Here is a 50,559-nt window from a genome sequence, read left to right on the forward strand (position 1 = left end):
TCAGCCACAGGGCATTGGCCGGTACGTGGTTGGCGTTTTCGCGGCGCAGGAACTCGGGCATGGTGTGGTCCTTGGCCGCGGCGAACATGATCTCCGCACACAGCAGCACCCACGACAGCAGCGCACCGAGCAAGGAAATGACCAAGCCGACGCTGATCAGCACTGCGCCCCAGTGGCCCACCACGTGCTCCAGCACGGCAGCCATCGATGGGTTCTGCAACTTGGCCAGTTCCGGTTGGGTCATGATGCCCAGGGACAGCACGTTGACCAGCATCAGGAACAGCAGCACGGTGATAAAGCCGATCACGGTGGCCTTACCGACATCGCTGCGTTTTTCGGCACGGGCCGAGAAAATGCTCGCGCCTTCGATGCCGATGAACACCCACACGGTGACCAGCATCATGTTGCGCACCTGGTTCATCACGCTGCCCAGGTCGGGGTTTTTCAGGCCCCAGATGTCAGCGGTGAAAATGTCCAGCTTGAACGCGAACACGGCAATCAACACGAACAGCACCAGCGGCACCACCTTGGCAACGGTGGTCACCAGGTTGATGAACGCGGCTTCCTTGATCCCGCGCAGTACCAGGAAGTGCACGGCCCAGAGCAGCACCGAAGCACCGATCACGGCGGCCGGGGTGTTGCCTTCGCCAAAGATCGGGAAGAAGTAGCCGAGGGTGCTGAACAGCAACACGAAGTAACCGACGTTGCCCAACCAGGCACTGATCCAGTAGCCCCAGGCCGATGAGAAGCCCATGTAATCGCCGAAACCGGCCTTGGCGTAGGCGTATACGCCGCCGTCGAGGTCGGGTTTGCGATTGGCCAGGGTCTGGAACACAAAAGCCAGGGTCAACATACCGACAGCCGTAATTACCCAACCGATCAGGACGGCACCGACATCGGCACTGGCGGCCATGTTTTGTGGCAGCGAGAAAATCCCGCCACCAATCATTGAGCCGACGACCAGGGCAACCAGTGCACCGATTCGAAGTTTTCCGGCAGATTCAGACATTGCACAACTCCAATGCAGGAAAAGAGAGACCACAGAGTAATTCCGTGTGCTAATCAAACAGCTGACTTAGATCACATCATCGGTACATTCCATTGTGAATGAATGACTTAGCCTATATGGCCGTGGTTAATGCTTTTCTTCGCAAAGGTGCTTTCCAGAGCGTTTTCTTTGATGGGGTTAATTATTTAGTCCGCAATAGGGACGTTTGAAGCTAGTCTGTTTTCCTGAATGTGCAAACTTTGCCAAAATGCGACGATAAATAGTCTGAAAGCGACAAGGCAGGGGTCTTATTTAAAATATAAATAAACCTAACTTTACAAACTGTCATGCCAAGTCGTTATGAGCGTGGCGGTTTTATCGCGGTGGTTAATAAACACAACACTCGCTGCATTAATGAGTTGAGTGAACGATTGTCAGCTCAACGTGTTAGCTGTTCAGGAGTCTGTTATGTCTCAACCGGCGCAAAAACTTCGACTTAGTGCCCTGATTGCCTTGGTGGTGGGGTCGATGATTGGTGGCGGGATTTTTTCCTTGCCGCAGAACATGGCCGCGCGGGCCGAGGTGGGGGCGGTGTTGATCGGCTGGGCAATCACTGCCGTCGGCATGCTGACCCTGGCCTTCGTGTTCCAGACCCTGGCCAATCGCAAGCCGGAGCTGGACGCCGGGGTGTATGCCTACGCCAAGGCCGGTTTCGGCGACTACATGGGGTTCTCGGCGGCCTGGGGTTACTGGATCAGTGCGTGGATGGGCAACGTCGGTTACTTCGTGTTGCTGTTCAGCACCCTTGGTTACTTTTTTCCGGTGTTCGGCCAGGGCAACACCCCCGTGGCCATTGGTTGTGCATCGATGTTGCTGTGGGCCGTGCATTTTCTGGTGATGCGTGGGATCAAGGAGGCGGCGTTCATCAACCAGATCACCACCGTCGCGAAACTCGTGCCGCTGCTGATGTTCGTGGTCATCGCTGCCGTGGCGTTCAAGGCGGATATTTTCACCCGCGACATCTGGGGCCTGGGCAACCCGCAGTTCGGCAGCGTGGTGGACCAGGTGCGCAACATGATGCTGGTCACCGTGTTTGTGTTTATCGGCATCGAGGGTGCCAGCGTCTATTCGGCGCGGGCCGAGAAGCGTTCGGACGTGGGGCGCGCCACGGTGATCGGGTTTCTCGGGGTCCTGGCGTTGCTGGTGCTGGTCAACCTGCTGTCCCTGGGGATCATGAGCCAGCCGGAATTGGCGCGGTTGCAAAATCCTTCGCTGGCGGGCGTGCTGGAGCATATCGTCGGCCGCTGGGGCGCGTTGCTGATCAGCGTCGGCCTGGCGGTCTCCCTGCTCGGCGCGCTGCTGTCCTGGGCGCTGCTCTGTGCAGAAATCCTCCACGCTACCGCCCATGACAAGACCATGCCGGCCTTTCTGAAAAAGGAAAACGCCAACCAGGTGCCGATCAACGCGCTGTGGCTGACCAACTTGATGATCCAGCTGTTTCTGGTCATCACGCTGTTTTCCCAGAGCACCTACACCACGCTGATTTACCTGGCCTCGTCGATGATCCTGGTGCCTTACCTGTGGTCGGCGGCGTATGCGGTGTTGTTGAGTGGGCGCGGTGAAACCTATGGGGGCGCCCATCGCCATCGCATTAAGGACTTGCTGGTGGGCTTGATCGCATTGAGTTATGCGGTATGGCTGCTCTACGCCGGCGGCTTGAAATACCTGCTGCTTTCGGCGCTGCTGTATGCGCCGGGTGTGATCCTGTTCGCCCTGGCCAAGCGCGAACAGGGCCAGCCGTTATTCACCCATGTGGAAAAGGGCATTTTCGGCTGCGTGATTGCGGGGGCCGGCCTGGCGGCATACGGACTGTACAGCGGCGTACTGTCTTTGTAGGAGCGAGCTTGCTCGCGAAGCTCGTTAACGATAACGCGTGCATTCTGGATGAATGCGGTGGCCTTGCGTTTTTCGCGAGCAAGCTCGCTCCTACGGGGGGAGGTCACCATTGTGGTCGGTGTGAGCCCAATTCCACCGCCGGCAAATCCCATTGCAAGGGCGTGCCGCTGATGGTCAACGGCGGTAGCAGTCGATGGGCCGGACCCCAAGGGGTGTACTCTTGCACCCGGCCTTGATCCCCTGGTTCTTCAGCGCGCAACGCTGGTTGCTCGGGCACTGGCCCGGCGTCTACCAATAATTTTGCCGTACGCGCCAAGGACAACCGCGCCGATCCGCCACGGCCGGACGTCAATCGCTCGCCTAGCGCGCGGATCGCGCTGGCCGCCATCAAATACCCGGTCGCGTGATCGAGTGCCTGCACCGGCAGCGGCACCGGTTTATCCACCTGTTTCCAGGCCATGCCCGCCTCGGCGATCCCGCTGCTCATCTGCACCAGGCTGTCGAACCCGCGACGATTGCGCCACGGGCCGCTCCAGCCATAGGCATTGAGGCTGACATCGATCAGGCCGGGGGCGAGGGTCTGCAGCTCGCTGGCGGTGTAGCCCAGGTGTTCAAGGGCATCGGCGCGGTAGCCGTGGAACAGGATGTCGGCGCCCCTGAGCAGGGTTTCGAACACTTGTCGACCTTCTGTCGTTTTCAAATCCAGGCGTGCGCAACGTTTGCCCAAGGTCATTTCCGGCACCACGCCCGGTTCGTTCCAGGTCGGCGAGTCGATGCGCAGTACCTGCGCGCCCAGCCCGGCGAGAAAACGACTGGCCACGGGGCCGGCCAGTACGCGGGTCAGGTCCAGCACCTTGATGCCCGCCAGCGGGCGCGCCACCGAACCGAGCCAGGGGCTGTCGGCGCGGGTTTCGAAGGTCTGGCGCTGTACCAAGTCCTCGGCGTTCACGGCCAGGCCTTGGGGATGTTGCTGCCAGGCCTGCCACGAACGCATCTGCGCGGCACAACCGCCTGCATCGACGATCGCCTGTTCCAGCTCGCCGGCGTTCCACGGGGCGACCTTGCTCGCCATTGCGGCGCGGTCGGCAACCTGGCCCAGTACCCGTTCGGCGGCGGCACGGTGATGGGGCGCGTTGGTGTGCAAGCGAATCCAGCCGTCGGCACAAGCATAGTCACCGGCCACTGGGTCCCACAGGGGGGGTATTTGCCAGCCCTGCGGGCGAATCGAGGATGAGAACCAAAAGGAGGCGAGGCGCCGGTCCACGCTCACACTGGGTAAGCGTCCGGTCTGCTGCAGGATCAGTTGTGCGATAGCCTGGCCGGCGGCGCCGATGCTGGCGCTGGCCAGTTCGGTTACGGCGAAGGTCGAGGGCAAGGCGCCGGCCTCAGTCACGCTCAGCGGTGTAGGCGGTAGATCGAGTGCGGCTTGGATGGAAGTCAGCAGGTCAGTCATCAAAGGCCCTCCTCATGGGACGGGCCACTATAAAAGATCCTTACACCGGCGTGACAACCCCAGGTTCCATGGGCAGATCGATCGTGGCGATAAAACCGCCATCGGCATGGTTGGCCAGGATCAGGCTGCCGCCATGGCGCTCGGCTGCACGGCGTGCGATGGCCAGGCCCAGGCCATGGCCCTGGGCCGTCTGGCCGGGGGCACGGTAGAAGGGCTCGCCCAACTGGCTGAGGTGTTCGGCTTCGACACCGGGGCCATGGTCGCGCACGCTGATCAGTATGCGTTCGCCCTGGCGACGGGCCAGCAGTTCAATGGACTGGCCCGGCGGGTTGAACCGTTGCGCGTTGCGCAGCAGGTTATCCACCGCCCGTTCGATCATGGTCGGCCAGCCCTTGAGGTGCAGGTCGGGGTCGGCGGTCAGTTGCACCACCTGGTCCGGCGCGCCGAGCTGGGCGTCCTTTTGCAGGGTCTTGAGCAGTGGCGTGAGGTCGATGTCTTCAGCGCTGGCGTTGTCGGCATCGACCCTGGCCAGCACCAGGATTTCGCTGATCAGCGCTTCCAGGCGGTCGCATTCTCGGGTCAGGCGTGGCCAGAGCCGTTCACGCTCTTCGGGGCTGGCGCGTTCGGCCAGGGCCAGGGCGATGCGCAGGCGGGCCAGGGGCGAGCGCAGTTCGTGGGACACATCCCGCAGCAACTGACGCTGGCTGCCGATCAGGCTCTGCAGGCGCGCGCCCATGCGGTTGAAATCGGTGGCGAGTACGCCGAACTCGTCGCGACGGTTGGCCAGGCGCGCCAGGCTGTTTTGCTGGTAGGTGGCCTGGCCGAGGTCATGCACGGCGCCGCGCAGGCGGCTCAAGGGGCGCGTGATGGACAGCGTGACGAACAGGCTGAACAAGGTCAGTACCACCAGGGCGATAGCCAATGCGCTCAAGGGCCATGTCAGGCTGCTGCGATGCCATTGGTCGAGTTCCGGGTGCGGAATGCGGTAGATCAACAGGTAAGTGTCGCCGGTCTTCGCGCTGGTGTATTCGGCGGTCAGGCGCCGCCAGGGCAGATGGCCTTCCTTGTTATCGTTTTGCCGGGCTTCGAAAGCGGCGGCGCGACGTGGGAAAGTCCCGCGCACCACCGGCTCGCCGCTTTCGTTCAGCACTTGCACATCAATGTGGTATTGGCGCTTGCGTTGCTGGAGCAGGTCCTGGGCGGCGTCCTCGCCTTGGGATTCGTAGAGCTGGGTCCACTCTTCGGCGAGGTTACTGAGGCCGGGGTGGCGGCTGAGAATCCAGGCGTCCTGGTTGAGCATATGCCCAAGCAGGATCGACAACCCGGCAACCAGAGCGATGGCCAGCCAGAAACTGGCCAGGATGCGCCAGAACAATGAACGCACAGGAAACCCTCAAACAGGAAAAGCCCAGTGGCAGGAAGCCACTGGGCTGGGAGCGTTAACGCGCAAGCATTATTGCGCTTTTTGTGGCTGCTGCGCTTTCCAGGCCTGGAATTCCTTCCACTCGGCGCGGCGTTGTTCTTGCTGCTTGACGATCTCGTCGAATTTCTTCTGCTGGTCAGGCTTGAGCACGGCACGGATATCGGCCTGGGTTTTCTGCTTGCCGGCGGCGATTTCATCCTGCATGGCTTTCTGCTCGGCAGCCGGGAGTTTATCCAGGTACTTTTTGACCAGCGCCTTGCGGGCTTGCCATTGGTCGCCCATCAGCTTGCCGATCTGCTGGCGCTGTTCTTTGCTCAGGTCGAGCTGGCTGAACGGGCCGCCTTTGCCGCGCGGACCGTGCTCGTCGCCGTGGCCCGGGCCTCCCATCATGTGGCCTTCAGGGCCGCCCATCGGGCCTGGGCCTTCGGGCATGGCGGCCATGGCAACGGTCGGCAGGGCAGCGGCGAACATCAGAGCGATTAGGGTCTTGCGCATGGTGATTCTCCTGTCTCTATTCCGGTAAGTCCGGATGTGAGTAGATTACGGAGATCAAGGTCAGCGGCGGTCAGGTGTGGGTAAAGCTTGGGTAAAGACGATTCTGATGAAGGCTGACAAAACCTAGCTCGCACAAAAACGAACAACGCGCAGACTCAGGCACCCCGCGCTATCGTTGGCGCTCCACGCTAGCTCAGGGGCGGGTCAGAGGCTGTAGTAGTAGCCGCGGCTGCGCAACGCCACGATCCGTGGCCGGCCATCCGGATGCGGGCCGATCTTCTTGCGCAGGTTACTGACGTGCATGTCCAGGCTGCGATCGTAAAGGGTCAGCTTGCGGCCCAGGGCGATCTGCGCCAGTTCCTGTTTGTCCAGCGGCTCACCGGGCTGGCGCAACAGGGCTTCGAGCAGGCGGCTTTCGGAGACGGTGAGGGTGAATTCCTGTTGATCGATGCTGACCACGCCGCGCACCGGGCTGAAGCACAGGTCGCCCAGTTCCAACTGGGTGGATACGGCGGCGGGGTGGCTGCGGCGCAACACGGCGCGCAGGCGCGCGGTGAGCTCGCGCGGGTCGCAGGGCTTGGCCAGGTAATCGTCGGCACCCAATTCAAGGCCGAGGATGCGGTCCAACGGTTCGCCGCGGGCCGACAGCATCAGCACTGGCAGTTCCGGGTGGTCGTTGCGCAATTGCTTGAGCAGCTCAAGGCCACTGCCATCGGGCAGCATCACATCGAGCACCACGGCCGCCGGGGCGCTGTCGGCCAAGGCTTTGCGGGCGCTCAAGCCATCATGGCAGGCGTGCACCTGGAAGCCTTCCTGGCTCAACCAACTGGTCAGCAGCTCACAGAGCTCCTGGTCATCATCTATCAGTAACAGCTCGCTCATGACTCACTCAATTTAGCCATTGTCGACGGCGACGGTGCCCACCGCTGGCGAAGATCCCGCACAGCAAGGCGATCAGTGCGACGGCCCCGCCGGTGACGAACCACTGTTGTTGCTCGGTCAGCCATCGGGTCAAGGCGCCGCCCTGTGTTTCTTTGAGTTGCTGGGCCAGACGTTGGTTCTCTTGGCGAAGGCGACTCAATTGGGCGCTTTCGCGGGTAGCATCCGCACTCTGCAGTTGCTTGCTCAGTTCTTCACGCTGCCGCTCGCTTTCTTTCAAGCGTTGCTGCAACTCGGTGATCTGGGCGCCGGCGCTCAAGGACAGGGGCGTGGAGCTGCCGGTGCTTGAGGTTTCTTCAGCGTGGGCCGTAGCCCCGATCATTAACACTGCCAACAGACACAACTGACTTAAGCGCATCGGAACTCCTGATTCCACACGAATATTCAGAATGTTGTCGGCAGGTTACCGGGAATAATGAGCCATTAGGAGTGCGCCGAACGTAATAGGTTCGGCGCGACCGCGATCAAGGCAGGACTTGCTTGAACGGTTTGATCACGACATCCGCATACACGCCGGCCGCCACATAGGGATCAGCCTTGGCCCAGGCCTGTGCGTCGGCCAGGGAAGCGAATTCGGCGACGATCAGGCTGCCGGTGAATCCGGCGTCGCCCGGGTCGTTGCTGTCGATCGCTGGATGCGGGCCGGCCAGGACCATGCGGCCCTCGGCTTGCAGCGTCTTCAGGCGCTCGACATGGGCTGGGCGCGCGGAGAGGCGTTTTTCCAGGGAGTTGGCAACATCGGTGGCAATGATGGCGTAGAGCATGTCAGTCCTCGGTTTTCGGCGTGGTAGGGTCGGTGTCATGCAGGTGACGCGACAGGTAGATGCCCTGGCCGACCAGGAACAGTACGGTCATGCCCAGGCTACCGAAGACCTTGAAGTCGACCCAGTAGTCCTGGAAGGTAAAGGCCACGAACAGGTTGGCGGCGCCGCAGAACAGGAAAAACACGATCCAGGCCACGTTCAAACGCGTCCAGACCGGCTCCGGCAGGGTCAGCGCGTGGCCCATGATCCGCTTGATCAGCAGGCGATCACCGATGAAGTGACTGCCGATGAACGCCAGGGCGAACAGCCAGTTCACCACCGGTGCTTTCCATTTAAGGAAGGTTTCGCTGTGAAACGCCAGCGTCAGGCTGCCGAACACCAGGCAGGCGACCAGGGTCAGCCATTGGCTTTTTTCCAGTTTGCGCTGGGAGATGAAGATGGTCCCGTAGACCACCACGGAGCTGATGATCAGCACGGCAGTGGCGCTGTAGATGCCGCCGAAGGTCAGTTCGTGGCCGGCGAGGTCGATGACCCTGGGGTCGAGTTTGTAAACGATGAAAAACAGCAACAGCGGGATGAAGTCGATGAATTGTTTCACAGTAAGAGCCAGAAGCTGGATGTGGCGGCATAATAACAAACATCCTTGGTAGCGAAAGCGCCAGCTGACTTGAGGTTACACACTTCCGTGAATGTTGATTTGCACTGCCACAGCACGGCCTCCGACGGCGCCCTGGCGCCCGCGGTTCTGGTTGCGCGTGCGTTTGAAAAAGGCGTGCGAGTCCTTTCGTTGACCGACCACGACACCCTCGAAGGCCTCGACGAGGCCCGTGAAGCCGCCGAGGCGTTGGGTATGCAACTGGTCAACGGGGTGGAATTGTCCTGCACCTGGGGCGGCGCCACCATTCACGTGCTGGGTTATGGGTTCGATCAACACGCCGCGCCGCTGGTGGAGGCCGTCGCCCAATTGCGCGACGGTCGCTGGCTGCGCTCCGAAGAAATAGGTCGCAAGCTCAGTCTTAAAGGCATGTCCAACGCCCTCGACGGCGCCCGCGCGATTCAGCAGGAACTGGGCGACAGCGGCAACGCGCCGGCCCGGCCGCATTTCGCCGACTGGATGGTGCGTGAAGGGTTTGTCAAAGACCGCGCCGAAGCCTTTCGCAAATGGCTGGGTGCCGGCAAGCTGGGTGACGTCAAGCAGCACTGGCCGACCCTGGAAGACACCGTCGAGACTCTGCGGTCCTCCGGGGCCTGGGTCAGCCTGGCACATCCCTGGCATTACGATTTCACCCGCAGCAAGCGTCGCAAGCTGATTGGCGACTATATTGAGGCAGGTGGCCACGCGATCGAAGTGGTCAACGGGCATCAACCCGCCGAACAGGTCGGCAGCCTGGCGATTCTTGCCCGCGAATTTGGTCTGCTGGTCAGTGCCGGCAGTGACTTTCATGGCCCTGGCGGCTGGTCCGAGATCGGCGAATATCGCCCGGTGCCGGAAGACTTGCCGCTCTTGTGGGGGCGATTCAAGCATGACCCCATTATTGCCACCGTCTGAACAGGTAGAGCACGTGAGTCAATTCTTCCAGATTCATCCGGAAAACCCCCAGCCACGCCTGATCAAACAGGCCGTGGAGATCATTCGCGCCGGTGGCGTGGTGATCTATCCGACTGATTCGTCCTACGCCATCGGTTGTCAGATCGGTGACAAGAGCGCGGTGGAGCGTGTCAGACGCCTGCGTCAGTTGGACGACAAGCACAACTTCGCGCTGATCTGCAGCGATTTGTCCCAACTGGGGCTGTTCGCCAAGGTCGACACCGGCACGTTCCGCCTGCTCAAGGCCCACACGCCGGGGCCGTACACGTTTATTCTCAACGCCACCCGCGAAGTGCCGCGCCTGTTGCTGCACCCGAAGAAGCGCACCATCGGCCTGCGCGTACCGGAACATCCGATCGCCCTGGCGCTGCTGGCCGAGTTGGGTGAGCCGCTGATGAGCGTGTCGCTGATCATGCCCGGCGCCACCGAACCACTGGAAGACCCCAGCGAAATGCGCCAACTGCTGGAAAAACATGTCGACCTGATAATTGATGGCGGTTTCGGTGGCGGCAAGGCCTCCACCGTGATCAACCTGGCCGACGGCAAGCCCGAGGTGATCCGTGTCGGCTGCGGCGACCCCGCGCCGTTTATGGCCGAGGCCTGAATGTCCGCCGTGGAAACCGTCGACAGCCAGGCCGGCGCCCAGCAGGAACTGCCGTTTGCCATGGTGTATGGCCAGGCGGTCATGGAAATGCCGCTGGACCTGTACATCCCGCCGGACGCGCTGGAAGTGTTCCTTGAGGCCTTCGAAGGTCCGCTGGACTTGCTGCTGTACTTGATCCGCAAGCAGAACATCAACATCCTCGACATCCCGGTGGCGGAAATCACCCGTCAATACATGGGCTATGTCGAGTTGATGCAGTCCGTGCGCCTGGAACTGGCCGCCGAGTACCTGGTGATGGCCGCCATGCTTGCCGAGATCAAGTCGCGCATGCTGCTGCCGCGCTCGGAGACGGTCGAGGCCGAAGAAGACGACCCGCGTGCCGAACTGATCCGCCGCCTGCAGGAATACGAGCGTTTCAAGGCCGCCGCCGAAGGCATCGACGGTTTGAGCCGCGTGGGCCGTGACGTGGTAGTGCCCAAGCTCGACGCCCCCGAGGCTCGGGCGCGCAAGTTGTTGCCAGACGTGAGCCTGGAAGAGCTGCTGATGTCCATGGCCGAGGTGCTGCGCCGTGGCGACATGTTTGAACACCACCAGGTCAGCCGCGAGGCGTTGTCCACCCGCGAACGCATGAGCGATGTACTCGAACGCCTCAAGGGCGGCGGGTTCGTGCCGTTTGTCGAGCTGTTCACCGCTGAAGAAGGGCGCCTGGGGGTGGTGGTGACCTTTATGGCGATCCTCGAGCTGGTCAAGGAGTCCTTGGTCGAGCTGGTGCAGAATGAGCCTTTTGCGGCTATCCACGTGCGGGCGCGAGCCGAATAAAGAGCTGAATCGATGAATCTGACTGAACCCCGCGAACTGGCGCCCTTGCTGGAGGCCTTTCTCCTGGCCTCGGGTAAACCGCAATCCCTGGAGCGCCTGTTCGAACTCTTTGAAGAAGCCGAACGTCCCGAACCGCCGGTGTTCAAGAAGGCGCTGGAAATCCTGCGCAAATCCTGCGACGGCCGCGCCTTTGAGCTGCGCGAAGTGGCGTCGGGTTATCGCCTGCAGATACGTGAGAAGTTTTCCCCATGGGTCGGCCGTTTGTGGGAAGAACGCCCACAGCGTTATTCCCGGGCGATGCTGGAGACCATGGCGCTGATCGCCTATCGCCAACCGATCACCCGCGGCGAAATCGAGGATGTGCGTGGCGTGGCGGTCAACAGCCATATCGTCAAGACGTTGCTGGAACGCGAGTGGATCCGCATCGTCGGCTACCGCGATGTGCCCGGCAAACCGGCGATGTTCGCCACCACCAAGGTGTTTCTCGACCATTTCAACCTGAAGAACCTCGACGACCTGCCACCGTTAGCCGAACTGCGGGAGATGGAAGCCGATCCGGTGCTCGACTTCGACGACGCGCCGGTCCCGGCGAGCCTGCAGGAACTGGCCGATGCCAGTGCCGAACCGGAGGAGCCGAAGGACGAAACCAGTTTCCACACCCTGTTGTTGGAACTGGACGATATGGAGCAGGGGATCAAGACCGATTTCGACGACTTGCTGCGTGATGGTGTGGCCGAACCTGAAGTCCAGGTGGATGTTGACGCCGAGCCGGAGCCCGAAGCGGAACCCGAGGAAGACATCCTCGGCGTCGCCCAAGCCCGCGAAAAACTCCTGGCCGCCGTCGCCGCCCTCGAACAGCCGCCGCTGAGCGACGAAGAAGACGAAGCCCGTGCCCTGGCCGAAGCCATCGAGGCTGAGCGCCGCCAGTTCGAAGACTGACACCCACCTTGTAGGAGCGAGCTTGCTCGCGAAAAACGTGAACGATAACGCAGCGCTTTCAGATGATCCGTGTCGCCTGTGAGTTTTTCGCGAGCAAGCTCGCTCCTACGAAATGGGTGTCACCGGTCGGCGGAAAAACCGATGACCGGGTGGTTATCGACTAGTCTCTGGTGCGCAACGCGCGTCATGCGCGTATGATTCGCGACCCTTTGCCGACCTATTCGGCCAAAGCCCCGCTTTCAACACTCTTCAGGCCATGCCTGAATCGACCCACCGGGAGGTGCTTAAGATGAACGACAAAGACCAGAACGACAGCCAGGAAATCGGCCCAGCAGGCGAAAAACTGCAAAAGGTGCTGGCGCGTATCGGCGTGGGCTCGCGCCGCGACGTCGAAGCCTGGATCACCCAGAAGCGCATCAAGGTCAACGGCGTCGAGGCCACCCTTGGCCAGCGCGTCGACCTGCACGATGCAATCACCATTGATGGCAAGGTCATCAAGCGTGAAGAGGCTGCCGAATCGGTACGCCGCGTGATCATGTACAACAAGCCCGATGGCGAGATCTGCACCCGTGACGACCCGGAAGGCCGTCCGACCGTGTTCGACAAGATGCCCAAGCCCAAAGAAGGCCGCTGGATCAACATCGGCCGTCTCGACATCAACACCACCGGCTTGCTGATGTTCACCACCGACGGTGAACTGGCCAACCGCTTGATGCACCCGTCCTACGAGATGGACCGCGAATACGCCGTGCGTGTGCGTGGCGAAGTCGACGACGAGATGATCGAGCGTCTCAAGGCCGGCGTGGTGCTGGAAGACGGCCCGGCCAAGTTCACCGACATCAAGCAGGCGCCCGGTGGCGAAGGTTTCAACCACTGGTACCACTGCGTGGTGATGGAAGGCCGCAACCGTGAAGTGCGTCGCCTTTGGGAATCCCAGGGCCTGGTGGTCAGTCGCCTCAAGCGTGTGCGTTTCGGTCCGGTGTTCTTGAACTCCGACCTGCCGATGGGCCGCTGGCGCGAAATGAGTCAGTACGAAGTCGACATCCTCAGCGCCGAAGTCGGCCTGACCCCGGTGGCGATGCCGCAGATGAACGCCAAGAGCAAAGACAAGCTCGATCGTATGCAGCGCAAATCCTCACGTCCGGTGGCCCGTACCGAACGCGTGGCACGTACCCTGCGTCCGGCACTGAATGCGCCGGCTACCGGCGGACGTATCTCCCGTGAGCCGCAGATTGAAGGCGAGCGGCGCCCGACCGCGCCATCGCGTCAGGAAGGCGAGCGTGCGCCACGCACCCCGCGCCCTGCTCGTGGTGAGGCGCCAAGCGGTGGCCGTAGCAACCGTGGTGAGGCGGAACGCCCAGCCGACAATGCCAGCACCAAGCGCCCAGCCAAGCCTGCGGCGAAAAAACGCCCGGGCCTGAAACTGGTCGCTGACGAGCCGTCGGGCAAGCGCCGTGGCGCCCCTGCAGGTTCGGGTCAGCGTCCAGGCTTTGGTCGCAAGAAGCCGCAGTGATGTTGTAAGCGCGGCACAAAAAAACGCCAACTTTCGAGTTGGCGTTTTTTTTCGGTTGGATTTGCTTCTCGCGGGCGTAGTTGGATCTTCATTCATCGAGTGAGAACGAAAAGCTATTTTTATCCCGGCTTCCTGCGGCTGTAACGCCTGCTTTCCACAATGTAATGATTAATTTACGACTGGGTCTCGGTATTGCTGGCTGAGCTCAGCCTGTAAGGAATACCTGACAGATCGTCGCACGCACCTTTTGGGTGCGGCTTCAAGCGGTCGAGCGGTGTACAATGCGCCGCGTTTTACTGTGACCCCCTTTGCGTAACTGCGCAAAAGGCCAAGACCCAGGGGTTTATTTGCCCCGATCATTCCGCCTGGCCACGAGCCGGACGGGTTCGATTTCGTCACAGATAAAAACAAACAGGTGACGCATGACCGTTAGAAAGACGCTGTACTCCTGGTGCCTGCGCTGGGGTTTGAGCGGCGCTGCTTGAGTCGGTAATTCAAGGCAGCAACCTGCAGTCAACATCCTCAAACCTTGCGTGAGACCCTTTTCATGAGTGGACCCCATTCCTCTTCAGGCGAGCTGAAACGCGGCCTGAAAAATCGGCATATCCAGTTGATCGCCCTCGGTGGCGCCATCGGTACCGGCCTGTTCCTGGGCTCGGCCGGTGTGCTCAAATCCGCCGGCCCGTCGATGATCCTGGGCTATGCCATCTGTGGCTTCATCGCCTTCCTGATCATGCGCCAGCTTGGCGAAATGATTGTCGAGGAACCGGTCGCCGGCTCCTTCAGCCACTTTGCCCACAAGTATTGGGGCGGTTTCGCTGGTTTCCTGTCGGGCTGGAACTGCTGGATTCTGTACATCCTGGTGGGGATGTCGGAGCTGACCGCTGTCGGCAAATACGTGCACTACTGGTGGCCAGAGATCCCGACCTGGGTCTCGGCGGCGGCGTTCTTCGTGCTGATCAACCTGATCAACCTGGCCAACGTCAAAGTCTTCGGTGAAGCCGAGTTCTGGTTCGCGATCATCAAGGTGGTGGCCATCGTCGGCATGATCGCCCTGGGCAGCTACCTGCTGGTCAGCGGCAGCGGCGGCCCGCAAGCGTCGGTGAGCAACCTGTGGGAACACGGCGGTTTCTTCCCCCACGGAGTGGGCGGGTTGGTGATGGCCATGGCGATCATCATGTTTTCCTTCGGCGGCCTGGAAATGCTCGGCTTCACCGCCGCCGAAGCCGACCAGCCACGCACGGTGATCCCCAAGGCGATCAACCAGGTGATCTACCGCATCCTGATCTTCTACATCGGCGCCTTGGTGGTGCTGTTGTCGCTGACACCGTGGGACAGCCTGCTGGAGACCCTCAATGCATCCGGCGACGCCTACAGTGGCAGCCCGTTTGTGCAAGTGTTCTCGATGCTGGGTAGCAATACGGCCGCGCACATCCTCAACTTCGTGGTCCTGACCGCAGCGTTGTCGGTGTACAACAGCGGCACCTACTGCAACAGCCGCATGCTGCTGGGCATGGCCGAGCAGGGCGATGCGCCCAGGGTGTTGGCCAAGATCGACAAACGCGGCGTACCGGTGCGGTCCATCCTTGCCTCGGCGGCGATCACCCTGGTGGCCGTGTTGTTGAACTATCTGATCCCGCAACATGCGCTGGAACTGCTGATGTCCCTGGTGGTGGCCACGCTGGTGATCAACTGGGCGATGATCAGCTTTTCCCACTTCAAATTCCGCCAACACATGGACCGCACCGGCCAGGTGCCGCTGTTCAAGGCGCTCTGGTACCCATACGGCAACTATGTGTGCCTGGCATTCGTGGTGTTTATCCTGGTGATCATGCTGATGATTCCGGGGATCCAGGTGTCGGTGTATGCGATTCCGGTGTGGGTGGCGTTCATGGCGGTGTGTTACTGGATCAAGAACAAACGTAAGGCACAGGCTACCCGGAGCGTTCTGGAGTAAGACGTTACCCCGAACCCGAAAAAAACCGGCGCCTTGCCGGTTTTTTCGCCGGGGCGGGCAGGTTAGATTCGCGCCTCGTTGATCTAGACCGAGGTCGGTCGGAAGCTGCTCAGCTCTAGATACAGCAGATTTTCTGTCATTCGCTACAAGACAACTGAAAAATGTAGTGCGGGCTATTGAAAGTCTTGCCGATCATGCTTTCAAGAAGGCCGACTTGTTCAGGTGATAGGTCGTACTCATAGATCGCATCTTCAGGCTCACTCCAAGACATTAGCTGCGATAACTCTTCGTACTGGTCGGCAGGAATTTCAATACTGAAAGCCAGCTCCTCGGTTTTTTTATCGAATGCAAGAATTTCGTGCTGCATGTCTGAGGCTCCTATCAAGATTATTTTGGCGTGGTTCGGCCTGGCTCGGCGTCCTTCGTTCGCTCTCCCGTATCAGGGTTGAACTCTCCAAGATGTTTGCCTTGCTTGTCGTAAAGTTCAACCCGGCCATTCTCATAGTCCCACTCATAAATGCGCCCCTTGCGATCTTTCCAGCGCTTACGCTTTTTCCCCCTGTAGTGGCATTGTTTGATGTTAGACGTGGGAAAACTCAGCGTGCGTCGAAGACTTTTATGCACTGATTCAAATCGCGGAAATCCTGAACGCTCCACGCATGCGGCGGGATTCGTACGCCATTGTCCTGCAATGTTTTCGGAATCAGGTTTCCATTCGGCCGAAGGATGACCGACGCAACGATAACGCCTGGGTAGTCCGTCAGGCGCTGTTTGAAGGCCGGGGTTGTAAGGTCAGGTGTCGGCGAGCTGCTTTTGTTGGCCAGTGGTCCTGTCGCCTTGAGATCCGCTCCGTGGCACATGGCGCATCGCTGCACATAGAGATTCTTGCCATTGGCAGGATCGGCCAGGGACAGCGACGTTTGAATGAGTGATAAAGTGCCCAGCAAAGCGATCAAGGGGATCTTCACTGTGCGGGTGGCCTTGTTGTCGAGGGTGTTTTCCACATTGGCTTATCCGTTGCCTAAGGTGTTTGATCGATGCTGGTGATTTCCAATAACGTCCACCTCCCCGATACCGAAATCGAGTTGACCGCCATCCGTGCTCAAGGCGCCGGTGGACAGAACGTCAACAAGGTATCAAGTGCCGTACACCTGCGCTTTGATATTCCGGCGTCGTCGCTGCCGGAGTTCTATAAGGAACGCCTGCTGGCGCTGCGTGACAGTCGCATCACCAGCGAAGGGGTGCTGGTGCTCAAGGCTCAGCAGTACCGAACCCAGGAACAGAATCGCGCCGACGCGCTGGAACGCTTGGTGGAGCTGATCCTCAGTGCCACCAAGGTGGAGAAGAAGCGGCGCCCGACCAAGCCGACCCTGGGCTCGAAAAAGCGCCGCCTCGAATCCAAGACCAAGCGCGGCAGCATCAAGGCCGGGCGCGGTAAGGTCGATTTCTAGGTGTTGCGTGCTTCGCGGGCCTTGGGGGCTTGTCGGTAGAGGTACACACTCAGCAGCAAACCGCCGCACGCGGCGAGGGCGGCGAACAGGAAGATCGACGCGAAGCCGAAACCTGCGGCGACAGCCCCGGCCAGCGGGCCGGTGATGCCCAGCGACAGGTCGATGAACAGCGAATACGCCCCCACCGCCGCCCCCCGGCTGGACGCCGGCACCAGGTTGACTGCCTCCACCCCCAGGGCCGGAAACACCAGGGAAAAGCCGAACCCGCTCAAGGCCGCGCCCGCCAGCGCCCAGTTGGCATCCGCTGCCAGCCACAGCAATAGCAGGCCGAGGACTTCCACCGACAGGCAGGCGATCGCCACCCGAAAGCCGCCAATCCGGTTGATCAAATTGCCAAACAACAGGCGCGCGCCGATGAAGCTGGCGCCGAACAGGCTGAGGGCCCAGACCGCGTTATCCCAATGCTGGGTGGTGTAATACAGCGTAATAAAGGTCGCGATGGTGCCAAAACCGATGGAGCCCAACGCCAGCGCCAAACCGTGGGGCAAGACCCGGCCCAGCACATTCATGAAGGGCAGGCGCACGCCGGCCACGATGGGCGCGGGTTCCTTGCGCCAGGCCAGGGCCACCCCCACAACGGCCAGCAGAATGATGCTGACGCCCATGCTCCACAGCCCCAAGTGGCTCACCAGCAGCACCCCCAGCGGTGCCCCGACGGCCAGCGCGCCATAGCTTGCAATGCCGTTCCAGGAAATGACTTTGGCGGTGTTGGCCGCGCCCACTCGGCCAATGCCCCAGCCAATCGCACCCGACCCCACCAGGCTTTCAGCGCTGCCCAGCACCAGGCGGCCGATCAGCAGGCTGCCCAGGCTCACGGCCGGCAGGCTGGAAAACCAGGCCGCGAATAGCATGAAGACACCGCTGAGGCCGCAGCCCACCAGGCCGATCAGCACGGCGCGCTTGCTGCCCAGGTTATCGATGATGCGCCCTGCGTATGGGCGGCTCAGCAGGGTGGCCAGGTATTGCACGCTGATCACCAGCCCGGCGATCACCGCGCCAAAGCCCAGCTCACTGTGGACATAGCCCGGCAACACGGCCAGGGGAATGCCGATATTCAGGTAGCCGATAAAGGTGAACAACACGATGGAAACAACTTGCAGCGTGACCGCTAGGGGGCGCTGGGTATCTGGCATGGGAGAGGTCCACTGTCGCAGCAGGTAAAGATAGGCTGCTAATGATACCGGGGCTTTGATCGGTTCAGGGGGGTAAAACGCAAAAACCTCGGCTCAGAAAGCCCTCAAGCTTGGGCAGGGTTCAGCAATTGTGTGGTGACCAGGGCGGCGAGTGCATTTTCCTGGGTGCCGAAGCGCTTGAGCAGCTTGGCTTGTTTGTCCGCACTGAGGCGGTTCCAGACTTCGACCATCTGCAGCGCAGCCTCGAGCACGGCAGTGTCCGGAGTGTCGGGGAGGGTATCGGTCATGGCAGGTATCCCGGGTAATTCAGGCGGTGTGGAAAGCGCTCAAAGACGCGCTTTCCACACGGTCTGGTACGGCGTCAGCCCTGGCGTTTGCCGTCGACTGGTTTTGCTTCTTTGGCCTTGGGTTGCTTGTCGCTGGCCTGTTGCGGTGTTGGCTGCTCGGTTGGGTGCAGGCTTGGGAAGGGGAGATTAGGTATCTCGTGCATCGTCGTCGCTCCTCGCAAAGTCTGTTTTTTTCAATCGCAGGTGATTCCGCGCTCTCAAAAAGCTTTCGCAGGATACAGCACTGCAAATGACAAAAAGATTTTTATGTCGATGGATGTGTGACCTTTTATCGCTCAGACGCAAGTGACGAGAGGTCACACCTCTAGAAGGGTACCTTGCCCAGAATCATGTCGCGGTACATCACAAAATCCCCCAACAGGCTGTACAGCGGATGCTGGAAGGTCGCCGGGCGGTTCTTTTCGAAAACGAAGTGGCCGATCCAAGCGAAACCGTAACCGGCGATGGGTAGGGTCAGCAGCAGTCCCAGGGAGCCTTTGCCTATCGCGTAGGCCAAAAGGCCGATCACCAGCGTGGTGCCGATAAAGTGCAGGCGCCGGCAGGTACTGTTGGCGTGCTCGCTCAGGTAGTAGGGGTAAAACTCGGAAAAGCTGTTGAATTGCTTGACGTTTTCCACGATGGCGAGCCCTTTGTTGTTATGCCGCCGGACAGATGTTCGGCGGGGAGCTTATTTGAGTCTAGAGTGATCAGTGGTAACAGCCAGTGACAATAGATGCCACTTTAGTATCCTTGGTCGCAGTCTCGTAAATTGCGGCCTGTAGAGGTGATGTTGTCATAACCTTGGCATTAGCTCCGAAAAGAGCCTCTGCCTTGCTGCCTGCCCCAGTGTCCGCCGACGGCATCCAGCGACCATAAATCCTTGCGATCATGGTCCAATCTTTGTGCCCCATCTGACTCGCCACCCACATCGGATGCTCTCCGGCAGAAAGCATCATTGATGCGTAGGTATGGCGAGTTTGGTACGGCCTACGGTAGCGCACGCCTGACTTCTTCATAGCGGGAAGCCAAAGCAGCTTTCTAATGCGCCCAGACTCTTCCCATGGCTCGCCACTATGCGGGTTCAAAAATATCCTTCCCCCAGCCAAAAATGTCAGAGCCTTCTGCTGCGTAAGAGCATCCAGGGCAGGCTTCAACAATTTCACCGTCCGACGGCCGCTCGCTGTTTTCGGTGTCTCTGGCGAATTCGCTGCTCGCGTTTTGGCGCGAACAATGCGAACCGATCCGCCAATCCAATCTACATCCCCCCACTCCAAGGCAATAAGCTCGCTCGGGCGAAGGCCCGTCCAGAACGAGAAGATCATCTGTGCGCGCTGATCCCGTGGTGTCGCAGCCAGAAGGGCTTCCTGCTCTTCGACGGTGAACGGATCGACATCATCGTCCTCCTTTAGCTCTTCCCGGTTCTTGTAGTTCCACCCGACCATCGGGTTGATCTCCAAGATCTCGTCTTCTACCGCATCATCAAGAGACGACCGCAAGCAGCTCTGCAGGTTGGTTATCGTCTTGTTGCCAACCTTGTACTGCGAGAGCCGGTCCCTGATGTGCTTTCGGGAAAGCTCTCCCAATGAAAGGTGGCCGAACATCGGGATCAACCGCCCGGCGATCATCTCCCGGTAATGCTCGGCGGTGCTGGATTTGAGCTGAGCCTTTTTCTTGTCTAGCCACTCAATCAGGTACACGCCCAGATTCTGCCGATCCTCCGGCGTTTTGAAAGCCATGGCCTTCTTTGAATTTGGGAATGTCTTGGCGTAATCAAATGTGCCGCCGAGGATGGCGTGCTCAATTGCGGCCTTATGCAGCTCAGCCTTTTTCAGGTTAGCGGCGGTGGGCTTGAGCTGGACCCTCTCCCGGCACCGGACGCCCTGGTATTGGAATGTGATCTCGATACTACTTGCAGACGCGGCGCGGACGCCTCCCCCATCTCTACCCATGAGTAATACCCCTCAACATCTATAAGTACCCGGCCGTCTGGAGCTTTCTTCCAGACGGCGTGCTTCGGCCAAATGCCGTCGCGAATTTTGGTGCGGATGGCATCTGGTGTATAGCCAGACTCTCGCGAGAATTGCTCGACGGTCTTGTATCTGACTGGCCCGCTCATAGCTCTCCTCCACGGCCCATTCCGGGCCGCGCTGAATTAATGGTCATTTGGTGTCCTTGCCGCGCTGGGCGGCAGAAGGTGGGTAAGTTATGCGGAGTAGGCGGTGAGAATCACTACCGAGACGCTGGTTCCAGAAAACTCATTGCTGTAGATCTGCGTCCACTCATGGGTGAGCCCTGGGAGCAATTCCTTTCCTTTTGCGCTGGCTGGCAGCACCGCAACCAATCGCCCGCCGAGCTTTAGCATCGATGAGGCATGCTCAAGGTGAGCCTGCCAGCGGCCCTCGCTGAACGGAGGATTCATGACGATACGGTCGTATTTGCCTGTGACATTCCACTGTAAGAAGTCGGCACACTCGACATGGTGACCTTTGGCCCTGAGCACTTCGCAATGTAGTGCGCTGATTTCAACGCACACGGTGTTGCTCTTCGGCATCATGTCAGCTAAGCCGCCAAGCCCAGCGCTTGGCTCCAAACATTGGTGGCCTGGCTGGATGTCGGCAAGTTCGATAGCTGCCAGTGCGACGCTTTCAGGGGTTGGGTAGAACTGGTGCGACTTCTGATCTGGAATGCATCCAGAGCAAACAATCTGGTCAAGCACTTCGCCAGGGTGATAGTCGAACTGCCAATAGTGCTTTACCTTCACCGCGCCGATTGCTGCCAGCACTTTCTCGGCTTCGGCCTGGGCGGCCTTGTCCTTCTCACCGTAGCCGAAGCTTTTCGCCATCGGCACGTCGATGTGGCGCTCGGGCCACTCAGGCAAAACGCGTTCTCGCACGTCTCGCATTTCCGCCAGCATCGCAATCACTGCATGCGGCAGCGGTTTATCGAAGAGCTCGAAATCCTTGACCTTCTTGCGGCTCTTTGGCTTCTCGCGGAATTGCGAAGGGATTGCTGCCGGGTATAGGCTGGCAAGGATCGCATTCAAGCGCCAGGACATCTCGGGATGCACTTCGAGGTGCGCTGTACCGACTCCGCCGTAGACGCGAATGCGCAGTGAATTGCCGTCGATCGCCATCCACTCGCCATTGTGCCGGCCAGCAGCTTTTATCACCGGATCGGTTGCGCCGTGCTTCGGCTCCTCACGACCCATGAATTTTGCGATGACGCAGCGCAGGTCATTGATTTGGCCAGAAGTGCCCCAGCTGTTAATACCCGCGATGATCATGCGCTTACTGAAACCTTCTGGCCGGTTGGTCACGTGCGTCCGGCTCAGGGCGCGAAAGATGCCGTCAACACGCTCGGCCAAGAACTTGTGCCGACTCGAGAGCAGGCCTGACAGCGTGCCGCGCACGGTGCTCTCTTCGAAGTCGGGCAGCGCTGGCAGCTCAGCTTCCTGGCTGTGCTTGTTTTTCTTACGACCCAGCGGGTTCTTGATTTGCTCATGCCATTCTTCCCGACGCTTTTGGGGCATATAGTCGAACACGTCGGTAAGGCGCAGAGCCCTATTCCAGAAATCGCCATTCAGCTGGCCCACGGCTCCTTCCAGATTGAACAGGGTTTCTACGGTCGACGGGATGCTGTAGCGCTGCTCTTTCACGTTTCCGCTAATGAAGTAGTGCAGCACACTGGCGTGCTGGGGGTCGCTGACCGCTTCGGCCATTGCTTCGATGTTCCGGCGAGCGGCGCCGTATTGGCCGAGCAGGCCATCTACAAGGTCGCTCGACATCGGTGCGAAGAATTCGGACACATCTTCTACGATCTCCCCAAATGCCTGCTTTGCAATTGAACTCATGCGTTATCTCCAGATGCGCGCCCGCCGCTCACCGGCAGGCATGTAGGGGGATTGGGGTTAGGCTGTTGCTTTGGCGATATCGGCGGCTGCCCGGACGATTGCTCGGCGCGTGCCGAAATCGTCCATCGCTTCAATGATCATCACGCCATGTCGCGAGTGCTCCGCGCCAACTGAGTCGTGGTCCTCCATGAAGACGATGCAGATCCCGAGCCTGATTGCCAGCCGCAGGGCGTCGCCATCGTCATCCAGCGGTCGCCACAGTCGATAGCTTTCTCTATCGCCGATTCGAAGGCAGTTCCGCGCCGATTCAAAACAGAGAACAGGGCCGATTCCTGCCGCCTTTGCTGCCAATTCAAGAATCTGTTGGTCGTTCATGGCCTGGGCCCCTTGTAGATGAAGACGTAGGCGAACCAGAGGGTGGCGATCATGGCGTCACCCGCTTGAACTCGACCACCCAGACCCATGGGTTGGCGTTCCAATCGCCGCCGGTGGAAGTCCAAAGATCAGCGAAGTCCTTTCGTGCGTCCTCGATAGCCTGCTGAGGCGCATCTAACCACCATTGACCTCCCCACATTGCTTCACCGCGGGTGCTCACGCCTTCAGCGGTTACCTGTTCTGGCGTGATGTCCTGCAACCGCTCGACGCGCACGTCGGTGATCTCCAGCAGGATGCGGCTGGCCCATCTCGGCATGTGGATGCTTGGACGCCATGCGCCGTCATACTCCATAGCTTCAGTATCTGGCTTCCATTCCGCTTTCGCTGGGATCTGGTTCAGGCCGTAGTCGCCCGGCGGACAGCTTGCCCGGTAGATCCGTGCCGCACCTCGCTCATCGCCTTTGACCAAGTTGTCTTGCCAGTCGATACAGCAGCCGTCCTCGTTACCGAGCAAGGCGAAGGTCTCGCGCACCCACAGCCGGTCGCCCGCCCGACCATACGGGCACTCCGGATTAGGCTTTGTCACATCGGGGTTGCGAATGAACGGCTGGCCCAGGCCATAGCTGCCGATATCGGCTTTCGAGTGGGGCTGACACTTCACCTCGCGCCGCGTGACCGTCTTCCGGCCTTCCAGGATGGCGCGCACCATCGGCGCCGAGAATAGGATCGGGCGTTCCTTTATTTCAGACATGTGTCGTCCTTGCCGCTATAGCGGCTGACTTTGAAGGGGGGGTTACAGATTTTGCGGGGTTACACGGGTGATCGTGAATCCACGGTGCGTGTTGCGCTGGCCCTTAAGGCAGGAGGTGACAGTCGAAGGGTTCATCCCAGCGGCGATCAGGTCTTGCCGGCCTCGCAGCATCAGGCCGAATCCCGACTTCTCCGCCTGAATCCAGCCTTTTGATCTTCTGGCATTCAAGTCTTTGCCGTACACGATCAGGCCGGTATCAATGGCGTGCCTGACGTTATCGCTGATGGAGCACCACTCAAGGTTGGTCAGGCGATTGTCGGATTTTATTCCGTTTCGGTGATTAACATGGGGCAGCAAGGAATGTCCAAGGAATGCCAGGGCAACTGCCCGATGGACTCGCATGTCTTTACCCGCCAGGATCACAGATAGGTAGCCATCCTTGTCGCGCTTTTTGGTCATCAGCCTTGGATCTCGCCACTTCCCGAGATAATCATAGCGGCCTGCTGACCTAACATTTCCGGCGTCACTCACCTCATAGCGTTCGTGGCCGGGCAGCACCTTCCATATTTCTTCGGGCATGGTATCTCCATGGCCGCGAATGCGGCTTTTGTCAAAAGAGTACGGGTGTACTCCTATCGGGATTTGAGTAACTCGCGCAACTGAGCGTCGGCGGCTTGCATGTCGGCCATCGAGCGAAACCCGATGTTGATGGCGTACTTTCCGCCGCCGGATTCGGTCGTGTAGAAACCAGTGTTGAGCACGTCCACCGCTACCGGCTCGGGCTGCTCGGCGCCGAACTCGAGATAAGCAAACCACAGGCCCTGCACATACTCGTCGGCGTAACCGGTGCAATCATCGCCACGGGCCAGGGATCGACCATCGAGGAAGCCGAAGACCGGGTGCTTGGTTGCCATCACCCATTTCTGAAAACGCTCGCGCTTACCTTCAACTTGCGATTTTGCGCAAGGTGCCGATTCAGCATCCAGCAGGGCGCGCAGCTCTTCCCGAACCAAGTCGCTGTCAGCCTTGGACGGAGGAACCTGCATAGGTGCATGCTGGTCGAGGTGATGAGTTAGAGCCTCAATAGCGTGCTCAATAAGCTCACGCGATACGCCGTAAATCGTTTGATTGATGGTCATGGCAATTCGTCTCCGACGATCATTTTGCAGGGGCCCAGGCGTACAGCCTTGAGTTCAGCCCGCAAATCATCTATCTCCTGATCGGCAGCGGTCAGGCGCTGTTGCAGGGCGTCACGCTCTTTGATCGCGAGCGCGTGTTTGCCGCGCCAGTGCAGCACTGCGTCCAGTTCTTCAACCGTTTGAATTGGCTTGCTCATGCTCAGAACCTCAATTGTCTGTGCCTGTGTAGGTGCGCCAAGGCACCTTCACTCCGTTGACCAGAAAGCCCCAGTCACCGCGCCACTTGCTGGTGATGAACAGGGTGTAGACGCCGCCGGGGGAAATCTGGCAGATGCGGTGGTACTCGCCGTGCCGCAGTCGGGCAGTGTCACCAGCCTGGCGATGGATGTATTCCGTGGCCTGGGCCGAGCTGCTGTAGCCGAGCGCCGCAAGCTCCTGATCGAAGCCCTCTATCAAGCGCTGTTCCGTGTACCAGCCGCGCAGGATAATCGTGCGCGCATTCCACGGATGGTCATGCAGATCCCGGTCTTCGTCGTGCCGCATGATGTGGTGCACGCGGAACGACCATGGGCACCACCACAGCGCGGGCTTGTGGGTTTCGCGGGAGTAGGGGTTGAACAGCCACCAGCGGCCCATGTACATCTCGGCGCCGTCGGCGGACATGATGTGCAGGTACGGTGTGCGCTTGGCGCGGGTGATGAGCCAGGCGGCGACCGCCGGGCGCGCAAGCAGCTTGGCGACGATGCGCCAGAACAAGTTGATCACGGGGAGTCCTTGCCGGGCCATGCCCGGGCGGTGGAGTGGGGTAATTAGAGCGAAACTTCGCCGGTATCGATCTTGCGAAGCTCCATCACTTCTATTCGGTTGGTGCCGTCAGTGATCACCCAGCACGGCAGTTCAAGGTTGCGGAAGGTGCCGTGGTAGTTTCGGTAGGCGCCGAGCGCTGCCTTGCGGAAACAATCAGCTGCTACCTTTCCGATAGGCGTTGGCTGCCCCCCCCTAGCAGACAGAGCTCGAACACAACAGCATTTTGAATTCGCTTTGCCGCCGCGCGGATGGTGTTCGGTGCCAGATGAAAATCCTTGGCGACCTCAACAACGTGCTTGTAGAGGAGGGCGTCGTGGATTTTTTGGTCGCGCTCGCCGTTACGCAGGCCAGCGTAGATGACTGCTTGCATGGGTTATCTCCAAGCGTGCGCCTGCCTCGCCGGCTGGCGTGATTCGTTGATGGGGTATTACGGGTGACCGGCATGGAGCCGGATTAAGGAGAAGTTATGAAACCGCAGTGGATCGACCATGGACCAACATCCTCACCATCGAAAGCGGAATAGGAAAAGGCAAGGAGGTGATGGCTCAGCCAACCTGGGGCGCAGACAACGACCCCATACCTATCTCGGTTTATGTGACCGTGAATGACGATGGCGACAGAGTTATCGGCACGATCAATGGGCCTTTCGAAAGCGTCAAGCATGCTGAAAGGCTGGCACTTGAGAAAGCGTCAGCTTGGTATGAGCGTGGTAACGGCTGATAGGCGTTAGGCTGCTTGTCGCTGCCCCAGGACTGTCTGCCGTGCCGTTTCAAACGCGCTGCCGAGGATCTCGGTGGCGCCCTCGATGTTCTCGTTTCCATCCTCAAGCCTGAGGCCGAGGTTCAGGTAAACGACCCCATCCAGCTCGAAGAACACGCCGCCGAACATCCACAGCGCGCCGGGGTTCAGGCCGATCGCCTCCCAGGCCTCGTCCATGTCGATACTGGCGGGGCAATGCTCCTTCCACAGCGTGACCAAGCGCTCGTGCTCGACGACCTGCGCGGCGCGATCTTCTTTCGAGGTGCCTTTCGCTGGCTTGGCGCTGGAGCGAAGCGCGCGGTAGCCATATTGGTCGGGGCGACACCAATGCACGTCAAGATCACGGCTTGCACTGAGTTTCACTCCGCCGACATAGCTGCGGCTGCCTGAGCGCATCGGAGATGTTTCTCCGCCGAACACCTGGCCCAGCTTGGCGCGCTGTGTATTCCAGGCTGAGCGCTTGGCATCCCAGGCGATGACGGCGGCAACCACAGCCGGGGCGGTGGTCTTGTACATGTAGTTGCTCATGGATTATCTCCAGTCAGGCGCCGCCCTCCGCGTTACCGGATGCAGCGAGTAGGGTGGGTTATTCGTCGCCGTCGTCTTCGGCGTTCATTTGGAGCGATTCGGCGAAGCCCGCTTGCCGTAATTTGCGCGCCACGTTTTCTGTTATCTCGTAGCCGTGGGGCTTAATTTCGAATAGAGGGGCGGACTTCTCCGCGCCCAGTGAGTGGGCATATGCGATCAGTCGCCAGATGGTTATTCGGTCTTTCGTCTCACCCAGTTCAGCGGTGAGCGCTGCCAGCCGGTCACGCATTCCCTGGCGGAAGTAGTGACGGATGATGTCGGACGGCCCTTTTACCTTGGGTGCTGCTGGCGGCAGATCTTCTGCCTTGGCGTTGCGCACCAGCAGTTGCACTGCCTCGCCGACTTCCTTGATCTCACGCCAGAGCATCAGCTCGTCGAGCATCTGCCGGGTGCCATACGGGACCGTGTGCCGCAATTCCTGCTCGCCCAGTTCCTTCCGCTTCTCGGCCAGCCTGGCTGTTCGTTCTTCCTGGGTCACAGCCATGGCCTACCTCTTCTATTCCGCTGGCCGGCAGTGCGAGCCAGGTTTGACGCTTGCGTTGCTGGACTCGACTCACGCGGCGCATCGCTGGCCGCCTGCACGAGACTTCGGATAGTCGATCGAGTACTTTTCAAGGATTCGAGTCAGCGTGGTGCCGGTGATGTGCAGCTTCACGCACAGACGGCGACGGCTGATTCCAAGCTCTTTGAATGCATTGATCCGCTCAACCAAGGATGCTTCGCGCTCGGCGGCAGCCTTGATGAATCCGGGGCTGTTGTGCCCGCCGTGTGAGGACCGCTTGAACTTGAAGTCGAACTCTTTCGACATACTGAGCAGGGTTCGCCTGCCGATTCCGGTGATGTCGATCACTTCGCTCTGGGTGTGGTCTGGAGCAAGCTCCATCACCCATTCAACGCGCTTGCGTCGCTGCTCTTGCTGAATCTCCAGTGGAGTGGGCGGCGGCGGCGCGACCGGCTCAACTCGACGCCGAACAAACGGCTTCGGTGCCGGCGGCTCTTGGGGTACATATACGACGGGTTTCGGTGGTGGGGGAGGTTCGATCTCTTCGATCTCGCCGCCGGCCGCCACAAACTCGGCGACCTGGGCCGCCAGCTCATTGGCTTTTGGCCGTAGTGCCTCGACCAGGCTGAGGTGGTTGCTGATCATGATCAGGCTCCTAGGCGATGGGCTTGCGCCCGGGCTTTGTCCGCGACTTCATCAACCATCCTGCCAAGCTCCAGATTGAACTGGACCAGCTCTTGATGAAGCATCGCGATGTACTCCTCATCGCGCTCAATGGTCTCGATATACAGCCGGCAGTCTTCATCCTGGCGTGGATCGAATGACAGGAAATCCCACCACTCCCGGCCCGTGACGAACATGCAGCCCTGAACCTGCGGCTTATGTTCCTCGGGCATGCCTTCAAGCCAGGTGCGGACGTGGACGGCCTCATTGAATGGGCATTTCGACTCAATACCCCCGTCCTCGCCAATCAATCCGTCCGGCGAACAGCCCAGCCAGTCGTATTTTGGATGAACTACGAAGCCCGATTTGATGACGCTATTACCAGTCAGGATTTCGTAGAAGTCGTGGCTCGACTGCTCAACCTCGGTTCCCCAGGCCATCGACTTGCTGCTGACCGAATGTTTCGATCGGTTGGCCAGGCGCTCAAAAGCCAGCTCGCGCATGTAGGTGGTACGGGCCGCAAGCGGCTTGCGTTTGCCGTGTTTGTCACGGTCGCCCCATGCAATAACATCCTTGAATCGGCTGGCGGTGAGTCGCCCGCTGCGGTCCTGGTGCCACTGCTCGGTGCGCTGAAGGTCTACAGAGGCGTTCATTGAGTATCGTCCTGACTATCGACGTCGGCAGCAGCGTCGGCGCTATCGCTGACAGTTGTGAACTCGGCGTCGATGGTTTGTGCAATGGCCTTAAGTTCGCCGTGACGGGTCACGCCAATGGCGCCGCGCTGCTGTGGTTTCAGGGCTTTCCAAGCTTTTTCATAGCCTTCGATGCCCTGATCTTGAGCGATTTTTTTCAGCTGTTCGAAAAGGTCGGAGGCCGCATCTGTTGCGTCGCCCTGGGGTACTGAAGCGGCACCTACGTCAGCAGGCTTTTCGCTGGCAGATCTCGGGGTAACATCTGTTTCCGGAAGCGTATAGCCGTCGTCCAGCTCTTCGCGTGTGTACACGCCCAGGATCACGTCAGGGCAGTACAGGCGAGCCCATTTCTTGAGGGCCAGGTAGGCGATCTGCTGCTTCGGATCGTCTGCCCACAGCGTCGAGTTCCGGGTCCGTGCCTGAGTCATCAAGGTGGTCAGTTCGCGTGGGGTATCCTCGCCCACGAACGTAGCCCAAACGCGGACGCCCAACCCTTTCTCGTCATTAATGTTCCAGTTTGGGACGCGATACTTTTTTGGCTGCCCGTGGTCATCCGTTTGTTTTTTGCTCTCGATCTCGCGGAAATTGCCAATGATTTTGTCCCAGTCGCCAAACCACTCGTAGTGAATTCGATCAATGGTCGGGGCCCGGGTGGTGATGACCGCGTTGACCAGTTGGGCTTCATAGCTCAGTTGGCCGCCGTTAACGATGAAGGTCTTCTGCGCCACTTGGAATGGGTTCATTCCCCACTGCATGGACTGCATGATCACTGCCATGCAGTCAGCGGTGTTGCCGTGAAAGTGCTTCGGTAGCGTGGTTTTGCCCCCTGCCATGATGCCCGCGAGCTCAGTCATCGACTGCATGCTGTCGCGGTTGAGGATCAGCCCAGTCGGGCTGGTGTCCATTGATACGGTAGAAATCTGGGTTTGGGCGCTCATTGCTAACTCCATAGCCGACGACTTTGGTCGGCCTCCGGGGTGGTTTCAGGGTTCTTTAGAACGACATGGCGCGAAGCCAGGCAGAGGCTTCGTCATTGGTGACGCAGAAGGCCATGGCTACGACCTCGACCACTTCGCTGGCGCTTGGAATGTTCGAGTCAGCGAATGCGTCCGCCGCTGGGGTCGGATCAACTTCCGCTACAACCGTTTGTGCTGGGTCAGCAATCACTGGAGCCGCAACGACATTCACTGCTGGGGCGGGCGTAGCCGCCTGGGCACGCAGACGGGCCAGCTCTTCCTGATCGCGCTGATACTGCGAGTCACGTTCACGGTGCTGGCGTTGTTGTTCTTCCATGTCGCGGCGCTGCTGGTCCAACTCGTCCTGCTGCTTCTTCAAGCGCAGACGGTCTTCCTCGGCGCGCTGCTTGCGCAGCTCTTCAGCCTCTGCGTCGGCGAGTCGTTGCTTCTCGCGCAGCTCGTCCAGTTCTTTCTGCTGGGCCAGCAGCTTGGCAGCAGCTTCCTCTCGATCAATGGCAGCCTTGTGTAGCGCTTCCAATTGCTCAATGGCGTTGTCGCGAGCGATGGTGCCTTCGGCTTCAAATTCGCCATATTCTTCGGGCAGGATCACCGACTCCTTAACGCCTTTCAGAATTCCGGCGACGTCGGCAGCGCTGCGGCTTGCGTATGCGGCGGCGACAGAGCTGAAGCGGGTAATCTTGGCCCGGATGGCTTCGACACGCTCAGCCTCGACACGCTCGCGCTCTGCCTTGGCATCAGCTACGCGTTTTTCTTCGGCTTTGATTGCTTCGTCAACAGGAGTCTCGATTGCCAAGACTCGATCTTTCAGCGCCTCGCCGAACTCCTTTACCTGGTTGACGCGAGCCTGAGCTTCTTTGACCTTTTGCTGATATGGCACCAATGCGGTTTTGGTGGTCTTATCCAGGGCGTAGCGCACATCGCGGATATCGACGCGAACTTCCTTCGCGCTCGCCAAGCCTTCGCTCGTCGAGCAGTCAACGACCAGCTTCGCGTAAGTTGTTTCCAGGCGCACGATTTGCTCCTCGTGCGGCCGATACTCCGCGATGTCGGTGACTGCGACAGCTGGGGCAATGGACTTCTTGGATTCTTCGGTTTCGCCCATTTCGAGCGATTCTTGTGCGGGTGCTTTTTTAGTATTTGTGGACATGACGATCCCTCGCCGCGCCTGGCGCAGCATTGAAAGTGTTTGTGGTGTGGTTACGCCGTCAAGCGGCGGTATATGTGGAGGCGTTGTAGTTGGCGTAGATTTTGTCGATGCGCGCTTGGTAATACCTGTGTTCGGCTTCGTCGATGGCTCGGAGCATGAACGCCAAGGTTATGCACGACCGCGCCGCTGCACTGGCGTTTGGTTTTCCGAGGTCGCGAATCAAGTTATCGACCTCGGTTTCTATCCAGCCCACGGCGATCTGATGGTCTCGCTGTGCGATGTTCATTCAACACCTCCCGCTGGTGGGCAGATCAACTCCATCTGCGCCATGGCTGCACCGACGCGAATCTTTAGGTTTGCGCGCTCCTTCAGTTGCCGAGCTTTACGTTCCGCCAGGTCGTCCGCCGTGTATTCATGGAACAGGTCGACGTGCTGTTTCTTCCCGAAGCTCGGTAAATCCCAGCGCCTGTCGGATTCCCTAGCCTGGGCGCTATCCGCGTAGCTGGTTGGCATGGCGAGTCTCCAAGCGCCGGGCGAGGGCGCAGGCTTCGTTGTGGTTGCGGCGGAACCCGATGACCTTGCCGGTCCGGCTGTCCACCACATGAAAGAAGTCGCGGCCTGCAGGCTTCACCATCATCCGGAAGGTGATCACTGGCTCAGGTCGCCCAATCAGCCGGTAGAATTCGGCGGTGGCGATCCGGGAACGCTGATGCAAGCCTTCGACGATGTCGCGGCGCGATTGGATGCTGTGGTGCATGGTCACCTCCAAGGTGGTGGGTTGTTCACCTGTATTCGTCAACACTCATGCCTCCCGCTGGTTGCCGATGGGCGCGGGGGAGGAATGCTGACGTAATAGAGGTGGGGAAGGGTGCAGGCGCCCGGCACTTCCCGGGATGTGTCGAGTCTGGCCAGCTATGCCCTCGGACTCGCCTGCGGTGTTCTTCTTCATTTGGGGTGGGCCTACCTTTCGGCCGATGCGCGGTGACATCGTCGGCCCTGCTGTCCGCTGCCTGTTGGGGTGATGGGCGAAGCCTTCAGGCTTGCTACGCCACGCGGGTGAATCGTTGATCTACTTCATGGCCGTATCTCCTGTTGTTCGCTCACTGGGAAGGCAGTGGCTACCTATGGGATGAGTTTCTTGAGCGCTGACTTGCCCAGGCCGCGAATCGACAGCCGAAGGTGTCCGAGGTCCTTCTTGACCCTCTTGCGCTCAAGGATGAAGTGCCAGGCCCTGGTGCAATGCACGCACTCCTGATCGGCGAGGAAGTCTGCAATCTCATCGATCTGCAGCCCGACCATTCCATAGCCGCAGCTGGACGGCTCGCGGTGCTGGAACGCTCCCCAGATGTGAGTTTTGCGGCGGTGCTGCTCGTCGTGCAGAATTTCGTGATGCTCGCCATTCGGCCACGGCAAAATCCCAAGGATGTCGTCATGGGCGCTTGCAGGCCTTGGGCCGATCTGGTCGTAACCGTTCTGGCACTTCCCAATGCACACCCCGATGATGCGAGTCAGGCGCTTGATCTGCTGTAGGCACGTTTCGTGTGCGGCCAGCGTGATTACCACTTTCCGCTCGAAGTTCATGTGCGGTTTCTCCGGTTGTTTTCCCAATGCCCACCGCTCTGGATGGGCATCAGTGAAAAGGTCCGTCATGCATACATCCGAACAGTCACGAAGCCGTTGCTCTCCACACGGTGCGTCCAGCGATTGAACCAAACGCCATCGCCGAACTTCTTCATCGCCGCTCGGCGAACCTCGATGACGATGCTGTCGGCGGTGTCGCCCTTGTCAGGTGCTACGAGCCAGTCGAGGCGTTTGCCGTTGCTCAGGCTGCTGTCTATATAGAAACGCGCCATTTGCTTATCCCTCAATACCAAAGTGGCGGCGAACTACCTGCTCGCCGATTTCTTCAAGCAGCGCCTCAACACCAAAGTGATTGACGACTTGCTCAACTTCGAAGTTTTCCAGAACCGTTGCGCCGTCTGCATCGAATGCCGAGACAGCCATAAACGTGCGACTAGTCGGGTTGACGTCGATCTTGCCGGCGTCGAAATTCAAAACTGAGATATTCATTCCTTTCCCCTTTCAATGATTTCCCAGATGACCCTGTCGCCAAGGTCATCGAGGAAATCTGTGGTCTCCACCACGCGCATCGCCCGATTCATATCTCTGGCCGGCGTCACACATTTCGTGGACGGTGTTCTTCGCCGACCGGCTTGCGTGGTTTCGCGTACTCACATGTGGGAGTACGGCAGCGATCCAGAGGCTGCATGGACGACGGTTTAGCTTTCTCACCACCGGGGTTGCCGGTACGTCGTTGGGTCACGTCAGGTTTTAAAAGAGCGTTCGGCGTCTGCCTGGCATCGCTGCCTGTGTTGCGGCGGGCTGTGAGGCCCTGGCGAGTCCCTGTTGGGTGACTCGATGGATTAATATTGCCTGGGGAATTATTAATGGTCAATGCCTGAGGAAATAATATTTTCTGGAGACGTAAAAAACCCGCACTTGGCGGGCTTCTTTAGGCGATAAGGGCTTAGTCCTCGGTAATCATCTTGTACGTGATGATCTCTCTGTCTTCCAGTGCCACGTACCGCACGTACTTCATTACCTTGATGGAGATTGGCATTCCCAGGCTGAGCTTTTGGATCTCTGGGAACTGCTGGCGGTTGTAGCTCACCTTTTGCTTGGAGTTGCCACTCCTGACGTAGATCGTTCCATTTTCCTTAAGATCTGCCACCACACCGAAAAGAGTAGTCGGCTCGGGCTTGATGTCTTGGTGTGCGGAAAGCCTATCATGGGTTATGCGTACCGCATCCAGGGTGCCGCCCCAGTGGTAAACCTTGGAGTTAGGGGCCGGCCAGGAAAGCTCTGCGCCGATCTTGCTGGCCTCCAAAACCCCAAGCATATCGCTCAAGGCTTTTGTCGCTGGAACCCCTATTACGGCGACCAGCTCCCTGATCCGATCATGAGTAGGAGCCTTAAGTACGTCGAATATCTGCTCAAGCGCACCCTCCATGATGGACTCTCCAGTCATATCTGGAGCCACATTCCCAGCGAAAATCAAGCGGGTAGATCCAAATGCCAGATCAGAAAGCCTGAGATCCATCTCTCTCGCCAAGCTCTCAGGAATGCCTTTCTTTGGATTGGAGCCGTGGCGAAGGTGGTAGGCCGCATAGGAAAGTGCGCGATTGAAGGAGTCAGAAAGCTTGCTGAGCAGCTTCAATGGAATACTGCCATCCATTCGCATGCCAATCAGTCGGAGCTGCACAACTTCAAGTTGAAGGCTCGCCTTGGCTTGACGGAGCTCCTGATGCAATTCGTCCTGGTGCGATTTCCAGGAATTGAGGGCCACCTGTAACGAGTATTTCCCCGGAGACCGTGCAAGCGCTTCCGAATCACGCTCAATAAATTCGTCAACCTGAGCAAGCTGGCGCTCAAGCCAATCGATACGATTTGCCTGCTCAGTCATAGGTTAACTCCAATCGAGGCAAGACCTTTAGGTGTCACCTCGTCTCGTTGAGTTCCGAAGAACCTTTTCCAATACTCGACCCCTCGCTCATCATCCGTTCGAACCTGGAAAACGTGAAGGTTAAAGCGTGTCTTGATGGTCAGCGTATCGAAAAGTCCGTTCAGGACTGGCCTAGCAGACTCAGAAATATTGTCGAGAGATTCTGACTCATAGACCAACACCAGATCTATGTCCTCGGGCTCTTCTTTGTTGCACATGAAAGACCCATCAATCCATGCAGAACCCTTAAATCCAGTGGCCTCCAGCATTTCCAAGTATATACCAAGGGTTCCGAACAGACCTTTCCTTCTGGCGGAATCAGGGAATTTATCGACGGTTAGTGGCTTGAGAGAATCCAGCGTGTAGTCGTGGATTCCACCAGGAAGCAGAGGCGGGTAGTCAATCTTTTCTTGGGTCATCGGATGGCATCAATAAGTCCATTGCTTGCTTGAGCTTCAGAGCTTGTTCCTCTGTCATCCCGAGCATCCTGCTTGCCATATCGTCTACAGCCATCCGGTGCTCAGGGCTAGCCTGGGCATACAGATCATTCTTTTGATAGTCGTTGTCGGTGTAGACCTTTGCCACATCAGCAATTTCTTCAGCTAAGCGCTTGCTGTACAGCTCGGCTGGTATGCCGAATATTTTGTAAATGCCGACCGCTATGTCCTTGTTCAGGGCCAGTCGGCCATTCAGATAGTTGCTGAACGATCCCTGGTTCATGCCGAGCGCGGCGCCGGCCATTTCTTGCGTGATCCGTTTTTCTTTGGGGCGCGAAAAGTTCTCCTGGAGTACCAGGGCCTTCAGGGCCGCACATTCTGCGAGCTCCCAGTCTTCCAGCTTTCTCTTCTCTTTGCTCATGGCGGGCGAGTGTATTTCCGTGGGTATTAGCTAACAAATTCCGCAGGCATTGATTTATTTCAATTCCCAAGGCAATAATTGCCTCCAGGAACCATGGAGGAATGGCTATGAGCCGAATCCCGCTATCCAAATTCGCCGAAACCAATGGGCAGACAAAGACTGCCGTACTGCTCGGCATGACTCAGGGAGCCTTGAATAAGGCTCTCCGGGTTGGCCGCGACGTGTACGTGATAGAGCACTGCGACGGCTCCTTCACCGCCGAAGAGCTGCGCCCGTTTCCAGTTCAGTCCGCCAAAAGAACAGCCGCCTAACCCACCTTGCCTGCTCAAAGGAGCAAAACGATGCACTTCGACCCAAGCCACATGCACGACAAGCCCACAAAGGTCCGTCTCGACGAGGTGGCCGATGACCTGCTGACAGCGATGGCTCGTTTTCAGCGCACACAGAAAGCCGTTCTCGCCCGGGAAATCCTCGAGCGCGGCCTGAACCAGATGATGGAAGAGCTTAACGCCAAAACAGACGTGGCATGAAGTTGCCAAGGAGTCCCTGTGCCTGAAAGAAAACCATTGGAGGTCTGGCTTGACGGGAAAGGCCAATCGCAACTGGAGCTGTTAGCCAAAGCGAACGGCATCACACCTGAGCAGCTGACCACCAAGATCATGAACGAGGCGCTAGATCGAATGACGCGCCCACCAAAAAGCCGGAGCAACGTCGCTTCTATAGGACGCAAGGGCTGATTAGCCCCTCAGGGACTATTGAGGATCTGCCAGTGAAACAACCCAGCAGTAAATCGGACGCACAAAAAAGCCACCGGGCAATGGTGGCTTTTCGTGCAGCACTTACAAATCAGTTCTGGAGCGAATAATGCCTATTCCCCAATCAGTCGTCAACATTAACGAATCCGCGCCACGTTTTCTGCAATCGCAAAACGTGGCGCGAGAAGTTTCTATGTCCAGCTCCGAAATTGCGGACCTTACCCGGAAGCTGCACAAAAACGTCATCCGTGACATCCGAGAGATGCTCGATGAGCTGAAAAAGGATGGCTCAGATGTGAGCCATGTACGTGAAGACCTGGATTCGCGTGGATACACCTCAAATCTGCACCTTGATCGTGAGCTGACCGAATTGCTGCTGACCGGTTATAGCGTTCCTTTGCGCCTAAAGGTGATTCGTCGCCTGAATGAGCTTGAGGCTCAAAACAGGAAATCGGTCGCACTCCCTTCATACGCTGAGGCCCTGCGTCTCTATGCAGACCAGATAGAGCAAACAGAGGTGTTGCGCGTCGAAAATCACCAGCAAGCCGAGAAGATCGCCAGCCTTGAATCCATCTTCCAGGTGGGCATGACCCCTACGCAGTTCTGCAAGCGCCTGAATGGTGTGAACTGCCAGCAGGTCAACAACGCGCTACTGGCCCGCAAGTGGATCTTCAACTCGGAGCGAGACGAGAAGCGCTCGGTCAAGTTCCGGGTCGGCTCAATCGCCCGCGACAAGTACCTCACCGAGAAAGTTACCAATATCTCGAACGAGGGCATGGATACCTTCGCCAAGTACACACCGATCCTGCTGAAAGAGGGGGCCAAGCGCCTGCACGACCTCTACATGGCACAGAAGCTCCCTATGAAGAAAACGTGGGACGGCCAGTTCTGCCACTGCAAGGCGACCGAGGAGGACCTGGCATGAAAGCCCCTACCTACCAGCAACTGATCGAGCGAGCCGCCCTGACAGCCCTTGAGCTGTTCCAGGCTCAGACCACTAAAAAGGCCCTCAAGGCTGAATTGCGCTCGCTGTACGACACCTACTTCGAGGCCTATGGCCGACCTGATGGAAAGTTTGATCCGTACAGCGAAGCCTTCCTGCCCGTGATGAATTTCACCGAGGCGCAGTTCCAGCGTGTTCGCGCTGCCAAGAAGGCCGAGTACAACGCCCAGCGTCGTCACCACACCGCGTTGCGGGCTCTCAACGCATACCGGCCTGCCAAGACCAAGGAGGCCGCGTAATGGCCGGAGACTGGATAAAAATGCGAATCGACCTCCAAACCCACCCGAAAGTTTTCCGCATTGTGTCCGCATTGAAAGCGGACAGGTTGCGGGTGATTGGCGGACTGCATGTCGCTTGGAGCATCTTCGACACTCATTCTGCTGATGGCGTGCTGCCGGGCTATGACTGCAATGCGATGGACGCTGTGATCGGCTGGCCAGGGTTCACGCAGGCCATGATCGACGTGCAGTGGGCTTCTATCGATGAGGCTGGAAGCCTTGTAATGCCTAGCTTTGACGAGCACAACGGGGCAAGCGCCAAGCGCCGTGCGAACGACAATGAGAGGAAGCGCACCGCACGAAAGTCGGGAAGTGTCCGCAAAATGTCCGCAAGTGATGCGGACGAAATGCGGACCAGAGAAGAGAAGAGAAGAGAAGATCAAAACCCTCTCTCTGCGCGGGAAGCTGTCGACCCTCGCATGCCCAGCGAAATGACCCTCGACTGGCACCCGGACGACAAGCTGCTGAAAACCTACTCGGTTCACTCAGGCGTAGCGCTGGACCTGTTCACCGAAGATGCGCGCAGGGCATTCACTGCCCACTACGAGCCGCGCGGCCAAGTGAATACCCAGGCCGAATGGGTGCAGATGCTGGTGAAGTGGGTGCTGAGCGATCGGAATCGAGCAGCATCGTCGAACGTCAGGCAGTTCACGCCGCGCCAGAGCAATGAGCCCGACTTCGACAGCAATGCCTGGGCCGAAGGGCTTGTGGTGAGCCCATGAAGCCCGTCAGCCAACTGATGGCGACCATGGGCAACCTGCCGCCAGCCAATCACGCTCAACCGCTCCAGGTGACGCCACAGACGGCCGAAGTGGTGAATGATCTGTTCCGTCGCCTGCGCGGGATCTTCCCAGCGTGGCGCCAGGCGTGGCCGTCCACCGAAGCGCTCGACGCCGCCAAGGCCGAATGGATCAAGGAGTTCGCCGACGAGGGTATCCGCACCCTGGAGCAGATCGAGTTCGGTATCCAGAAGTGCCGCAAGCTCAAGAAGCCATTCGCTCCGAGCGTGGGTGAGTTCATCGCCATGTGCGTGCCGGGCCCGGAAGATTTCGGCATGCCTTCGGTTGCTGGGGCGTGGATGGAGGCGCTGATGGAGGCCTGCAGCCACGAAGGCGTGCGCATCGCTGCCATCGCCACCGGGCTGTTCGACCTGCGTTCCGCCAAGCAGGAAGACAAGGGCCTTCGCCAGCGCTTCGATCACAACTACGCCGTCGTGATCCGCCGCGCCCAGGAAGGCCAGCCGCTGGACGGGAAGATCCTCACCGGCATCGGCCACGACAGCCAGAAGACGGCCTTCGAACTCGCAAACGAGCTGGCCGACCAGCAGACCCAGGCGCGAATCCTTCAGCAAGGCATCCCGGCAGACGGCAAGTCAGCCCGTGAACTGCTGCTGGCAAAAATGAATATCAAGCGCGAAGCACCGCGCGGCAAGGAGGGCTTCTGATGAGCACCCCAGTGAAAAAGCTTACCCCTGCGCCTGAAGACTTGGTTCGTCTTCGCGATGAGATCGCCATGCACGCCTTGAACGGCCTGCTGATCAATGCGCAATGGGGTTACACGAATAGCGCAGGAGTTCGGAAGGTTTATCAAACTCCGCAGGAGTACACCGATCAGGCGTATCGCCTTGCCGATGAAATGCTGGCTTCTCGGGAGCGCAAGTAATGAAACGAGCAAACCCAGCCCAGCTACGCCAAGCCATTGAGCTGGCAAACAAGATGGTCAAGCTCGGAATCCTTTTTGTGTGTGTCCCGGTTGTTGATGAGGCGGACCACCTGAACTTGGCCACGCAAGCCACCGAGCGCCTGGAGCGCATGGCATTGATCGCAGAAGCAGCGGAGCAACGGACATGACCGACAAGATGCGTGAAGCGGTTGCGAGAGCAATCTGGAATATCCGCCGCGAAGAAGAAGACCGGTGCGACATGGAGCTTGAGGACATTGGCGCCGACCATTCCGTGTGGGCCGAGGCTGATGCCGCTATCGGGGCGATAGTGATCAAACTTCCCGAAAAATGCGAATACGCAGACGCCCAAAGCGACTACGCCAAAGGCCATCGCCAAGGCAAGCGTGACGTTGTTGATGTCCTAGAAGCTGCCGGCCTGAAGGTGAAGTCATGAACATTCATTCGATGCCACACGACGCAACGGTCAAGCACAAGGCCCTGCCGAAGTCTTGCCTTCTGAAGGTCACCTTCCTGCCATGGCGCTATCAGGCATGCAGGAGCTTTATGCGTAGCCGAGGGGCGAATCACTTATCGATTTGGGCGTGGAGATTCCACGTAGTCATTCGGCGCCCCTGGATGGCAGGTCCAGCACGCCAACTACATCCTGAGCTGTTTGAGGTGAAGCCATGACCTACGTCAGAGAGCAATCATCTACCGAGCTCGCTGTGCACATGCGCAGCTTGCAGAAGATGCCAGGCTGGCATGACCCACTTGCAGACCGCTTGTGGCAGGAGGTTGAAGCGCTCAAGGCCGAAGTCGCCGGCCTACGCACCGGCTACGAAGCCTACGAGCGGGTGAATGCTGAGCTGAAGGGTGAGGTGGAGGGGCTGCGCAAGGCTCTCACATCCTCCCGAGAATTCCTTATGCGTGATGCCAAGGTGCGGCGCATGACCGATGGAGCCCGGCACATATCGCCAATGTTTCCTCTCCGGAAACTGGTCATGGAGCAGATCGACGCCGCCCTGGGCCAGGGAGAGCAGTCATGAATATCCCAACCTTCAATCCGAAGGGTATCCGGCCCTGGATGATCAAGTACCAGTTTGCGGCGCGCGTCTACTGCTTGGTGATGCTGCCCATCTCCCCATTTATTTTTGGCGCCGTGATCCTTTGGGAAAACCGCCGCGACTTCGCCGAAATGAAGAAGCTCGCAGAAGCAGCTTTCTTGCCATGGAGGGCGAAGTCATGACCAACGTAATCCACAAACCCCGCCACTTTTGGTCGGCTGGCCCTGCGCGGGTTCGTGAGGTCTTGCGGCTCGCCTACCTGTTCGCTACCGAGCTTTCCGCCGCCGGCGCCGTCGAGGTGATCGTCCGCCCGGTGAAGTCCCGCCGCACCCTGGAGCAGAACGCCAAGCTGTGGGCGATGTTGGGCGACATCTCCCGCCAGGTTGAGTGGCCGGCCAATGGCGTCATGCAGAAGCTCGATAGCGAGGACTGGAAGGCGCTGATGACTGCCGCTGCCCGCCAGGAGATCCGCATGGCCCAGGGCATCAACGGCGGCGTGGTCATGCTGGGCGAAAGCACCAAGCGCATGACCGTAGCCGAGCTGGGCGACGTGATCGAATGCATGTACGCATTCGGCGCTGACAAGGGCGTGATCTGGAGCGAGCCGAAAGGGCAGATGCCAGAGCAATGGGAGGCCGCAGCATGATTTGGCTAATTGCGCTGATCCTCGCCCTGGGCGGCCAAACCTATGCAGCGGTGATGCTATGCCTCATCGCCGCCGTGATGGAGGCGTAACCATGAGCCTTCCATCGAAGCAACCCAAGCCAAAGACCTGCAAGAACCCAGCATGCAGGGCCTCGTTCGTCCCTCAGCGCCTGGGGCAGGCGGTGTGCAGTCCGAAGTGCGGCCTGGCCATCAAGCATGTGAACGAGGCGAAGGCGCGCAAGTCGCTGGCCCAGGTTGGCCGCGCCGACATCAAGGTTCGAAAGGAGGCCCTGAAAAGTCGCGGCGACCATATGCGCGAGGCTCAGCAGGCGTTCAACGAGTACATCCGCGCCCGTGACCAGGCCGCCGGTCACCTCTGCATCTCCAGTGGGAAGCCGTTGGACTGGAGCGGCAACGCGGTAGATGCAGGGCATTACCGCAGCGTCGGCTCAGCGCCGCACCTGCGCTTCGATGAGCGCAACTGCCACGCACAGAGCAAGCAGGACAACCGGTTCCTTTCCGGCAATGCCGTGGACTACCGGATCGGCCTGATCGCGCGCATCGGCCAGGAGGCGGTCGACGCCCTGGAATCTGACCAGAGCGTGCGCAAGTACACCATCGAAGAGATCAAGGCCATCAAGGCTGAGTACCAGGCAAAGACCAGAGAATTGAAGAGGGCGGCAGCATGATCTATACGAGCGTATCAGGAGCGGTCGTTGCAGCGTTGGCCGCTGGCGAGAAGTGCGCCTCTAAGGGGCAGGCATGGCAGAAGCTCTACAACCCCAGCGAAGAGGATGGCGGATGCCTTGCATCACTCTCTTCTGGCGGCGGCGATTTGGACAGAGCCCAGGTTGACTACTGGCTTGCCGCTAGGCTGCACCACATGCTCAAGCCTCGTCACTGGGACGTGCTGGGCGCTAAGTACAGCACTGGCCGTGCCAGGCGGTTGCAGGCGATCACCGGCATCATCCCTCTGGTGCCTAGCCCTGCACCAGCGCTGTTCGTACATAAGGCCGTCACCACTTGGTCGATCCCGAAGATGAAAGGAGCAAAGCGGAAAGGGCCAACATCGGTAACGGTGGAAATCCCTCTTGAGGTCGATGACTCTCGCCGCGATAAATTGATCAGCGCAGCGATTGCAGCTGGGAAGTCGGAGCGCGCAAGGCTTGAGGCGCTGGATCAGGATCTGATCGTTCTTCCCGACAGCTTTTACGACATGAATACTTGGGATATCGATGCGGCGCCCGAGTCAACCCGATATCGCTGGAGAGACGGAATCAAGAAAGAGCTCAACTTGATGGTCAAGGAAGCGCTCGCAGAGGTTCGGTTGATTCTTGAAGAGGAAGGCCTTTTAGTTCAGGACGCGGCATAGCTATTGACAACAGTGAGAAAGTGAGAGAAATTATACCCATCCTGTCATTCCTGCGTGTGTAGGACTGACTAAAAAGAGCCCGGCTACCGCGCCGGGTTTTTTATTGCTCAAAATTCACTGCAGCCAGGGCAGCCCTCGGGAGGCCTGGACGCTGATAAGCCGGTAGTGCAGCGCTACGGAAAAACACCGGCAGCCCGCGCGCCCTGACCTAACACGCTTTCAGGGTGGCGCGAGACAGGAACAGCGAGATCGATGCACTTGGGTGTCGACGCCGTGATGGTCTTTGGCTGGCAGCGTGGGAAGACACGCAATTGCGGGTAGCGCAGGTCGCTAGACAGCCTTCCAAGCTTTCGATCAGGGTTCGATTCCCTGTATCCGCTCCAAATCTGGCCCGAAGCATTGACGGTTGATGCGCCCGGCTCATAACCGGGGGAAGAGGGTTCAAGCCCCTACGGGCCGACCAGGCACGGGGCCTCAAGCCTCTGCGGCGTAGATCTGAGAACTTTCAGGGAGCCAAAACAACTTGAGCAACTGAGGGGGAGTGCCTCGGTGCCTTTTCAGGGCCTCGATATTGATCGGGGCCTTCTTGTTTTCGGCCCCGCCACACCCTTCGCTCTGAGCTGGGAGTGCCGCCGGGGCTGATCTATTCGCCGCTGCTCCCCAGCGTTTGGCCGCCACCTGACGGCCTTTTTTATTCCTCTACTCCCAGAAGGGAGGACTTCGGATTGAAAATCATGCCCGAAAAAGACCCTTCCTTCTGGGCGATGGTTTTGAATGCCCTCCGCGACAACGGGCTGGCCATGGTCCTGACGTTCCTCCTGATCTGGTTGCGGATTCAGTACGACGGCAAAGAGACCAAGCCTGTCCGCCAGATTATCGAGTCTGTCCTTGGGGCTTTGATCGTGATGGTGGTCGGCCTGACGGTGCAGAAGTTCGGCTTAAGCAGCGGGTGGGCATTCTTCGCTGCCGGCTTCGTCGGCATTCTCGGAGTTGATCAGGTTCGACAACTCGGCAAGCGCTGGTCTGAGCGCAAGGCGGATGAGCTATGAAGCTGATCGAGAACGTCGCTGCTTGTCACAAGCTCTGGTCTGTACGCCTGGCTCTGGCCGGTGCAGTGCTGAATGCTGGTGCAATTGGCTGGACGGTGTTCCAGGGCGCAGTCAACCCGCTGATTTACGCAGCCATCAACATGGCTCTCGGGGTCGGCGTTGCTGTTGTCCGTGTGCTGTCACAGCCGCAGCCTGACGGTGACAAGAATGAAAACCCCTAACTTCCTGAAATCAATCGTCGCATGGATTGCGAAACTCTTCGTAGAGGCTCCAGTCATGTCCGAATTGCCAGTTGAAGTACGGGCCGCCATTGCGTCGTCGGCTCCGGTCGTTGTGGTTCCTGAGGCTGCAGCACCTGTTGCCCAGGTAAGCGAGCCTGCACCCGTCGCCGCCCCAGCGCCCGACCTGATCGCCAAGCTCGAAACCATCCTGTCCGCCCTCGGCCATGAGATCCCAGTGTTCTGGGATGAGGCTGTAGCGTTGGCGAAGAAGGCTCTGTAATCGAATGATCATTGAATGACGTTCGAACGACGTTGAATGAGTCGTTGTGAAAACCAACCCCATGAATGAGGCTGACTATGGCCCTATGCGGCGCATCCAAGCGCGGCAACGGGGAACCATGCAAGCGTCACGCAATACCGGGTTCCTCTCGCTGCAAGCTACACGGCGGCAAGAGTTCGGGCCCCAAAGAACAGCGGGGCAACAAGAACGCCGCTCATCCTGGCTCCATCTACAGCAAGTTCCTGACTGATGAGGAAGCCGAGCTTCTGCCAAGCATTGAGCTTGGTTCGGTCGATGATGAATTGCGCCTGACTCGGATCAGGCTGATGCGCGCGCTGGCTCAAGAGGCTGAGCGTGGTGATACGGCTGAACTGGAAGCCCGCGTTGAGCGTGAAGGTGCTGGCGAGTACCAGGCCAAGACCGAAGAGAAGTTCAAGGTGCGCGACTACGCCGGGCTGATTGATCGCCTGACTGCTCGCATTGAGTCGCTGGAGGCTCGTCGCTCGTACTTGATGACCCAGAACCAAGAGCGCGCATTGCGTGGCCTTGAACTGGCTGACAAGGAGCGTGAGCACGGCAAGTCTGGCGGCGGCCCTGTCACTGGCATTGCGGTAAGGGTGGTCACCAATGGCGCGTGAAATCGAGATGGTGATGACCGCGCCGCAGTCTGAGTTCTTCCTGAAGACCTGCAAGTATCCGGCGTTCGTCGGCGGCTTCGGTACAGGGAAGACTGAGACCCTGGCCAACTGCGCTATTCGTGACGGCTTCGAAGCATCGACCGGCATGATTGCCCTCTATGAGCCGACCTACGACCTGGTGCGCCTGATCCTGGCGCCTCGGATCGAGGAAAAGCTCACCGATTACGGCATCCGGTACAAGTACAACAAGCAAGAGAACATCATTTACTGCAGTTCGGGCGGCTGTGCCGATTTTGTGCTGCGGACACTGGACAACCCGGCCCGGATCGTTGGCTATGAGTCGTACTGCGCTCATGTGGACGAACTGGACACGCTCAAGCGTGATCATGCTGCCGACGCATGGCGCAAGATCATTGCGCGGAACAGGCAGCGCCCCAAGGGCGTCCAGAACCCATTCAATCGGGTGAGCGTATACACGACACCGGAAGGTTTTCGTTTCGTTTACGAGACATGGAAGCGTGACGCCAAGCCCGGATACGAGATTGTTCAGGCGCCAACGCGCACCAATCCGTTCCTGCCGCCTGACTACATCGACAGCCTGCGCGCCAGTTACCCGCCGCAGTTGATCGAGGCTTACCTCGAGGGCGAGTTCGTCAACCTGACATCTGGCGCTGTGTACCCAGAGTTCTCCCGGGTGCTGAACCACTGCGACACGAATGTGCAGCCTGGCGAGCCGGTCCACGTCGGCATCGACTTCAACGTCAACAACATGGCCGGGATCATCTACGTCATGCGAGACGGTGCGCTGCACGCGGCTGACGAGATGGTCAAGGTGCGTGACACGCCTGAGCTGGCCCGCATGATCCGCGAGCGCTACCTGCTCCAGGGTCACCACGTAACAGTCTACCCGGACGCCAGCGGCCAAAACACCAGCAGCAAGGGTGCGTCAGTATCTGACCTGTCGATCCTTCAGCAGGCCGGCTTCACGATCCGCGCCAACAGCGTCAACCCACGGGTCAAGGACCGGGTCAACGCTGTCAACGCCCAGATACTCAGCGGGACCGGCGTTCGCCGCCTCAAGGTCAACACCAATAAGTGCCCAGCGCTCACTGAGTGCCTGGAGCAGCAGCCCTACAACGATCACGGCGAGCCAGACAAGACAACCGACCATGACCACGCATGTGACGCAGCCGGCTACCCGATTGCGTTCCTGTTCCCGGTCTGCAAGCCAGTCGCAACCCACGGCGCTCACGTGCCCCACATGAGCCGATAGCATGGACTTCAAGACACTCAAGGCCACATACCCGGCTGATCCTGACTATCCGCGGCGCACCGCTGACATCCTGGCGCTTAACCGCGTGATGGATGGCACGATGTATGACGAGCTTGAATACGCGTTCTCGATGGAGAAAAACAACGCCGGGGAATACATCTCGCTGTCTCAGCGGCGTCCCTCGGCGCGCACCAGGCTCTGCCCAACCGTAGTTGGCGATTCGGTGTCGCTTCTGTTCTCCGAGGGCCATTTCCCGGCTGTCGACTGCACGGATGAAGAAACGCGCGACACGCTGACACGGATCATCAAGGAGTCGATGCTCAACCAGGTCATGATCGAGGCCGCCATGAGCGGGTCGGTCGGCTCGGTAGCTGTCCTGATGCGCGTCCTCAGTGATCGCGTGTTCTTTTCGGTGATGTCGTCTGCCTACCTCACGCCTTTCTGGAAGGCTGACGCGCCTGACACGCTGGAAATGGTAACCGAGCGCTTCAAGGTGAAGGGCGACGTGCTGAAAGGCATGGGCTACGCCGTCGAAGAGAAGGAAACATACTGGTTTCAGCGCGACTGGACCTCGACCGAAGAGGTCTGGTACGCGCCGCTGGCTGTCAGCAAAGCCAAGGAAGGCGAAAAAGCCTCCAGGGATGAAACCAAAACCGTCAGTCACAAGCTGGGATTCGTGCCGCTTGTCTGGGTGCGAAACCTGCCCGGCGGTGATGATATCGACGGCAAGCCTACCTTTCCGGTTGAGGCGATCGACGTACAAATTGAGTCCGATTACCTGCTTTCCCAGGGTGGCCGGGCGCTCAAGTATCAGTCTGACCCGACCCTGCACATCAAAGAGCCTGCGCTCGGCGGTAATGGCGCGGTCATCAAAGGCGCCGCTAATGCCATCGTCACCGACAAGGATGGCGATGCAAAGCTGCTGGAGATCAGCGGTGACGCTGCGGGCGCGGTGATGGAGTGGGTCAAAGGATTGCGAGAGATCGCGCTTGAAGGCGCGGGTGGTAACCGCTCCAACGCTGACAAGCTGAGCGCCGCCCAATCCGGTCGCGCCATGGAGCTGATGAATCAGTCCCTGATCTGGCTGGCCGACAAGCTGCGCATCAGCTACGGCGAAGGCGCACTGCTCGAGCTGTTGAACATGATCGTCAAGGCCTCGCTGGTCTTCACGCTGGTCGACAAGAAGGGCAGGCCGCTTGGGAATCTCTCCGAAAAAGAGGACATCTCGCTGCGCTGGCCGCAGTGGTATGCCCCTACCTACGCAGACAAGCAAACCCAGGCCACGACACTTGATGTGTTGAGGCTTGCAGGCCTGCTGTCGCAAGAGACGGCCGTGAAGTCGATGGCTCCCTCTTACGACATCGCAGACCCGGCGGATGAAATCCGGCTCATTGAGACCGGTGGTCCGCCGCCAAACCAGCCGGTGCCGAAAGAGCCGACACCAGCGCCTGATTCAAACGATTAACCCTACAGCCTCGATGAATCGGGGCTTTTTTATACCCGGAGACGACAGATGTCCGACCAGCCAACACCAGCCGCAGACAAAGACCCGCAGACTTTCTCGCGCGAATACGTCAGCGAGCTGCGCGCAGAAAACAAAGGTCTTCGCCTGAAAAACCAGGAGCTGACCGGAAAAGTGGATTCGTTCGAAGCCACCAAAGCCGACGCCATCAAGGTGGCTGTTGAGGCTGCCGTGGTGGCGGCCAAAGCCGAAGCCACGACTGAAGTCCAGGCCGAAGCTGACAAGCGCGTCTTGCTGGCGGAGCTGAAAAGCGAAGCGGTCAAGGCTGGCATGGTTGACGTAGACGGCCTGAAGCTGGCCGATCTGTCCTCTGTAACCCTCAAGGACGGCAAGCTGGAAGGTGCTGAAGCGCTTTTCACTGGCCTGAAAGAGTCGAAGCCGTACCTGTTCGGCAAGCCGCCGACCAGCAGCAGCAACCCGCAAACACCGCCTTCTCCTGTTCCGCCTGTGGCCAAGAAGGTCACAGAGATGGACGACAAGGAATATGCCGCAGCCAAGGCCGCAGCACTGAAGGCTTAACCGCTTGATTCACCCACCGGGGCCAGACGCCCAAGGGGTAAGACACCATCGAACCCTTAGGAGTTTTGCCCCATGGCAATTAACAATTTCCCGGCTGCCCTCCAGCCAATCATTCAGCAAGGCTTTCTGGAACGCGAATTCCAGGCCGGTATCCATTCCCGCCTCGGCTTCCGCGCCATCGCTGATCGCGAAGAAATCCCGAACAAGGTCGGTGAGACGGTCACCAAGACCCGTCGCGGCCTGAAAGCGCCGGTTACCACCCCGCTGAACCCGACCACCAACACCAACCTGGACAACGGCCTGACCCCGTCCGGCTGGACCGTTGAGCAGTACACCCTGTCGATGAACATGTACGGCGACACGATCGACCTGAACATGGTTACTCAGGGCGTGGGTATCGCGAAGCAGTTCATGGAAAACGCCAACGTCAACGGCGTGCAGTCGGCTCAGTCCCTGGATCGCCTGGCGCGCAACGCGCTGTTCAGTTCGTACCTGGGCGGTAACACCCGCGTTCGTACCACTCTTGGCGCACCGGCTTTGACCCTGGCTGTCGATGACATCCGTGGCTTCCAATACGTGCTGGCCAACGGCGTGATGGTGCCTGTATCCGTCGGCACCCCGATGACTGTTACCGTCGGCGCCGGCGTTTACACCCTGACTGGCGTTGTGGCTGACGGCTCCAACGTTTCGACCGCGCCAATCGGCGTGTCGGGCGTCCTGACCTTCAGTGCAAACGTCAGCGTGTCCGACGGTACCGCGGGCAATGGCGTGATTTCCAGCGTTGGCCCAAGCGTGCTGCGCGCCTCCAATCGCGCGAGCACCTCCAGCTTGATCGCTACCGACCTGTTGACCATGCAGACCGTGCTGTCTGCCGTGGCCCGTCTGCGCACCAACAACGTGCCGACCATCAACGGTCTGTACAACGCCTACCTGGATGACAACCACCTGCTGGAGCTGTTCCAAGACGGCGACTTCAAACTGCTGTATCGCGGTGCCTACGGCTCCGAGACCTACAAGCAGGGCCAGATCATCGAGTTGCTCGGCGTGCGCTTCATCACCACCACCGAGGCTTACCAGCAGACGCTGGGCGGCGTGCCTATTCGTCGCGCCATCGTGTGCGGCCAGGGCGCTCTGGTTGAAGGTGACTTCGCCAGCATCGGCTACAGCGAAGTGGGCGACGGCGACAGCCTGAAAGTCATGGTTGACGACATCTGCATGGTGACCCGCGAGCCGCTCGACCGCCTGCAACAAATCATCGCCCAGTCCTGGTACTGGATCGGTGGCTTTGCAGTGCCGACCGATGCGACCGCCAACCCAACCATCATTCCGACCGCGAGCAACAGCTACTTCAAGCGCGCCGTCGTGATCGAGTCCGCCTAATCAAGCGCCGGGGTGAAAGCCCCGGCCACTGGAGAGAATCATGGGTCGAAAAAAAGACGACGCGCCACCTGAGTCGGTTGTGCTCACTGCGCCGTATGCGTTCATTGACGACACTGGCGCAACCCGTGCGTGGAGCCCGGGCGTGACTGTCACCGATGCAGAAGACATTGCACTTCTGGTCGATCGTAAAGCCCCGCTGGATGGCATCGAATACGAGGACTGAACCATGGCCTTCACGGACGCAGAAAAGACAGATATTCGGCGATTCTGCGGGTTTCCTCTGTTTGGCGGAGTGCCGACACAGGCATTCGGTCACCGGTTCTACCAGCAGTACGGCACGCTTGAGTTCCGCCTGAACAACATGCAGCCCTCGGAAGAGGCGGTAATCAGGGTCACATACCTGGCCAACCTCTACCTGCTTGAGACTGATGTGATCAGCACGCGGGAAAACCTCGATACAGATCAGGCGGCCGTGTGGGTTCACAATAAAAACGAGCAGCGCGATCGTGATCGCCTGTTTGACTCATGGAGTCGCCGTCTTTGCGGCTTCCTCGGCATTCCCCCGGGCCCAGCCTTGGGTGATGGCGGCTTGACCCTGGTGGTGTGACATGGACGGCACAAAGCTCCAGGCCAAGATTTACAAAGGGTACGGGCAGGCAGCCAAGCGTATCGGTTTCGACTACCAGCAATTTCGCGCCACGAGCGCCAGTAACCCGCTGTCGTCAACCGCTTTGCAGACGCTGCCTGCGTCGTTCACCACGAATTTCAGCTACTCCGCGCCGAACAAGTACGGGCAGGCAACTTGGCTGGGCCTGTTCGACGCGCGCACCTTCGATGTTGGTGACTTCCTCGTCGGCCGGCAGGGCACGTTCTTCGTCGCCGCTATGCAGGACACGCTGCCGATTTACTGCGTGCAGACGAATCGCGTTGTGAGCGTGCTGCGCGATCACCAGGATCAAAGCGTTGGTCTTGGCGCCTACTCGGGCGGTACTCGGGCGACTGAGGTCGCACTCATGCAGGGCTGGCCCGCCAGCATCCTGCAGGGCACGAAGGGCGAAACCAACGACGCCAAGCTGCCGCTGGACGTGAAAACGCCGTGGTGGCTGATCCTCATGCCCGCCTATCCAGGCATCGTTTTGCGCACCAGTGACGTGATCCGGTGCGAATTGGGCCGGAAATACGTGATTTCGAGCGCTGAACTGACCGATATGGGCTGGCGCATCACCGCAATGCAGGCGCAGGTGTGACGATGGATACAGGAAGCGCGTTTCGCGATCACCTTCAGTCAAGTCCGGCGGCCTGCGCGTTCCGAAAGTCGTGGAATGGCGAGGCCTACATTCGATACAGCGGCCTTGGCCTGACTATTCACCGCCAGCATGACCCTGAAAGCTATCCCTATGCCTTCAGCTTCGAAGATTTCACCGCTGAAGACTGGGAGTTGGCGTAATGGCGAGCCTTACCGACGTACTGAAGCAGGTCGCGGCTCAGATTGCGGCCTTGGTCTACACGAGCGGAACGGGGCAGCCAAGCGTTGCCGGGTTCCCGATCCGGGTTTACCCGGGCTGGCCTGTGCCCGAACAACTTGAGGCCGACCTGGGCGCCGGGATTGCGCACATCAGCGTTTACCCGCACGGCAAGGACAGAAGCACAACTCGCTACCTGGGCCGCTCATGGATTCCGCTGACGGCACCGGTCCACACGCTGACCATGACCGTCGCTGGGTCGACTGTGACCCTCTCCGGCACGATCAGCGCCCAGAACATCATGATCAACCTGAACGGCACCAGCTATGTCTATGCCGTGCAGCAGTCGGACACGCTCACGAGTGCAGCCACTGCGCTTGCGTATCTGATCCCGGGCGCGACCAGCTCGGGACCGGTTATCACGCTCACAGGGGCTCATGCGGTCCTGGCCAGAGTCGGCGGCTTCGGCACGGCCTA

Annotated in this window: 75 protein-coding genes, 2 tRNA genes and 2 pseudogenes (2 of these 79 cut by a window edge); 40 read left to right on the forward strand and 39 right to left on the reverse strand. The window is 59.2% G+C overall.

All coding sequences use genetic code 11. The annotated features are described in order from the left end of the window. A protein-coding gene (gene arcD, locus BLR63_RS29770; protein ID WP_010566172.1) for an arginine-ornithine antiporter crosses the window boundary here: on the reverse strand, nt 1-1,009 show its 5' portion. It extends 425 nt beyond the left edge of the window; the window shows 1,009 of its 1,434 coding nt (coding positions 1-1,009); it begins with the start codon at nt 1,007-1,009; the stop codon falls past the left edge of the window. A 447-nt stretch (nt 1,010-1,456) separates the two neighbouring features. Here arcD (BLR63_RS29770) and arcD (BLR63_RS29775) point away from each other — a divergent pair, with 447 nt between their 5' ends. Continuing rightward, the gene (arcD, locus tag BLR63_RS29775) at nt 1,457-2,884 is read left to right on the forward strand and encodes an arginine-ornithine antiporter (protein WP_010566173.1); all 1,428 of its coding nucleotides are present in this window, start codon (nt 1,457-1,459) and stop codon (nt 2,882-2,884) included. A gap of 103 nt (nt 2,885-2,987) precedes the next feature. Here the strand turns inward: arcD (BLR63_RS29775) and BLR63_RS29780 are convergent, their stop codons facing one another. The 7 genes from BLR63_RS29780 to BLR63_RS29810 form a co-directional block, all read right to left on the reverse strand. After that, the gene (locus tag BLR63_RS29780) at nt 2,988-4,337 is read right to left on the reverse strand and encodes a CoA transferase (protein ID WP_010566174.1); all 1,350 of its coding nucleotides are present in this window, start codon (nt 4,335-4,337) and stop codon (nt 2,988-2,990) included. 40 nt (nt 4,338-4,377) lie between these two features. Next, nucleotides 4,378-5,721, reverse strand: coding sequence for a sensor histidine kinase (locus tag BLR63_RS29785; protein WP_010566175.1), 1,344 nt, complete (start codon nt 5,719-5,721; stop codon nt 4,378-4,380). A gap of 69 nt (nt 5,722-5,790) precedes the next feature. After that, a complete protein-coding gene (locus tag BLR63_RS29790; RefSeq protein WP_010566176.1) occupies nt 5,791-6,255 on the reverse strand; it encodes a hypothetical protein in 465 nt (154 codons plus the stop codon). Nucleotides 6,256-6,459: 204 nt separating this feature from the next. Further along, nucleotides 6,460-7,137, reverse strand: coding sequence for a response regulator transcription factor (locus tag BLR63_RS29795; protein ID WP_010566177.1), 678 nt, complete (start codon nt 7,135-7,137; stop codon nt 6,460-6,462). A 7-nt stretch (nt 7,138-7,144) separates the two neighbouring features. Further along, entirely contained in the window at nt 7,145-7,552 is a 408-nt protein-coding gene (locus BLR63_RS29800; protein WP_010566178.1) for a translation initiation factor 2, read from the reverse strand. A 106-nt stretch (nt 7,553-7,658) separates the two neighbouring features. Beyond that, complete coding sequence (locus tag BLR63_RS29805) at nt 7,659-7,958, reverse strand: YciI family protein (protein ID WP_010566179.1); 300 nt, start codon at nt 7,956-7,958, stop codon at nt 7,659-7,661. A gap of 1 nt (nt 7,959) precedes the next feature. After that, nucleotides 7,960-8,556, reverse strand: coding sequence for a septation protein A (locus tag BLR63_RS29810; protein ID WP_010566180.1), 597 nt, complete (start codon nt 8,554-8,556; stop codon nt 7,960-7,962). An 87-nt stretch (nt 8,557-8,643) separates the two neighbouring features. Between BLR63_RS29810 and BLR63_RS29815 the strand changes: the two genes are divergently transcribed. The 6 genes from BLR63_RS29815 to BLR63_RS29845 all read left to right on the forward strand — a co-directional run bounded on the left by BLR63_RS29815 (nt 8,644) and on the right by BLR63_RS29845 (nt 15,378). Next, nucleotides 8,644-9,507: a PHP domain-containing protein gene (locus BLR63_RS29815; RefSeq protein WP_010566181.1), complete on the forward strand. Its 864-nt coding sequence runs from the start codon at nt 8,644-8,646 to the stop codon at nt 9,505-9,507. Between the two features lie 13 nt (nt 9,508-9,520). Further along, nucleotides 9,521-10,150, forward strand: coding sequence for an L-threonylcarbamoyladenylate synthase (locus tag BLR63_RS29820; protein ID WP_010566182.1), 630 nt, complete (start codon nt 9,521-9,523; stop codon nt 10,148-10,150). A 120-nt stretch (nt 10,151-10,270) separates the two neighbouring features. Beyond that, nucleotides 10,271-10,969, forward strand: a complete 699-nt coding sequence (locus BLR63_RS29825) for a segregation and condensation protein A (protein WP_178115112.1) — start codon at nt 10,271-10,273, stop codon at nt 10,967-10,969. A 12-nt stretch (nt 10,970-10,981) separates the two neighbouring features. Beyond that, a complete protein-coding gene (scpB, locus tag BLR63_RS29830) occupies nt 10,982-11,908 on the forward strand; it encodes an SMC-Scp complex subunit ScpB (protein WP_010566184.1) in 927 nt (308 codons plus the stop codon). Between the two features lie 289 nt (nt 11,909-12,197). Further along, complete coding sequence (gene rluB, locus BLR63_RS29835; RefSeq protein ID WP_010566185.1) at nt 12,198-13,421, forward strand: 23S rRNA pseudouridine(2605) synthase RluB; 1,224 nt, start codon at nt 12,198-12,200, stop codon at nt 13,419-13,421. 547 nt (nt 13,422-13,968) lie between these two features. Continuing rightward, a complete protein-coding gene (locus BLR63_RS29845) occupies nt 13,969-15,378 on the forward strand; it encodes an amino acid permease (protein ID WP_010566186.1) in 1,410 nt (469 codons plus the stop codon). A gap of 136 nt (nt 15,379-15,514) precedes the next feature. Here BLR63_RS29845 and BLR63_RS29850 read toward each other — a convergent pair whose 3' ends face one another. From BLR63_RS29850 to BLR63_RS29860, 3 genes and pseudogenes are all read right to left on the reverse strand, one after another. Beyond that, complete coding sequence (locus BLR63_RS29850) at nt 15,515-15,745, reverse strand: DUF7683 domain-containing protein (protein ID WP_010566187.1); 231 nt, start codon at nt 15,743-15,745, stop codon at nt 15,515-15,517. 20 nt (nt 15,746-15,765) lie between these two features. Continuing rightward, nucleotides 15,766-15,936: pseudogene (locus tag BLR63_RS32070) on the reverse strand (colicin E3/pyocin S6 family cytotoxin); the annotation flags it as partial. Nucleotides 15,937-15,974: 38 nt separating this feature from the next. Next, nucleotides 15,975-16,346 (reverse strand): c-type cytochrome, encoded by a 372-nt coding sequence (locus BLR63_RS29860; protein WP_042947128.1) that lies wholly within the window; start codon nt 16,344-16,346, stop codon nt 15,975-15,977. Nucleotides 16,347-16,415: 69 nt separating this feature from the next. Between BLR63_RS29860 and arfB the strand changes: the two genes are divergently transcribed. After that, on the forward strand, nt 16,416-16,829 hold the full coding sequence (arfB, locus tag BLR63_RS29865; RefSeq protein WP_010566190.1) for an alternative ribosome rescue aminoacyl-tRNA hydrolase ArfB: 414 nt from the start codon (nt 16,416-16,418) through the stop codon (nt 16,827-16,829). Here arfB and BLR63_RS29870 read toward each other — a convergent pair. From BLR63_RS29870 to BLR63_RS29925, 13 genes are all read right to left on the reverse strand, one after another. Beyond that, nucleotides 16,826-18,022, reverse strand: a complete 1,197-nt coding sequence (locus BLR63_RS29870) for an MFS transporter (RefSeq protein ID WP_010566191.1) — start codon at nt 18,020-18,022, stop codon at nt 16,826-16,828. The genes arfB and BLR63_RS29870 overlap by 4 nt on opposite strands. A gap of 104 nt (nt 18,023-18,126) precedes the next feature. Beyond that, nucleotides 18,127-18,309: a hypothetical protein gene (locus BLR63_RS29875; protein ID WP_010566192.1), complete on the reverse strand. Its 183-nt coding sequence runs from the start codon at nt 18,307-18,309 to the stop codon at nt 18,127-18,129. A 74-nt stretch (nt 18,310-18,383) separates the two neighbouring features. Beyond that, nucleotides 18,384-18,512 (reverse strand): hypothetical protein, encoded by a 129-nt coding sequence (locus tag BLR63_RS32150; protein ID WP_256858859.1) that lies wholly within the window; start codon nt 18,510-18,512, stop codon nt 18,384-18,386. 161 nt (nt 18,513-18,673) lie between these two features. Beyond that, on the reverse strand, nt 18,674-18,985 hold the full coding sequence (locus BLR63_RS29880; protein ID WP_010566193.1) for a DUF962 domain-containing protein: 312 nt from the start codon (nt 18,983-18,985) through the stop codon (nt 18,674-18,676). Between the two features lie 70 nt (nt 18,986-19,055). Further along, nucleotides 19,056-20,297, reverse strand: a complete 1,242-nt coding sequence (locus BLR63_RS29885; protein WP_083365982.1) for an Arm DNA-binding domain-containing protein — start codon at nt 20,295-20,297, stop codon at nt 19,056-19,058. 254 nt (nt 20,298-20,551) lie between these two features. Continuing rightward, nucleotides 20,552-22,198, reverse strand: a complete 1,647-nt coding sequence (locus BLR63_RS29890; protein ID WP_010568120.1) for a DUF4942 domain-containing protein — start codon at nt 22,196-22,198, stop codon at nt 20,552-20,554. Between the two features lie 57 nt (nt 22,199-22,255). Then, a complete protein-coding gene (locus tag BLR63_RS29895; protein WP_010566423.1) occupies nt 22,256-22,573 on the reverse strand; it encodes a hypothetical protein in 318 nt (105 codons plus the stop codon). A gap of 49 nt (nt 22,574-22,622) precedes the next feature. Next, nucleotides 22,623-23,324: an ASCH domain-containing protein gene (locus BLR63_RS29900; protein WP_010568094.1), complete on the reverse strand. Its 702-nt coding sequence runs from the start codon at nt 23,322-23,324 to the stop codon at nt 22,623-22,625. A gap of 42 nt (nt 23,325-23,366) precedes the next feature. Next, complete coding sequence (locus BLR63_RS29905; protein WP_010568095.1) at nt 23,367-23,903, reverse strand: NUMOD4 domain-containing protein; 537 nt, start codon at nt 23,901-23,903, stop codon at nt 23,367-23,369. 53 nt (nt 23,904-23,956) lie between these two features. After that, the gene (locus BLR63_RS29910) at nt 23,957-24,463 is read right to left on the reverse strand and encodes a hypothetical protein (RefSeq protein ID WP_130926180.1); all 507 of its coding nucleotides are present in this window, start codon (nt 24,461-24,463) and stop codon (nt 23,957-23,959) included. Then, nucleotides 24,460-24,660, reverse strand: a complete 201-nt coding sequence (locus BLR63_RS29915; RefSeq protein ID WP_010568097.1) for a hypothetical protein — start codon at nt 24,658-24,660, stop codon at nt 24,460-24,462. The genes BLR63_RS29910 and BLR63_RS29915 overlap by 4 nt, the downstream gene beginning before the upstream one ends. A 10-nt stretch (nt 24,661-24,670) precedes the next feature. Next, nucleotides 24,671-25,228 carry a hypothetical protein gene (locus BLR63_RS29920; RefSeq protein WP_010568098.1) on the reverse strand — a complete coding sequence of 186 codons (558 nt, stop codon included), beginning with the start codon at nt 25,226-25,228 and terminating at the stop codon, nt 24,671-24,673. Nucleotides 25,229-25,430: 202 nt separating this feature from the next. After that, complete coding sequence (locus tag BLR63_RS29925) at nt 25,431-25,640, reverse strand: hypothetical protein (RefSeq protein WP_010568099.1); 210 nt, start codon at nt 25,638-25,640, stop codon at nt 25,431-25,433. A 107-nt stretch (nt 25,641-25,747) separates the two neighbouring features. Here BLR63_RS29925 and BLR63_RS29930 point away from each other — a divergent pair, with 107 nt between their 5' ends. After that, a complete protein-coding gene (locus BLR63_RS29930; protein WP_010568100.1) occupies nt 25,748-25,990 on the forward strand; it encodes a hypothetical protein in 243 nt (80 codons plus the stop codon). Between the two features lie 6 nt (nt 25,991-25,996). Here BLR63_RS29930 and BLR63_RS29935 read toward each other — a convergent pair whose 3' ends face one another. The 15 genes from BLR63_RS29935 to BLR63_RS30005 all read right to left on the reverse strand — a co-directional run bounded on the left by BLR63_RS29935 (nt 25,997) and on the right by BLR63_RS30005 (nt 34,958). Further along, a complete protein-coding gene (locus tag BLR63_RS29935; protein WP_010568101.1) occupies nt 25,997-26,557 on the reverse strand; it encodes a hypothetical protein in 561 nt (186 codons plus the stop codon). Nucleotides 26,558-26,615: 58 nt separating this feature from the next. Further along, the gene (locus tag BLR63_RS29940) at nt 26,616-27,101 is read right to left on the reverse strand and encodes a hypothetical protein (protein ID WP_010568102.1); all 486 of its coding nucleotides are present in this window, start codon (nt 27,099-27,101) and stop codon (nt 26,616-26,618) included. 69 nt (nt 27,102-27,170) lie between these two features. Beyond that, nucleotides 27,171-27,764, reverse strand: a complete 594-nt coding sequence (locus BLR63_RS29945; protein ID WP_083365983.1) for a hypothetical protein — start codon at nt 27,762-27,764, stop codon at nt 27,171-27,173. Between the two features lie 2 nt (nt 27,765-27,766). Beyond that, nucleotides 27,767-28,435 carry a lambda exonuclease family protein gene (locus BLR63_RS29950; protein ID WP_010568110.1) on the reverse strand — a complete coding sequence of 223 codons (669 nt, stop codon included), beginning with the start codon at nt 28,433-28,435 and terminating at the stop codon, nt 27,767-27,769. Then, complete coding sequence (locus tag BLR63_RS29955) at nt 28,432-29,412, reverse strand: RecT family recombinase (RefSeq protein ID WP_010568111.1); 981 nt, start codon at nt 29,410-29,412, stop codon at nt 28,432-28,434. The genes BLR63_RS29950 and BLR63_RS29955 overlap by 4 nt, the downstream gene beginning before the upstream one ends. A 55-nt stretch (nt 29,413-29,467) precedes the next feature. Then, nucleotides 29,468-30,598: a coiled-coil domain-containing protein gene (locus BLR63_RS29960; RefSeq protein ID WP_231998130.1), complete on the reverse strand. Its 1,131-nt coding sequence runs from the start codon at nt 30,596-30,598 to the stop codon at nt 29,468-29,470. 58 nt (nt 30,599-30,656) lie between these two features. Beyond that, on the reverse strand, nt 30,657-30,884 hold the full coding sequence (locus tag BLR63_RS29965; protein ID WP_010568113.1) for a hypothetical protein: 228 nt from the start codon (nt 30,882-30,884) through the stop codon (nt 30,657-30,659). Then, nucleotides 30,881-31,111, reverse strand: coding sequence for a hypothetical protein (locus BLR63_RS29970; protein ID WP_010568114.1), 231 nt, complete (start codon nt 31,109-31,111; stop codon nt 30,881-30,883). The genes BLR63_RS29965 and BLR63_RS29970 overlap by 4 nt, the downstream gene beginning before the upstream one ends. Further along, nucleotides 31,089-31,400 carry a hypothetical protein gene (locus tag BLR63_RS29975; RefSeq protein WP_130926182.1) on the reverse strand — a complete coding sequence of 104 codons (312 nt, stop codon included), beginning with the start codon at nt 31,398-31,400 and terminating at the stop codon, nt 31,089-31,091. Before BLR63_RS29975 ends, BLR63_RS29970 begins: the two co-directional genes overlap by 23 nt. Nucleotides 31,401-31,720: 320 nt before the next feature. After that, the gene (locus BLR63_RS29980; RefSeq protein WP_010568157.1) at nt 31,721-32,179 is read right to left on the reverse strand and encodes a hypothetical protein; all 459 of its coding nucleotides are present in this window, start codon (nt 32,177-32,179) and stop codon (nt 31,721-31,723) included. A gap of 65 nt (nt 32,180-32,244) precedes the next feature. Beyond that, on the reverse strand, nt 32,245-32,451 hold the full coding sequence (locus BLR63_RS29985; protein ID WP_010568156.1) for a hypothetical protein: 207 nt from the start codon (nt 32,449-32,451) through the stop codon (nt 32,245-32,247). A gap of 4 nt (nt 32,452-32,455) precedes the next feature. Then, the gene (locus tag BLR63_RS29990) at nt 32,456-32,668 is read right to left on the reverse strand and encodes a hypothetical protein (RefSeq protein ID WP_047274375.1); all 213 of its coding nucleotides are present in this window, start codon (nt 32,666-32,668) and stop codon (nt 32,456-32,458) included. 457 nt (nt 32,669-33,125) lie between these two features. After that, nucleotides 33,126-34,061, reverse strand: coding sequence for a hypothetical protein (locus BLR63_RS29995; RefSeq protein ID WP_010568078.1), 936 nt, complete (start codon nt 34,059-34,061; stop codon nt 33,126-33,128). After that, nucleotides 34,058-34,519, reverse strand: coding sequence for a DUF6932 family protein (locus BLR63_RS30000; protein ID WP_010568077.1), 462 nt, complete (start codon nt 34,517-34,519; stop codon nt 34,058-34,060). Before BLR63_RS30000 ends, BLR63_RS29995 begins: the two co-directional genes overlap by 4 nt. Next, a complete protein-coding gene (locus BLR63_RS30005; RefSeq protein ID WP_010568076.1) occupies nt 34,500-34,958 on the reverse strand; it encodes a helix-turn-helix domain-containing protein in 459 nt (152 codons plus the stop codon). Before BLR63_RS30005 ends, BLR63_RS30000 begins: the two co-directional genes overlap by 20 nt. A 107-nt stretch (nt 34,959-35,065) precedes the next feature. Here BLR63_RS30005 and BLR63_RS30010 point away from each other — a divergent pair, with 107 nt between their 5' ends. The 31 genes and pseudogenes from BLR63_RS30010 to BLR63_RS30155 form a co-directional block, all read left to right on the forward strand. Then, a complete protein-coding gene (locus BLR63_RS30010; RefSeq protein ID WP_010568075.1) occupies nt 35,066-35,269 on the forward strand; it encodes a Cro/CI family transcriptional regulator in 204 nt (67 codons plus the stop codon). A gap of 30 nt (nt 35,270-35,299) precedes the next feature. Further along, nucleotides 35,300-35,488, forward strand: coding sequence for a hypothetical protein (locus BLR63_RS30015; RefSeq protein ID WP_010568074.1), 189 nt, complete (start codon nt 35,300-35,302; stop codon nt 35,486-35,488). Nucleotides 35,489-35,506: 18 nt separating this feature from the next. Continuing rightward, the gene (locus tag BLR63_RS30020; RefSeq protein WP_010568073.1) at nt 35,507-35,695 is read left to right on the forward strand and encodes a hypothetical protein; all 189 of its coding nucleotides are present in this window, start codon (nt 35,507-35,509) and stop codon (nt 35,693-35,695) included. 127 nt (nt 35,696-35,822) lie between these two features. Next, nucleotides 35,823-36,638, forward strand: a complete 816-nt coding sequence (locus BLR63_RS30025) for a Rha family transcriptional regulator (RefSeq protein ID WP_010568072.1) — start codon at nt 35,823-35,825, stop codon at nt 36,636-36,638. Beyond that, nucleotides 36,635-36,955, forward strand: coding sequence for a hypothetical protein (locus BLR63_RS30030; RefSeq protein WP_010568071.1), 321 nt, complete (start codon nt 36,635-36,637; stop codon nt 36,953-36,955). The genes BLR63_RS30025 and BLR63_RS30030 overlap by 4 nt, the downstream gene beginning before the upstream one ends. After that, the gene (locus BLR63_RS30035) at nt 36,955-37,716 is read left to right on the forward strand and encodes a DnaT-like ssDNA-binding domain-containing protein (protein WP_010568070.1); all 762 of its coding nucleotides are present in this window, start codon (nt 36,955-36,957) and stop codon (nt 37,714-37,716) included. The genes BLR63_RS30030 and BLR63_RS30035 overlap by 1 nt, the downstream gene beginning before the upstream one ends. Next, nucleotides 37,713-38,438, forward strand: coding sequence for a replication protein P (locus BLR63_RS30040; protein ID WP_010568069.1), 726 nt, complete (start codon nt 37,713-37,715; stop codon nt 38,436-38,438). The genes BLR63_RS30035 and BLR63_RS30040 overlap by 4 nt, the downstream gene beginning before the upstream one ends. Next, complete coding sequence (locus tag BLR63_RS30045; protein ID WP_010568068.1) at nt 38,438-38,656, forward strand: hypothetical protein; 219 nt, start codon at nt 38,438-38,440, stop codon at nt 38,654-38,656. The genes BLR63_RS30040 and BLR63_RS30045 overlap by 1 nt, the downstream gene beginning before the upstream one ends. Beyond that, nucleotides 38,656-38,844, forward strand: coding sequence for a DUF1382 family protein (locus BLR63_RS30050; protein ID WP_083365985.1), 189 nt, complete (start codon nt 38,656-38,658; stop codon nt 38,842-38,844). Before BLR63_RS30045 ends, BLR63_RS30050 begins: the two co-directional genes overlap by 1 nt. Next, nucleotides 38,841-39,110, forward strand: coding sequence for a hypothetical protein (locus tag BLR63_RS30055; protein WP_042948049.1), 270 nt, complete (start codon nt 38,841-38,843; stop codon nt 39,108-39,110). Before BLR63_RS30050 ends, BLR63_RS30055 begins: the two co-directional genes overlap by 4 nt. A 232-nt stretch (nt 39,111-39,342) precedes the next feature. Then, entirely contained in the window at nt 39,343-39,702 is a 360-nt protein-coding gene (locus tag BLR63_RS30060; RefSeq protein WP_010568163.1) for a hypothetical protein, read from the forward strand. Further along, nucleotides 39,699-39,902 carry a hypothetical protein gene (locus BLR63_RS30065; protein ID WP_010568162.1) on the forward strand — a complete coding sequence of 68 codons (204 nt, stop codon included), beginning with the start codon at nt 39,699-39,701 and terminating at the stop codon, nt 39,900-39,902. The genes BLR63_RS30060 and BLR63_RS30065 overlap by 4 nt, the downstream gene beginning before the upstream one ends. Next, a complete protein-coding gene (locus BLR63_RS30070; protein ID WP_083365986.1) occupies nt 39,899-40,366 on the forward strand; it encodes a recombination protein NinB in 468 nt (155 codons plus the stop codon). The genes BLR63_RS30065 and BLR63_RS30070 overlap by 4 nt, the downstream gene beginning before the upstream one ends. A gap of 91 nt (nt 40,367-40,457) precedes the next feature. Beyond that, nucleotides 40,458-41,054 carry a recombination protein NinG gene (locus BLR63_RS30075; protein ID WP_083365987.1) on the forward strand — a complete coding sequence of 199 codons (597 nt, stop codon included), beginning with the start codon at nt 40,458-40,460 and terminating at the stop codon, nt 41,052-41,054. After that, nucleotides 41,051-41,737 (forward strand): hypothetical protein, encoded by a 687-nt coding sequence (locus tag BLR63_RS30080; protein WP_010568145.1) that lies wholly within the window; start codon nt 41,051-41,053, stop codon nt 41,735-41,737. Before BLR63_RS30075 ends, BLR63_RS30080 begins: the two co-directional genes overlap by 4 nt. Nucleotides 41,738-42,050: 313 nt before the next feature. Beyond that, nucleotides 42,051-42,120: transfer RNA gene (locus BLR63_RS30085), tRNA-OTHER, on the forward strand. Nucleotides 42,121-42,124: 4 nt separating this feature from the next. Further along, nucleotides 42,125-42,200: transfer RNA gene (locus tag BLR63_RS30090), tRNA-Ile, on the forward strand. Nucleotides 42,201-42,471: 271 nt separating this feature from the next. Beyond that, nucleotides 42,472-42,786, forward strand: a complete 315-nt coding sequence (locus tag BLR63_RS30095; RefSeq protein WP_042947841.1) for a phage holin, lambda family — start codon at nt 42,472-42,474, stop codon at nt 42,784-42,786. Continuing rightward, nucleotides 42,783-43,007 (forward strand): DUF7940 domain-containing protein, encoded by a 225-nt coding sequence (locus tag BLR63_RS30100; RefSeq protein WP_010567938.1) that lies wholly within the window; start codon nt 42,783-42,785, stop codon nt 43,005-43,007. Before BLR63_RS30095 ends, BLR63_RS30100 begins: the two co-directional genes overlap by 4 nt. Continuing rightward, nucleotides 42,994-43,287 carry a hypothetical protein gene (locus BLR63_RS30105; protein ID WP_010567939.1) on the forward strand — a complete coding sequence of 98 codons (294 nt, stop codon included), beginning with the start codon at nt 42,994-42,996 and terminating at the stop codon, nt 43,285-43,287. The genes BLR63_RS30100 and BLR63_RS30105 overlap by 14 nt, the downstream gene beginning before the upstream one ends. 77 nt (nt 43,288-43,364) lie before the next feature. Continuing rightward, a pseudogene (locus BLR63_RS32530) lies at nt 43,365-43,436 on the forward strand (HGGxSTG domain-containing protein); the annotation flags it as partial. Between the two features lie 177 nt (nt 43,437-43,613). Then, the gene (locus tag BLR63_RS31670) at nt 43,614-43,925 is read left to right on the forward strand and encodes a hypothetical protein (RefSeq protein WP_197676787.1); all 312 of its coding nucleotides are present in this window, start codon (nt 43,614-43,616) and stop codon (nt 43,923-43,925) included. Continuing rightward, the gene (locus BLR63_RS30115; RefSeq protein ID WP_010567941.1) at nt 43,915-45,198 is read left to right on the forward strand and encodes a terminase large subunit domain-containing protein; all 1,284 of its coding nucleotides are present in this window, start codon (nt 43,915-43,917) and stop codon (nt 45,196-45,198) included. Before BLR63_RS31670 ends, BLR63_RS30115 begins: the two co-directional genes overlap by 11 nt. A gap of 1 nt (nt 45,199) precedes the next feature. After that, nucleotides 45,200-46,663: a phage portal protein gene (locus BLR63_RS30120; protein ID WP_010567942.1), complete on the forward strand. Its 1,464-nt coding sequence runs from the start codon at nt 45,200-45,202 to the stop codon at nt 46,661-46,663. Nucleotides 46,664-46,711: 48 nt separating this feature from the next. After that, complete coding sequence (locus BLR63_RS30125; protein ID WP_010567943.1) at nt 46,712-47,239, forward strand: phage scaffolding protein; 528 nt, start codon at nt 46,712-46,714, stop codon at nt 47,237-47,239. A gap of 72 nt (nt 47,240-47,311) precedes the next feature. Then, nucleotides 47,312-48,619: a hypothetical protein gene (locus BLR63_RS30130; protein ID WP_010567944.1), complete on the forward strand. Its 1,308-nt coding sequence runs from the start codon at nt 47,312-47,314 to the stop codon at nt 48,617-48,619. Nucleotides 48,620-48,659: 40 nt separating this feature from the next. Further along, nucleotides 48,660-48,842: a hypothetical protein gene (locus BLR63_RS30135; protein WP_010567945.1), complete on the forward strand. Its 183-nt coding sequence runs from the start codon at nt 48,660-48,662 to the stop codon at nt 48,840-48,842. A 3-nt stretch (nt 48,843-48,845) separates the two neighbouring features. Then, complete coding sequence (locus tag BLR63_RS30140; RefSeq protein WP_010567946.1) at nt 48,846-49,226, forward strand: hypothetical protein; 381 nt, start codon at nt 48,846-48,848, stop codon at nt 49,224-49,226. Between the two features lies 1 nt (nt 49,227). Then, on the forward strand, nt 49,228-49,866 hold the full coding sequence (locus tag BLR63_RS30145) for a hypothetical protein (protein ID WP_010567947.1): 639 nt from the start codon (nt 49,228-49,230) through the stop codon (nt 49,864-49,866). Between the two features lie 2 nt (nt 49,867-49,868). After that, nucleotides 49,869-50,066 (forward strand): hypothetical protein, encoded by a 198-nt coding sequence (locus BLR63_RS30150; RefSeq protein ID WP_042947878.1) that lies wholly within the window; start codon nt 49,869-49,871, stop codon nt 50,064-50,066. Continuing rightward, a protein-coding gene (locus BLR63_RS30155) for a hypothetical protein (RefSeq protein ID WP_010567949.1) crosses the window boundary here: on the forward strand, nt 50,066-50,559 show its 5' portion. 328 nt of this gene lie beyond the right edge of the window; 494 of the gene's 822 nt are visible here — the first part of the coding sequence; its start codon is at nt 50,066-50,068; its stop codon lies beyond the right edge, outside the window. Before BLR63_RS30150 ends, BLR63_RS30155 begins: the two co-directional genes overlap by 1 nt.

It is taken from the genome of Pseudomonas extremaustralis (assembly GCF_900102035.1).
In the GTDB taxonomy this organism is placed as follows: domain Bacteria; phylum Pseudomonadota; class Gammaproteobacteria; order Pseudomonadales; family Pseudomonadaceae; genus Aquipseudomonas; species Aquipseudomonas extremaustralis.

What these genes read in the sequence shown, in the direction of transcription:
- BLR63_RS30005 (WP_010568076.1), bottom strand. Translation starts at nt 34,958, where the DNA reads ATGAGCAAAGAGAAGAGAAAGCTGGAAGACTGGGAGCTCGCAGAATGT.
- BLR63_RS29875 (WP_010566192.1), bottom strand. Translation starts at nt 18,309, where the DNA reads ATGACCGATACCCTCCCCGACACTCCGGACACTGCCGTGCTCGAGGCT.
- BLR63_RS30080 (WP_010568145.1), top strand. Translation starts at nt 41,051, where the DNA reads ATGATCTATACGAGCGTATCAGGAGCGGTCGTTGCAGCGTTGGCCGCT.
- BLR63_RS30065 (WP_010568162.1), top strand. Translation starts at nt 39,699, where the DNA reads ATGAATATCCCAACCTTCAATCCGAAGGGTATCCGGCCCTGGATGATC.
- BLR63_RS29925 (WP_010568099.1), bottom strand. Translation starts at nt 25,640, where the DNA reads ATGCAAGCAGTCATCTACGCTGGCCTGCGTAACGGCGAGCGCGACCAA.
- BLR63_RS29795 (WP_010566177.1), bottom strand. Translation starts at nt 7,137, where the DNA reads ATGAGCGAGCTGTTACTGATAGATGATGACCAGGAGCTCTGTGAGCTG.
- BLR63_RS32150 (WP_256858859.1), bottom strand. Translation starts at nt 18,512, where the DNA reads ATGCACGAGATACCTAATCTCCCCTTCCCAAGCCTGCACCCAACCGAG.
- BLR63_RS30040 (WP_010568069.1), top strand. Translation starts at nt 37,713, where the DNA reads ATGAAGCCCGTCAGCCAACTGATGGCGACCATGGGCAACCTGCCGCCA.
- BLR63_RS30105 (WP_010567939.1), top strand. Translation starts at nt 42,994, where the DNA reads ATGAAAACCCCTAACTTCCTGAAATCAATCGTCGCATGGATTGCGAAA.
- BLR63_RS29990 (WP_047274375.1), bottom strand. Translation starts at nt 32,668, where the DNA reads ATGAATATCTCAGTTTTGAATTTCGACGCCGGCAAGATCGACGTCAAC.
- BLR63_RS29985 (WP_010568156.1), bottom strand. Translation starts at nt 32,451, where the DNA reads ATGGCGCGTTTCTATATAGACAGCAGCCTGAGCAACGGCAAACGCCTC.
- BLR63_RS29935 (WP_010568101.1), bottom strand. Translation starts at nt 26,557, where the DNA reads ATGAGCAACTACATGTACAAGACCACCGCCCCGGCTGTGGTTGCCGCC.
- BLR63_RS30075 (WP_083365987.1), top strand. Translation starts at nt 40,458, where the DNA reads ATGAGCCTTCCATCGAAGCAACCCAAGCCAAAGACCTGCAAGAACCCA.
- BLR63_RS30125 (WP_010567943.1), top strand. Translation starts at nt 46,712, where the DNA reads ATGTCCGACCAGCCAACACCAGCCGCAGACAAAGACCCGCAGACTTTC.
- BLR63_RS29910 (WP_130926180.1), bottom strand. Translation starts at nt 24,463, where the DNA reads ATGACCATCAATCAAACGATTTACGGCGTATCGCGTGAGCTTATTGAG.
- BLR63_RS30060 (WP_010568163.1), top strand. Translation starts at nt 39,343, where the DNA reads ATGACCTACGTCAGAGAGCAATCATCTACCGAGCTCGCTGTGCACATG.
- BLR63_RS29965 (WP_010568113.1), bottom strand. Translation starts at nt 30,884, where the DNA reads ATGAACATCGCACAGCGAGACCATCAGATCGCCGTGGGCTGGATAGAA.
- BLR63_RS30120 (WP_010567942.1), top strand. Translation starts at nt 45,200, where the DNA reads ATGGACTTCAAGACACTCAAGGCCACATACCCGGCTGATCCTGACTAT.
- arfB (WP_010566190.1), top strand. Translation starts at nt 16,416, where the DNA reads ATGCTGGTGATTTCCAATAACGTCCACCTCCCCGATACCGAAATCGAG.
- BLR63_RS29980 (WP_010568157.1), bottom strand. Translation starts at nt 32,179, where the DNA reads ATGAACTTCGAGCGGAAAGTGGTAATCACGCTGGCCGCACACGAAACG.
- BLR63_RS30135 (WP_010567945.1), top strand. Translation starts at nt 48,660, where the DNA reads ATGGGTCGAAAAAAAGACGACGCGCCACCTGAGTCGGTTGTGCTCACT.
- BLR63_RS29940 (WP_010568102.1), bottom strand. Translation starts at nt 27,101, where the DNA reads ATGGCTGTGACCCAGGAAGAACGAACAGCCAGGCTGGCCGAGAAGCGG.
- scpB (WP_010566184.1), top strand. Translation starts at nt 10,982, where the DNA reads ATGAATCTGACTGAACCCCGCGAACTGGCGCCCTTGCTGGAGGCCTTT.
- BLR63_RS30025 (WP_010568072.1), top strand. Translation starts at nt 35,823, where the DNA reads ATGCCTATTCCCCAATCAGTCGTCAACATTAACGAATCCGCGCCACGT.
- BLR63_RS29895 (WP_010566423.1), bottom strand. Translation starts at nt 22,573, where the DNA reads ATGAACGACCAACAGATTCTTGAATTGGCAGCAAAGGCGGCAGGAATC.
- BLR63_RS30115 (WP_010567941.1), top strand. Translation starts at nt 43,915, where the DNA reads ATGGCGCGTGAAATCGAGATGGTGATGACCGCGCCGCAGTCTGAGTTC.
- BLR63_RS31670 (WP_197676787.1), top strand. Translation starts at nt 43,614, where the DNA reads ATGCGCGCGCTGGCTCAAGAGGCTGAGCGTGGTGATACGGCTGAACTG.
- BLR63_RS29870 (WP_010566191.1), bottom strand. Translation starts at nt 18,022, where the DNA reads ATGCCAGATACCCAGCGCCCCCTAGCGGTCACGCTGCAAGTTGTTTCC.
- BLR63_RS30070 (WP_083365986.1), top strand. Translation starts at nt 39,899, where the DNA reads ATGACCAACGTAATCCACAAACCCCGCCACTTTTGGTCGGCTGGCCCT.
- BLR63_RS30050 (WP_083365985.1), top strand. Translation starts at nt 38,656, where the DNA reads ATGAAACGAGCAAACCCAGCCCAGCTACGCCAAGCCATTGAGCTGGCA.
- BLR63_RS30015 (WP_010568074.1), top strand. Translation starts at nt 35,300, where the DNA reads ATGCACTTCGACCCAAGCCACATGCACGACAAGCCCACAAAGGTCCGT.
- BLR63_RS30145 (WP_010567947.1), top strand. Translation starts at nt 49,228, where the DNA reads ATGGACGGCACAAAGCTCCAGGCCAAGATTTACAAAGGGTACGGGCAG.
- BLR63_RS30010 (WP_010568075.1), top strand. Translation starts at nt 35,066, where the DNA reads ATGAGCCGAATCCCGCTATCCAAATTCGCCGAAACCAATGGGCAGACA.
- BLR63_RS30150 (WP_042947878.1), top strand. Translation starts at nt 49,869, where the DNA reads ATGGATACAGGAAGCGCGTTTCGCGATCACCTTCAGTCAAGTCCGGCG.
- BLR63_RS30100 (WP_010567938.1), top strand. Translation starts at nt 42,783, where the DNA reads ATGAAGCTGATCGAGAACGTCGCTGCTTGTCACAAGCTCTGGTCTGTA.
- BLR63_RS29900 (WP_010568094.1), bottom strand. Translation starts at nt 23,324, where the DNA reads ATGTCTGAAATAAAGGAACGCCCGATCCTATTCTCGGCGCCGATGGTG.
- BLR63_RS30055 (WP_042948049.1), top strand. Translation starts at nt 38,841, where the DNA reads ATGACCGACAAGATGCGTGAAGCGGTTGCGAGAGCAATCTGGAATATC.
- BLR63_RS29955 (WP_010568111.1), bottom strand. Translation starts at nt 29,412, where the DNA reads ATGAGCGCCCAAACCCAGATTTCTACCGTATCAATGGACACCAGCCCG.
- BLR63_RS29790 (WP_010566176.1), bottom strand. Translation starts at nt 6,255, where the DNA reads ATGCGCAAGACCCTAATCGCTCTGATGTTCGCCGCTGCCCTGCCGACC.
- arcD (WP_010566173.1), top strand. Translation starts at nt 1,457, where the DNA reads ATGTCTCAACCGGCGCAAAAACTTCGACTTAGTGCCCTGATTGCCTTG.
- BLR63_RS30000 (WP_010568077.1), bottom strand. Translation starts at nt 34,519, where the DNA reads ATGACCCAAGAAAAGATTGACTACCCGCCTCTGCTTCCTGGTGGAATC.
- BLR63_RS30140 (WP_010567946.1), top strand. Translation starts at nt 48,846, where the DNA reads ATGGCCTTCACGGACGCAGAAAAGACAGATATTCGGCGATTCTGCGGG.
- BLR63_RS30035 (WP_010568070.1), top strand. Translation starts at nt 36,955, where the DNA reads ATGGCCGGAGACTGGATAAAAATGCGAATCGACCTCCAAACCCACCCG.
- rluB (WP_010566185.1), top strand. Translation starts at nt 12,198, where the DNA reads ATGAACGACAAAGACCAGAACGACAGCCAGGAAATCGGCCCAGCAGGC.
- BLR63_RS29850 (WP_010566187.1), bottom strand. Translation starts at nt 15,745, where the DNA reads ATGCAGCACGAAATTCTTGCATTCGATAAAAAAACCGAGGAGCTGGCT.
- BLR63_RS29780 (WP_010566174.1), bottom strand. Translation starts at nt 4,337, where the DNA reads ATGACTGACCTGCTGACTTCCATCCAAGCCGCACTCGATCTACCGCCT.
- BLR63_RS29915 (WP_010568097.1), bottom strand. Translation starts at nt 24,660, where the DNA reads ATGAGCAAGCCAATTCAAACGGTTGAAGAACTGGACGCAGTGCTGCAC.
- BLR63_RS30030 (WP_010568071.1), top strand. Translation starts at nt 36,635, where the DNA reads ATGAAAGCCCCTACCTACCAGCAACTGATCGAGCGAGCCGCCCTGACA.
- BLR63_RS29995 (WP_010568078.1), bottom strand. Translation starts at nt 34,061, where the DNA reads ATGACTGAGCAGGCAAATCGTATCGATTGGCTTGAGCGCCAGCTTGCT.
- BLR63_RS29950 (WP_010568110.1), bottom strand. Translation starts at nt 28,435, where the DNA reads ATGAACGCCTCTGTAGACCTTCAGCGCACCGAGCAGTGGCACCAGGAC.
- BLR63_RS30095 (WP_042947841.1), top strand. Translation starts at nt 42,472, where the DNA reads ATGCCCGAAAAAGACCCTTCCTTCTGGGCGATGGTTTTGAATGCCCTC.
- BLR63_RS29905 (WP_010568095.1), bottom strand. Translation starts at nt 23,903, where the DNA reads ATGCCCGAAGAAATATGGAAGGTGCTGCCCGGCCACGAACGCTATGAG.
- BLR63_RS29885 (WP_083365982.1), bottom strand. Translation starts at nt 20,297, where the DNA reads ATGGGTAGAGATGGGGGAGGCGTCCGCGCCGCGTCTGCAAGTAGTATC.
- BLR63_RS29960 (WP_231998130.1), bottom strand. Translation starts at nt 30,598, where the DNA reads ATGTCCACAAATACTAAAAAAGCACCCGCACAAGAATCGCTCGAAATG.
- BLR63_RS30130 (WP_010567944.1), top strand. Translation starts at nt 47,312, where the DNA reads ATGGCAATTAACAATTTCCCGGCTGCCCTCCAGCCAATCATTCAGCAA.
- BLR63_RS29800 (WP_010566178.1), bottom strand. Translation starts at nt 7,552, where the DNA reads ATGCGCTTAAGTCAGTTGTGTCTGTTGGCAGTGTTAATGATCGGGGCT.
- BLR63_RS29945 (WP_083365983.1), bottom strand. Translation starts at nt 27,764, where the DNA reads ATGATCAGCAACCACCTCAGCCTGGTCGAGGCACTACGGCCAAAAGCC.
- BLR63_RS29970 (WP_010568114.1), bottom strand. Translation starts at nt 31,111, where the DNA reads ATGCCAACCAGCTACGCGGATAGCGCCCAGGCTAGGGAATCCGACAGG.
- BLR63_RS29890 (WP_010568120.1), bottom strand. Translation starts at nt 22,198, where the DNA reads ATGAGTTCAATTGCAAAGCAGGCATTTGGGGAGATCGTAGAAGATGTG.
- BLR63_RS29845 (WP_010566186.1), top strand. Translation starts at nt 13,969, where the DNA reads ATGAGTGGACCCCATTCCTCTTCAGGCGAGCTGAAACGCGGCCTGAAA.
- BLR63_RS29805 (WP_010566179.1), bottom strand. Translation starts at nt 7,958, where the DNA reads ATGCTCTACGCCATCATTGCCACCGATGTTGCCAACTCCCTGGAAAAA.
- BLR63_RS30045 (WP_010568068.1), top strand. Translation starts at nt 38,438, where the DNA reads ATGAGCACCCCAGTGAAAAAGCTTACCCCTGCGCCTGAAGACTTGGTT.